The sequence below is a fragment of the Lapidilactobacillus gannanensis genome (genome assembly GCF_003946675.1).
Lineage (GTDB): Bacteria > Bacillota > Bacilli > Lactobacillales > Lactobacillaceae > Lapidilactobacillus > Lapidilactobacillus gannanensis.
In genome coordinates this window covers 1-50,396 of sequence record NZ_RHOT01000015.1, presented here as the reverse complement: position 1 = coordinate 50,396, position 50,396 = coordinate 1, and the positions used below count along the sequence as shown (strand labels likewise).

General features: G+C 41.8%; 40 protein-coding genes, 1 tRNA gene, 6 pseudogenes and 1 riboswitch. Of the genes and pseudogenes, 33 read left to right on the top strand and 14 right to left on the bottom strand.

Annotation, left to right across the window (positions count from 1 at the left end):
* Nucleotides 1–182: 182 nt before the first annotated feature.
* Both EKM81_RS05660 and EKM81_RS05655 read left to right on the top strand, forming a co-directional pair.
* On the top strand, nucleotides 183–1,802 hold the full coding sequence (locus tag EKM81_RS05660) for an ATP-binding cassette domain-containing protein (RefSeq protein WP_125649620.1): 1,620 nt from the start codon (nucleotides 183–185) through the stop codon (nucleotides 1,800–1,802).
* A gap of 264 nt (nucleotides 1,803–2,066) precedes the next feature.
* Nucleotides 2,067–3,080 (top strand): annotated as a pseudogene (locus EKM81_RS05655) (virulence RhuM family protein).
* Nucleotides 3,081–3,304: 224 nt separating this feature from the next.
* Here the strand turns inward: EKM81_RS05655 and EKM81_RS05650 are convergent.
* Nucleotides 3,305–4,567, bottom strand: a pseudogene (locus EKM81_RS05650) (replication-associated recombination protein A).
* Nucleotides 4,568–4,884: 317 nt separating this feature from the next.
* Nucleotides 4,885–4,957: transfer RNA gene (locus EKM81_RS05645), tRNA-Lys, on the bottom strand.
* A gap of 1,120 nt (nucleotides 4,958–6,077) precedes the next feature.
* Here EKM81_RS05645 and yycF point away from each other — a divergent pair.
* The 6 genes from yycF to EKM81_RS05615 all read left to right on the top strand — a co-directional run bounded on the left by yycF (nucleotide 6,078) and on the right by EKM81_RS05615 (nucleotide 13,628).
* Nucleotides 6,078–6,785: a response regulator YycF gene (yycF, locus tag EKM81_RS05640; RefSeq protein ID WP_125649618.1), complete on the top strand. Its 708-nt coding sequence runs from the start codon at nucleotides 6,078–6,080 to the stop codon at nucleotides 6,783–6,785.
* Nucleotides 6,786–7,150: 365 nt separating this feature from the next.
* Nucleotides 7,151–9,091 (top strand): cell wall metabolism sensor histidine kinase WalK, encoded by a 1,941-nt coding sequence (gene walK / locus EKM81_RS05635; protein ID WP_125649615.1) that lies wholly within the window; start codon nucleotides 7,151–7,153, stop codon nucleotides 9,089–9,091.
* Complete coding sequence (locus EKM81_RS05630; RefSeq protein ID WP_164509219.1) at nucleotides 9,078–10,403, top strand: YycH family regulatory protein; 1,326 nt, start codon at nucleotides 9,078–9,080, stop codon at nucleotides 10,401–10,403. Before walK ends, EKM81_RS05630 begins: the two co-directional genes overlap by 14 nt.
* Nucleotides 10,404–11,270 (top strand): two-component system regulatory protein YycI, encoded by an 867-nt coding sequence (locus EKM81_RS05625; RefSeq protein WP_125649609.1) that lies wholly within the window; start codon nucleotides 10,404–10,406, stop codon nucleotides 11,268–11,270.
* Between the two features lie 88 nt (nucleotides 11,271–11,358).
* Nucleotides 11,359–12,174 (top strand): MBL fold metallo-hydrolase, encoded by an 816-nt coding sequence (locus tag EKM81_RS05620; RefSeq protein WP_125649606.1) that lies wholly within the window; start codon nucleotides 11,359–11,361, stop codon nucleotides 12,172–12,174.
* A gap of 149 nt (nucleotides 12,175–12,323) precedes the next feature.
* Nucleotides 12,324–13,628: a S1C family serine protease gene (locus EKM81_RS05615; RefSeq protein ID WP_125649603.1), complete on the top strand. Its 1,305-nt coding sequence runs from the start codon at nucleotides 12,324–12,326 to the stop codon at nucleotides 13,626–13,628.
* A 1,101-nt stretch (nucleotides 13,629–14,729) separates the two neighbouring features.
* On the opposite strand, the gene EKM81_RS05610 is transcribed toward EKM81_RS05615, so the two are convergent.
* A complete protein-coding gene (locus EKM81_RS05610; protein ID WP_125649600.1) occupies nucleotides 14,730–15,248 on the bottom strand; it encodes a QueT transporter family protein in 519 nt (172 codons plus the stop codon).
* 271 nt (nucleotides 15,249–15,519) lie between these two features.
* On the opposite strand from EKM81_RS05610, the gene proB reads away from it, so the two are divergent.
* The 5 genes from proB to EKM81_RS05585 all read left to right on the top strand — a co-directional run bounded on the left by proB (nucleotide 15,520) and on the right by EKM81_RS05585 (nucleotide 19,329).
* Entirely contained in the window at nucleotides 15,520–16,332 is an 813-nt protein-coding gene (gene proB, locus EKM81_RS05605; protein WP_125649597.1) for a glutamate 5-kinase, read from the top strand.
* A gap of 24 nt (nucleotides 16,333–16,356) precedes the next feature.
* A complete protein-coding gene (locus tag EKM81_RS05600) occupies nucleotides 16,357–17,604 on the top strand; it encodes a glutamate-5-semialdehyde dehydrogenase (RefSeq protein ID WP_125649593.1) in 1,248 nt (415 codons plus the stop codon).
* Nucleotides 17,605–17,641: 37 nt separating this feature from the next.
* The gene (gene rlmH, locus EKM81_RS05595) at nucleotides 17,642–18,121 is read left to right on the top strand and encodes a 23S rRNA (pseudouridine(1915)-N(3))-methyltransferase RlmH (protein ID WP_125649590.1); all 480 of its coding nucleotides are present in this window, start codon (nucleotides 17,642–17,644) and stop codon (nucleotides 18,119–18,121) included.
* Between the two features lie 77 nt (nucleotides 18,122–18,198).
* Nucleotides 18,199–18,501 (top strand): hypothetical protein, encoded by a 303-nt coding sequence (locus EKM81_RS05590; protein WP_125649587.1) that lies wholly within the window; start codon nucleotides 18,199–18,201, stop codon nucleotides 18,499–18,501.
* A 297-nt stretch (nucleotides 18,502–18,798) separates the two neighbouring features.
* Nucleotides 18,799–19,329, top strand: coding sequence for a nucleoside/nucleotide kinase family protein (locus EKM81_RS05585; protein ID WP_191987267.1), 531 nt, complete (start codon nucleotides 18,799–18,801; stop codon nucleotides 19,327–19,329).
* A 46-nt stretch (nucleotides 19,330–19,375) separates the two neighbouring features.
* On the opposite strand, the gene EKM81_RS05580 is transcribed toward EKM81_RS05585, so the two are convergent.
* Entirely contained in the window at nucleotides 19,376–19,963 is a 588-nt protein-coding gene (locus tag EKM81_RS05580; RefSeq protein ID WP_125649584.1) for a Crp/Fnr family transcriptional regulator, read from the bottom strand.
* A 95-nt stretch (nucleotides 19,964–20,058) separates the two neighbouring features.
* Between EKM81_RS05580 and EKM81_RS11575 the strand changes: the two genes are divergently transcribed.
* Together EKM81_RS11575 and EKM81_RS11570 are read left to right on the top strand one after the other, a co-directional pair.
* On the top strand, nucleotides 20,059–20,256 hold the full coding sequence (locus EKM81_RS11575; RefSeq protein ID WP_379880956.1) for a hypothetical protein: 198 nt from the start codon (nucleotides 20,059–20,061) through the stop codon (nucleotides 20,254–20,256).
* A gap of 33 nt (nucleotides 20,257–20,289) precedes the next feature.
* A pseudogene (locus tag EKM81_RS11570) lies at nucleotides 20,290–20,652 on the top strand (NAD(P)H-dependent oxidoreductase); the annotation flags it as partial.
* Here EKM81_RS11570 and EKM81_RS05570 read toward each other — a convergent pair.
* Nucleotides 20,633–21,073, bottom strand: coding sequence for a GNAT family N-acetyltransferase (locus EKM81_RS05570; protein ID WP_125649581.1), 441 nt, complete (start codon nucleotides 21,071–21,073; stop codon nucleotides 20,633–20,635). The pseudogene EKM81_RS11570 and the gene EKM81_RS05570 overlap by 20 nt on opposite strands.
* A 144-nt stretch (nucleotides 21,074–21,217) precedes the next feature.
* Between EKM81_RS05570 and EKM81_RS05565 the strand changes: the two genes are divergently transcribed.
* From EKM81_RS05565 to EKM81_RS11160, 3 genes are all read left to right on the top strand, one after another.
* On the top strand, nucleotides 21,218–21,730 hold the full coding sequence (locus EKM81_RS05565) for a hypothetical protein (RefSeq protein ID WP_125649578.1): 513 nt from the start codon (nucleotides 21,218–21,220) through the stop codon (nucleotides 21,728–21,730).
* 295 nt (nucleotides 21,731–22,025) lie between these two features.
* The gene (locus EKM81_RS05560; protein ID WP_125649576.1) at nucleotides 22,026–23,000 is read left to right on the top strand and encodes a Gfo/Idh/MocA family protein; all 975 of its coding nucleotides are present in this window, start codon (nucleotides 22,026–22,028) and stop codon (nucleotides 22,998–23,000) included.
* Nucleotides 23,001–23,052: 52 nt separating this feature from the next.
* Nucleotides 23,053–23,211, top strand: a complete 159-nt coding sequence (locus tag EKM81_RS11160; protein WP_164509218.1) for a hypothetical protein — start codon at nucleotides 23,053–23,055, stop codon at nucleotides 23,209–23,211.
* A gap of 339 nt (nucleotides 23,212–23,550) precedes the next feature.
* Here EKM81_RS11160 and EKM81_RS05555 read toward each other — a convergent pair whose 3' ends face one another.
* Complete coding sequence (locus EKM81_RS05555) at nucleotides 23,551–23,862, bottom strand: DUF4411 family protein (protein WP_125649573.1); 312 nt, start codon at nucleotides 23,860–23,862, stop codon at nucleotides 23,551–23,553.
* Nucleotides 23,863–24,057: 195 nt separating this feature from the next.
* Entirely contained in the window at nucleotides 24,058–24,987 is a 930-nt protein-coding gene (locus tag EKM81_RS05550; RefSeq protein ID WP_125649570.1) for an ImmA/IrrE family metallo-endopeptidase, read from the bottom strand.
* Between the two features lie 253 nt (nucleotides 24,988–25,240).
* Here EKM81_RS05550 and EKM81_RS05545 point away from each other — a divergent pair, with 253 nt between their 5' ends.
* From EKM81_RS05545 to EKM81_RS05525, 5 genes are all read left to right on the top strand, one after another.
* Nucleotides 25,241–25,636 (top strand): nuclear transport factor 2 family protein, encoded by a 396-nt coding sequence (locus tag EKM81_RS05545; RefSeq protein WP_125649567.1) that lies wholly within the window; start codon nucleotides 25,241–25,243, stop codon nucleotides 25,634–25,636.
* Nucleotides 25,637–25,777: 141 nt separating this feature from the next.
* Complete coding sequence (locus EKM81_RS05540) at nucleotides 25,778–27,283, top strand: hypothetical protein (protein WP_125649564.1); 1,506 nt, start codon at nucleotides 25,778–25,780, stop codon at nucleotides 27,281–27,283.
* Between the two features lie 2 nt (nucleotides 27,284–27,285).
* Nucleotides 27,286–28,326, top strand: coding sequence for a hypothetical protein (locus EKM81_RS05535; RefSeq protein ID WP_125649563.1), 1,041 nt, complete (start codon nucleotides 27,286–27,288; stop codon nucleotides 28,324–28,326).
* Nucleotides 28,313–31,450, top strand: a complete 3,138-nt coding sequence (locus EKM81_RS11335) for an SbcC/MukB-like Walker B domain-containing protein (RefSeq protein ID WP_225420189.1) — start codon at nucleotides 28,313–28,315, stop codon at nucleotides 31,448–31,450. Before EKM81_RS05535 ends, EKM81_RS11335 begins: the two co-directional genes overlap by 14 nt.
* A complete protein-coding gene (locus EKM81_RS05525; RefSeq protein ID WP_125649560.1) occupies nucleotides 31,447–32,256 on the top strand; it encodes a DUF2399 domain-containing protein in 810 nt (269 codons plus the stop codon). The genes EKM81_RS11335 and EKM81_RS05525 overlap by 4 nt, the downstream gene beginning before the upstream one ends.
* 205 nt (nucleotides 32,257–32,461) lie before the next feature.
* On the opposite strand, the gene EKM81_RS05520 is transcribed toward EKM81_RS05525, so the two are convergent.
* The 3 genes from EKM81_RS05520 to EKM81_RS05510 all read right to left on the bottom strand — a co-directional run bounded on the left by EKM81_RS05520 (nucleotide 32,462) and on the right by EKM81_RS05510 (nucleotide 34,628).
* The gene (locus EKM81_RS05520; protein WP_225420188.1) at nucleotides 32,462–32,710 is read right to left on the bottom strand and encodes a hypothetical protein; all 249 of its coding nucleotides are present in this window, start codon (nucleotides 32,708–32,710) and stop codon (nucleotides 32,462–32,464) included.
* A 39-nt stretch (nucleotides 32,711–32,749) separates the two neighbouring features.
* Nucleotides 32,750–33,040 carry a type II toxin-antitoxin system RelB/DinJ family antitoxin gene (locus tag EKM81_RS05515; RefSeq protein WP_164509217.1) on the bottom strand — a complete coding sequence of 97 codons (291 nt, stop codon included), beginning with the start codon at nucleotides 33,038–33,040 and terminating at the stop codon, nucleotides 32,750–32,752.
* Between the two features lie 190 nt (nucleotides 33,041–33,230).
* The gene (locus EKM81_RS05510; protein ID WP_125649554.1) at nucleotides 33,231–34,628 is read right to left on the bottom strand and encodes an FAD-binding oxidoreductase; all 1,398 of its coding nucleotides are present in this window, start codon (nucleotides 34,626–34,628) and stop codon (nucleotides 33,231–33,233) included.
* Nucleotides 34,629–34,949: 321 nt separating this feature from the next.
* Nucleotides 34,950–35,049: riboswitch (TPP riboswitch) on the top strand.
* Nucleotides 35,050–35,164: 115 nt separating this feature from the next.
* Here EKM81_RS05510 and EKM81_RS05505 point away from each other — a divergent pair.
* Genes EKM81_RS05505 through EKM81_RS05490 form a run of 4 tightly spaced genes read left to right on the top strand, consistent with a single transcriptional unit; the run spans nucleotide 35,165 to nucleotide 38,399 of the window.
* A complete protein-coding gene (locus tag EKM81_RS05505) occupies nucleotides 35,165–35,764 on the top strand; it encodes a YkoF family thiamine/hydroxymethylpyrimidine-binding protein (protein ID WP_125649551.1) in 600 nt (199 codons plus the stop codon).
* Nucleotide 35,765: 1 nt separating this feature from the next.
* Nucleotides 35,766–36,356 carry an ECF transporter S component gene (locus EKM81_RS05500; protein WP_125649549.1) on the top strand — a complete coding sequence of 197 codons (591 nt, stop codon included), beginning with the start codon at nucleotides 35,766–35,768 and terminating at the stop codon, nucleotides 36,354–36,356.
* Nucleotides 36,353–37,723 (top strand): ATP-binding cassette domain-containing protein, encoded by a 1,371-nt coding sequence (locus EKM81_RS05495; protein WP_125649546.1) that lies wholly within the window; start codon nucleotides 36,353–36,355, stop codon nucleotides 37,721–37,723. Before EKM81_RS05500 ends, EKM81_RS05495 begins: the two co-directional genes overlap by 4 nt.
* Complete coding sequence (locus tag EKM81_RS05490; protein WP_125649543.1) at nucleotides 37,698–38,399, top strand: energy-coupling factor transporter transmembrane component T family protein; 702 nt, start codon at nucleotides 37,698–37,700, stop codon at nucleotides 38,397–38,399. Before EKM81_RS05495 ends, EKM81_RS05490 begins: the two co-directional genes overlap by 26 nt.
* Before the next feature lie 531 nt (nucleotides 38,400–38,930).
* Here the strand turns inward: EKM81_RS05490 and EKM81_RS05485 are convergent.
* Both EKM81_RS05485 and EKM81_RS05480 read right to left on the bottom strand, forming a co-directional pair.
* A pseudogene (locus EKM81_RS05485) lies at nucleotides 38,931–39,683 on the bottom strand (TerC family protein); the annotation flags it as partial.
* Nucleotides 39,684–39,927: 244 nt separating this feature from the next.
* Nucleotides 39,928–41,262 carry a dihydrolipoyl dehydrogenase family protein gene (locus EKM81_RS05480; RefSeq protein WP_125649537.1) on the bottom strand — a complete coding sequence of 445 codons (1,335 nt, stop codon included), beginning with the start codon at nucleotides 41,260–41,262 and terminating at the stop codon, nucleotides 39,928–39,930.
* A 254-nt stretch (nucleotides 41,263–41,516) separates the two neighbouring features.
* Between EKM81_RS05480 and EKM81_RS05475 the strand changes: the two genes are divergently transcribed.
* Nucleotides 41,517–42,098: a uracil-DNA glycosylase family protein gene (locus EKM81_RS05475; RefSeq protein ID WP_125649534.1), complete on the top strand. Its 582-nt coding sequence runs from the start codon at nucleotides 41,517–41,519 to the stop codon at nucleotides 42,096–42,098.
* On the opposite strand, the gene EKM81_RS05470 is transcribed toward EKM81_RS05475, so the two are convergent.
* The gene (locus EKM81_RS05470) at nucleotides 42,095–42,349 is read right to left on the bottom strand and encodes a hypothetical protein (RefSeq protein WP_125649531.1); all 255 of its coding nucleotides are present in this window, start codon (nucleotides 42,347–42,349) and stop codon (nucleotides 42,095–42,097) included. The two genes, EKM81_RS05475 and EKM81_RS05470, sit on opposite strands and share 4 nt — an antisense overlap.
* Before the next feature lie 357 nt (nucleotides 42,350–42,706).
* On the opposite strand from EKM81_RS05470, the gene EKM81_RS05465 reads away from it, so the two are divergent.
* From EKM81_RS05465 to pepI, 4 genes are all read left to right on the top strand, one after another.
* On the top strand, nucleotides 42,707–44,062 hold the full coding sequence (locus EKM81_RS05465) for a threonine/serine exporter family protein (RefSeq protein ID WP_125649528.1): 1,356 nt from the start codon (nucleotides 42,707–42,709) through the stop codon (nucleotides 44,060–44,062).
* A 294-nt stretch (nucleotides 44,063–44,356) separates the two neighbouring features.
* Entirely contained in the window at nucleotides 44,357–45,007 is a 651-nt protein-coding gene (locus EKM81_RS05460; RefSeq protein WP_125649623.1) for an MIP/aquaporin family protein, read from the top strand.
* A 263-nt stretch (nucleotides 45,008–45,270) separates the two neighbouring features.
* Complete coding sequence (locus EKM81_RS05455; RefSeq protein WP_125649526.1) at nucleotides 45,271–47,229, top strand: elongation factor G; 1,959 nt, start codon at nucleotides 45,271–45,273, stop codon at nucleotides 47,227–47,229.
* An 81-nt stretch (nucleotides 47,230–47,310) separates the two neighbouring features.
* On the top strand, nucleotides 47,311–48,189 hold the full coding sequence (pepI, locus tag EKM81_RS05450; RefSeq protein WP_125649523.1) for a proline iminopeptidase: 879 nt from the start codon (nucleotides 47,311–47,313) through the stop codon (nucleotides 48,187–48,189).
* Between the two features lie 291 nt (nucleotides 48,190–48,480).
* Here pepI and EKM81_RS05445 read toward each other — a convergent pair.
* Nucleotides 48,481–49,860, bottom strand: a pseudogene (locus EKM81_RS05445) (Nramp family divalent metal transporter).
* A gap of 245 nt (nucleotides 49,861–50,105) precedes the next feature.
* On the opposite strand from EKM81_RS05445, the pseudogene EKM81_RS05440 reads away from it, so the two are divergent.
* Nucleotides 50,106–50,318: pseudogene (locus EKM81_RS05440) on the top strand (cupredoxin domain-containing protein); the annotation flags it as partial.
* Nucleotides 50,319–50,396 lie beyond the last annotated feature (78 nt).

Here is a 50,396-nt window from a genome sequence, read left to right as displayed (position 1 = left end):
CTCGCTCATGTTTATCTGGCTACGGTCTACATTGCCTCAATTTGCATCTTACTTAAGTAGTTTTCAGACGGACCCTAATTAAAAGAACTTTTAAGGGGCTGTGTGCAATAATTCCTTTATGGTTGTCAGATGAAATACAATAATTCTTTGTTAAAAATAGCGTTATTTCAGGAGTTGATGGTATGTTAATTTTTAAATTTGGAAAAAAGTCGAAACTGATCAACTATTTATTTTGGACAGCTTTAGATAGTCTGCAAAGTGTGTTCATGGCGTTCATTCTCGGGCGGTTTATTGCCGCCGCGACCAAAGTGAATATGGCGCTTTTCTTGCAGAACAGTTTGATTGCGATTGTGGGGTTTCTGATTTTTTGTGGGATTAGTTTGTTGCAGGTTAATGCTGAGACGCGCTATGTTGCTGCGGCTAATCTGGAAATAAAACAGATTATGATCAAAGAGTTATTAACCACCGCGCCGCAGAACAAGGCAATTTCCGATAATATTTCTTTCATGACCAACGATTTAAAGTTATTAGAAACTAATGGTATTAAAGCGGAAATGGATATGGTCACGAATGTACTGACCTTTGTTTTTGCGCTGGTTGCTTCTTTGACTTACGATATTTGGACGACGTTAGCGTTTTTTGTCGGTTCGTTAGTGCCGCTGTTGATTTCTAATTTCACTCAAGGTCGAATCAGTCAACGAGGAAAAGAATGGTCTCAGGCTAACGCTAGTTTTACTAATCGTTTAAAGGATGTTTTAACGGGCAAACGAACGATTCGGACTTACCATGCTGAGGCAACGCTGGGGAAGAAGTTGTTGGGACTAGGTGGCCAGTTAGAGAATAGTTTGCGGCGGATGAATTTAACCATTGGTGTGGCTAATTCGCTGGCGTATACTGTGGCCATGCTGACGGCAATGACCATTCCTTTTGGCGTCGGGGTTTATCGGATTATTTTAGGGGCGCTGACTTTGGCCAGTTTCGTGTCAGTAATGCAATTATCCAATAGTATTGCCAATCCTTTAATGGCAATTGTTGGTGCTAATAATCAGCGGCAAACGATTACTGAAATTCAACAACGGGTGTTAACGGCCAAGCAGAATCAATTTGCTAAGGCCAAGAATCAATCGACATCAGGTCAGAGTCAAACAATCAGCGAATTTTCTGATCTACAGTTACATAATTTGGCGGTCACCGTTGATCAACGGGACTTATTCAAGCAGTTGAACTTAAAAATTTCAGCTGGTGAGAAGGTCTTGATCACGGCACCTTCTGGGTTTGGCAAGTCGACGTTATTGGCAGTTTTGCAGGATGAATTGGTGCCCAGTGCCGGCGATTATACGTTTAATGTGCAACCAATGACGCAGTTTTCACCAGCCAGTATTGAGGAACAATTTGCTTGGATCAGTCAGCAACCTTTTGCTTTTGATGACACGATTCAATTTAATCTTACTTTAGGTCGAACTTTTAGTGACCAACAAATTCAGCAGGCCTTGAAAAACGCTGGATTACCACAGTTTAGTACTGCTGAAGGATTGAAATATCAAGTTGGTGAAAATGGCCAGAATCTTTCTGGTGGTGAATTACAGCGTTTGGAAATTGCCCGGGCTCAGCTTTATGACCGACCAATTATCCTCGCTGATGAAGCAACTTCTTCATTAGATCAGACCACAGCCGAACAAATCCATCAATTATTTATCGCTAGTCAGCAGACCTTGATTGAGGTGGCGCATCAGGTGCCTGAAGACCAACTAAAAGACTATGATCAAGTTATTCGCTTGGATCAAGTGACGGTACATGGATAAACAGAATAAAGCTGTGTAAAAACGGCGCAAAATACCCCCCAGTTTGGACGATTATTTCAAACTGGGGGGTTTATAGATGCTGAATAATAAACAAAAATATAAAAATATTAGTGATAATTTGCGTATTTAAAAGTTGAATCTACTATCGTGAAACAGAAGTATGTTTGATTTTCAGACCGATTTTTAAAAGTAATAATTTGCTATAATGAATTAACGGATCAGCCATCAAAAATACGAATCAAGAAGCAAGCGAGGTACGTTGTCATGAATCATGAGCAAGTAAAATTTCTATTATATAAAACTGAAGACAGTGATGTTGGTGTTGATGTCATTATTAGTGATGATACGATTTGGACGACGCAAAAGTCCATGGCCGAATTATTTGGCGTCGATAAATCGACAATTTCAAGACATCTAAGAAATATATTTGAAATTAACGAACTTAGCGAGTCTACGACAGTTGCAAAAATTGCAACTGTCGTAAACAACGGGGTTTTTGGCAATATGGATAAAGATATTAACTACTATAATTTAGATGTAATTATCTCAGTTGGCTATCGAGTTAATTCGACTCAGGCGACTCGTTTCCGACAGTGGGCGACAAAAACTTTAAATGAATACATGATTAAGGGCTTTGTGCTTGATGATGATCGCTTAAAACAGGGATCAAATTTATTGAACAAAGATTATTTTGACGAATTACTTGAACGAGTTCGCTCAATTAGAGCAAGTGAACGGCGAGTCTGGCAGAAAATAACTGATATTTTCGCCGAAATTAGTTCAGATTATGATAAAGATAGTCCGATAACTAAAAAGTTTTATGCCAATGTTCAAAATAAGTTTCACTACGCAATAACTGGACAAACGGGTGCTGAAATTATCTACACCCATGCTGATCAGAATCAGCCGCACGTGGGTTTGACCACCTGGAAGAATTCTCCAGATGGCCGAGTTTTAAAAAGTGATACTCAAGTTGCCAATAACTATCTAAATGAAAAACAAGTTAAACAATTGGAACGTAATGTTTCAAGTTATTTTGATTATATCGAAGATTTGATTGAACGCAGGAATACTTTTACAATGAAAGAATTCTCTGATAGTATTGACCGCTTTTTGTCTTTCAGAGAGTACGAAATATTGCCTAATCATGGTTCTATCTCAATGAAAACCGCTAAAGATAAAGCAGCATAAGAGTATGATGAATTTAATAAGACCCAAAGAATAACTTCAGATTTTGATAAACAAGTTAAAAAAATGATTACTGATAATCATCGTTGAGTTAACGTTCAGGTGATGACGATAATCTTTATTGCAATCAGAGTGTGACAAAAGGCGTTAAGCGGAACCGGCTGCCTTCTGAGAACACGTTTCAGTAGATAAAGTTCGTTTTATTTTTGGAAAATAGACTTATGTCACAGCCTCAAATATAAAAAGAGCTAGGGGGGTAAAATCCTCCTAGCTCATTTTTATATGACGTAATAATTTTTGCGTTTATTCAGTCCTTAATCAGGATAATCTTCGCCATAAATATAGCGGTGTAATTTGAAATATTGTTCGCCTAATTTACGTTCATTTTGATTATCTTTAGGCTGGTAGTATTGCCGGCCAGCAAGACCCTTTGGCATGTAATTCTGTTGGGTGATTTGATGAGGGCTGGCAAAAGGACTGTCAATCAAGCCACCGCCAGTGATTTCCTCAGAGTGTTTATAGTGCATGTCACGTAATCCTCGTGGCATGGGGTGCTCATTGGGATGCTCAGTGTCAGCGTCTAACTTGGCCCAAGTTTCATCAAAGGAACCAGACTTGGGCGAGATGCACATTAACGTAGTGGCAAACATCAGTGGGTATTTGGCCTTGGGCATGCCGACTTTTTCAGCTTGGTTGGCGGCGATCACAATCTGAGTGGCTTATTCGGGATTTGCTAGGCCGATATAGGTATAGGGAATTTCTCGTAAGCGCCGAACTACGGAAGGTAAATCATTGTTCTTTAGTAAAATAGCTAAGTAGTAAAGGGCTGCATCAGTGTCAGAACCGGCCATTGAATCTGAGTAGGCTGATAAATAATCATAATGTTTCGTTGCTTTGCGGTCATAGCTAAAATGCTGCTGTTGGGCAAAATTCTGGACTGCTGCCACGGTAATTTGTGCCGCATCAATGGCGTGGATCGTTTCCAAAATATTTAAGGCCACGCGTAAATCACCATCGGCAGAAACAGCAATCAGTTCGAGGGCATTTGCTTCGACCTGGTCGTCAGTTAGATGGTAAATATCGGTCACTGCGCGCTGCAAAGTAGTTTGAATATCGGCCTCGTCCAGTGCCTGAAATTCAAAGATTTGGCAGCGTGAACGGATTGCCGGCACAATCGACATGATTGGATTTTCAGTAGTGGCGCCAATCAGCATGACATGACCGTTTTCCAAATATGGCAACAAGAAATCTTGGAGCGTTTTGGTCAGTCGGTGAATTTCATCGACCAATAACACGAAGGACTGATTGGGGTAGAGGGCAATTGCCTAAGTGAGCTGGGCTTTATTGTCGGTTGAGGCGTTGAAGGTCACGAAAGGATAATGATTTTGCCGGGCAATAATTTGAGCCAAACTGGTTTTGCCGGTGCCTGGTGGTCCCCAAAGAATCAGCGGAATATTAACATGGCAATCAATAATTTGGCGCAGCGGTTGGCCGGGAGCTAATAATTGCTGCTGACCAACCATTTGCGCTAATTCTTGAGGCCGCATTTGATCGGCCAACGGTGTTTTAAATGCCAAAATCAGGTTCCTTTCTGGGATTAAGTTGTTCACGCAGTTTATTTATGATTAAATGACTGGTATTATCATAACACGAGCTTTTCGAGTTAAGGGATTGTGGGTTTGTTGACTGACGGATAGCGAAGAATTCGCCGACATGATTACTGAGTTCTTCATGAGCAATCAATTATTGATGCTTGCCGACTTTTTGAATTCGATTTTGAATCAGAACACGTCAATTTTCAAGTAATATTGGCAATGCTATCCTAATTAAGGACACAAAAAAACCAGCAACCACGGCGTTTTATCGCTGCGTGATCACTGGTTAATATCGATTATGGGTGGTCAGGGGATCGAACCCTGGACCCACGGATTAAGAGTCCGTTGCTCTGCCAGCTGAGCTAACCACCCAAATATCTGACGACTTAACTATATTAGCATATGGAATATAGTCTCGCAACCCTTCCACGGCTTTTTTTGGCCAAAAAATTTAAAAAAGTTTATTTTTTTGATGTAAAAACCATTTACTTACTATAACGAAGAGTTAAAATAAGCCTCTCCTTCAAAATTTCTACTTATTTAGGCGTAATTAATAAAGAAGGCCGCTGATAGTAGTTTTTTGTGCTGAAATCTTGTTCAAGCCGCTTCCTAGTTAAGTAACGGCAGGAGCCGAACGATAAACAGGTGTGAAACGGAATAGGGTCTGACTCTGTTCCGGGCTGCTTGGCGTGGAACACGGCCGACGTTGATCTGAGCCAATTACAACTCGAATTGTCTCAGATACAAGTCTTGTTCTAAATGGCAAATCCATTAAGAACAATTTGGCTGCTTCTCGCAGGCTCTTACGCAAATACAAACCAATTGGCTGACGCCAAGGTCCCTCCACGCCGTCTGGAGTTAAGGTGGTTGACTTCATCTTTACTAGTATTCAGAGGCAGTGATTGGGAGATTGTGCCAATCATCTACTTATGTCGTAGACTAAATTTCGCAGCTGACGCCAATCGCTCGGTCCCTACCGGTGTTAACTAGTAGAACTCAACACCACTATTTGCCAATCTTTCTGGATAAGATCAGAGATTGTTGAGTGGGTTTGCTTTTTGTAATCTGGTCAACTGTCACGACAAGTTGAATCAAGTTGATTAGCCTCACCGAAATTGTCTTAACATCTAACAACGATGAAATGCACTAACTCAACTTCAGACGCAATGGAGGGATCTTGTCGTCAGCCGCCAAATTCTCGTTGGTGCTTTAGCACTTGAGAAGACCTGTATTGGAGAACTTTGTGCAACAAAGACTTCAATCAGCGTCGGCCGCGTTCCACGACAAGCAGCCCGCAATGGAGTCTGGAACTAGTTCTGTTCTTATTAACCATACACGATTTTTTGAAGTAGTTCACTGGTATTTGGGGAGTGTAATTAATGGCAAAACTGCATTAAAAATGGGTATTTCTGTGTAAAAGAGAAGAACCTTTGTGCTTTTTTCTGAAAGTTAGTATAATAGATTGGGAACGCTCTAAGGAGGAACCATAAATATGGCGAAAAAAATCTTAGTTGTTGATGATGAGAAACCTATTTCGGATATCGTCAAGTTCTCTTTAACTAAAGAGGGCTACGATGTGTACGTCGCTTATGATGGCGAAGAAGCACTAAAAAAAGTTGAAGAAGTTAATCCAGATTTAATTCTGTTAGATTTAATGTTACCTAAGGTTGATGGTTTGGAAGTGGCTCGTGAAGTTCGCAAGACACACGACATGCCAATTATTATGGTCACGGCCAAAGATTCAGAAATCGATAAAGTCATCGGTTTGGAATTAGGCGCCGATGATTATGTTACGAAACCATTTTCTAACCGAGAGCTAGTGGCCCGTGTTAAGGCTAATTTACGGCGGCAAGCGACAGCTTCAGCTGACAGTGAGGAAGATGATCATCATGAAATCGATGTTGGTGATTTAACGATTTTCCCAGAAGCTTACGATGTTGCTAAACGCGGTGAAAAAATTGAGCTGACCCATCGTGAATTTGAATTATTACATTATTTGGCTAAGCATCTCGGCCAAGTGATGACTCGGGAACATTTGCTACAAACAGTTTGGGGTTATGACTACTTTGGTGATGTCCGGACTGTTGATGTGACTGTTCGGCGTTTGCGGGAGAAAATCGAAGATAATCCTAGCCATCCTGACTGGATCATGACTCGCCGTGGAGTTGGCTACTATTTGAAGAATCCTGATAACGATTAAGAAATGTAAAATGATTTTAGTTCGTGTTGACTATTGTGAATACGCGTGAGAAAGTGAGACATAAGTTATCTTCGCGTTTGCCTAACATTTGTTTGGCAAAGCGTAACTTCTGTCTCATTTTATTTATAGCGTGTGACAAAAGGCGGTTAACCGGCGAGCATTGATGTAAATACCGAAGAATTCGCAGGAATTGCTCGGTATTTTGTCATTAAGCGGAATCGTTTGCCTTTAGGTCATACAATTAAACTGCTAAAAGTCTTTTTAATAGAATAAAAGATCTATGCAGCTTCAGCGGTCAAGAGAAATTAAGGAAGTGAACTGGGTGTGCGCAAGATTCGCTTGATTTTGCAACATTCGAAACCGTTATGAACGAGAAAATTCGTCCTTTTCAATCAATTCATTTTAAAATAGCGCTGGTGTTCGTCCTACTACTGTTAACCACGATCGAAATTATCGGGGCTTATTTCGTGAAGCAACTGGAACAACAGAATATTAAAACTTTCGAAGATTCAGTGGTCATTCAGCCTTACGTCAGTAGCCAACTAGCCAACGAGTTAAATAACACGAGTACCAGTACTGATGTCGCTAATCGCAATATCAAGAATATTGTGGCCGAGGTTGATAATTCCTCAATTTCAGAAGTTCAGGTTGTTGATAACAAGGGGATTATTCGGGGAACTAGTAATGCCAATGATCAAGGTAATGTTGGCCAGCGGACCCCGGATTCAGAAATTAAAAATGTTATTTATGCTAATCATAAACAGACCCAGATTAGTTCGGATGATCGTGGGGGCAGCTTTTATACCTCGATTACGCCAATTACTAATCCGAGTACTGATGCCAACCAAGTTGTTGGGGCGATTTATGTTAAAGCTAGTATGGATGATGTCTATTCTAATATTAATTCAATTACGTTGATTTTCCTGACTGCTTCATTAGTGGCCGGTTTATTAGGCATGGTCATTGCAATATTTATTGCCCGGGCAATAACACAACCAATTGATGAAATGAAAAAACAAGCTATTCGCATGGCCGATGGTGATTATTCTGGGCAAGTGCGAATTTATGGTCAAGATGAATTAGGTCAGTTGGCGTTGGCGGTCAATAATTTGTCGGTGCGGGTTGAAGAAGCGCAGGAAGTATCCGACGCCGAACGACGGCGGCTAGATTCAGTGTTAAGTCATATGACGGACGGCGTTATTGCCACTGATCACCGCGGGAATGTGACTATTATTAATGAAACGGCTCAAAGTTTCTTGAATTTAAGTAGTGATGATGCAATCGGTGTATCCATTTTAAGTATTCTTGGGATTGAAGATGAGTATTCGTTACGTGATTTGCTGGAAACTCGACATGAGATGACGATTGAACCAGACAAGATTACTCAGAAGCGGAATGCTGATCAGCCAGAAAAGGTGATCACCAGTGAAACTCAAGATTTAATCCTGCATGCTGATTTTTCTTTGATCCAACGGGAAACAGGTTTTATTAGTGGGTTAGTTTGTGTCCTTCATGATATTACCGAGCAAGAAAAAAATGATGCCGAACGGCGGGAGTTTGTTTCCAATGTTTCTCATGAATTACGGACGCCGTTAACCAGTGTTCGCAGTTATATTGAAGCTTTAACAGATGGTGCCTGGCAAGATCCTAAGTTGGCGCCGCAGTTCTTAAGTGTGACTCAAGAAGAAACAGATCGCATGATTCGGATGATCAATGAGTTACTGGCCTTGTCACGACTAGATCAAGGTACAGCTAAGATGGAATTAGAGTTTGTTAATTTAAATGAGTTTTTTAATTACATCCTGAATCGGTTTGACATGATGATCAAAACTGAGAATGAGCGCAACGACAAGAATAATCCGATGTTACCTCATGAAGATAAGCGTTATAGTATTAAGCGCGAATTTGTTAAGCAAGATCTCTGGGTTGAGTTAGACACGGATAAAATGATGCAAGTAATCGACAACATCATGAATAACGCCATCAAATATTCACCAGATGGCGGGGTCATCACTGCGCGACTTATGGAGAATCACCAAAACGTGGTGATTAGTATTAGCGATCAAGGCTTAGGAATTCCCCGAAAAGATATTAATAAAATCTTTGACCGTTTTTACCGAGTTGATAAAGCCCGGTCACGAAAACAAGGTGGGACTGGTTTAGGCTTAGCGATTTCTAAGGAAGTTGTTGAAGCCCATCATGGTCATATCTGGGTCGATAGCGCGGAGGGGCGTGGCTCGACGTTCTACATTTCCTTACCATATCAAACTTACGAGAATGGAGATGAATGGGATGCGGAGGACTAACCTTTTAGTTCGAGTGATTCTAATCTTGGCGGTTGTGTTCAGCTTGATTTTGAGTTTCTTGATTTGGACCAACAATCAGCGCTATGAACGGCGAACAGATACTGAAGCAGGCACGACCACCGATAGTATTACCTCAGCTAATCAACAGAATTTAAGTCAAGTTTATTTACCAACGGCCGTGGTCAATGTTGACAATAAGAAAAATCAGACTTTGGTTTATAACCACAAAGAAAATTTGGCACTAGAAGTACGGCAAGTAGTCCAAAAATGGACATTCCATTCTTTTCGGCGAAGTGCAGTTAGTTATCATGAACTAATGAATCAAAGCGGCACGGTTCAAATGATTTACGCTGATCAAATGTCTTTAAAATTATTTGGCTCAGTAGTGAAGCAGGAACGCTTAAAAGATGTTGTCAATGATATTGCCTTTACGCGCATTATTTTCAGCACATCGAATAATTTGGATCATGTTTATTTTCTCGATGATATTAGTCAGAAAGTTTGGCAAAGTCGTATTAGCGAGACGCGCATTGCGACAATCCGGCATTTAGTGACTAAAGCAGATATGAACCTAGCTGTTAGTCAGGAACAATTAGGCGAGCGACCGCAAGTTTTCTTCAAAAATGAAGTGACGTTACGGCCGTACAGTTACTTAATTAATCGTCGGAACGAAAATACCTATATTTCTGCTTTAATGAGTAATGATAAAAACACTAATGTCGAATCACGGGAGTCTGGTGGACAAACGACTTATTATGGTGGCAGTTACCATAATCAACTAACAGTTGATCATCGTAGTGACCAACTTACTTTCTCTAATAATAGCCAAACTGATGTGCCGAATAACTTGAAGAGTTTGCTTGAAAACAGTTTTACAGCGTTAACCGATATTGGTAATCCGCTAACTGATATTCGCTATTATAGTGTTGATCAAACCAACAATATGGTCGCGTTTCGCAGCTTTGTGGAAGGCTTCCCGATTTTCCAGCAAAGTGATTTCGGTTCGGTAAAAGTAAAATTTTCCAATACAGGTAGTCAAACTGCTTTTTCAAGTCGAATTTTACAAGTACCAGTACCAGCCAAAGCTAATCAGGTGACTTTGCCGGCGACAGAAACGGTTATGAACAAGCTAGTTGCGGCTAATTACTCCCGCAAATCGATTCAAAATTTGGTCATTGGTTATCGCTGGGTCACTGATACGACTGATGCGGATATTGTTGATTTAATGCCAACTTATTATGTCAAAATCAATAATCGTTGGCGTGATTATCAGGACTGGTTGCAAGATCAAACCGGAACGGAGGCGCAATAAATGGATTTTCGGAGAATTGAAATGATTTTCTTGATTGTCTTTCTAGCCCTAGATGTGTTTCTACTCGCTTCCTACACGCAGAAAGGCAGTAACGCCACTTATAACACAACGCCAACCGTTACGAATGAACAGGCTATTATTCAGGATATGAAGGATGATCATATCACTGTGCCCAAACTATCAAATGACAAGGGTGAAGGTTACTATCTAGCTAGTAAAATTGAAGATGTTTTGGCAAGCAACACCAAACAGTTAAGCAGTCAATCAACTTCATATAATTACGACACGCATAAATTAACTAGCCAGTTTAATGTCCCGATTGGTTATGACAAGAATAATGTCGTGACTGTATTGAAAAGCTTTGTGGAGAATGAGCATAACGTCCTTCATGGGCGTGAATACGTCTATCAATCAGGAATGTCAGATGAGAAGAGTACGGTTGTTTTCGCCCAGAAAACTAAACAGGGCGTTATTATTGATCCGCAGGGAACGCTCACTTTCAAAATCAGTAACGGCAATGTGACTGGCTATACCCAAACTTATTTGCCGAATATAACGGTGTTACGGGAGAAACAAACGACAATCAGTGCCCGTGATGCAATCGAGCTGTTATACACTTCGAGTGAGATTTCGCAGAATTCCAAGATTGTTTGGTATAAATTAGGTTATTCTGAATTGATCGATGTTCGTGGGAGTATTATTTACGTACCCGTCTGGAATGTAATGATTCAACATAAGGGTACCAAAAATGAGACCTTGAAAAAGGTTAATGCGCTAACAAAGACGATTATTAAGGGTACCACCACAACTGATGCAAGTAGTAGTTCGTCCAGCAGTGCCAGTACCACGGTTGATGCTGATGATTAGTTAAGATGAACAAACTAATCGCAGTCATGTGACTGTGTTAAAATAAGTTAATGTTTTTGATAAGTAATTTTGAAGGGAAGCTTTATTCATGACGCAACTAGATACAACTGAAGGGCTACGCGTCAGTGTCTTGGCTAGCAGTAGTTCAGGTAATGTCACCTATCTTGAGACCCCACAACATAAAGTTTTGGTCGATGCTGGACTTTCTGGCAAAAAGATTGCTGCCTTAATGGCAAGTATTGGTCGCGATTTAAATGATGTTGATGCCGTTTTTGTCACCCATGAGCATACCGATCATATTCACGGTGTGGGCGTTTTGGCACGGCGTTATCATCTTGATGTTTATGCAAACGAAGGTACCTGGCAAGCGATGAGCCCTAAGATTGGTAAAATCGCACCGGAACAAAAACATATTTTTGAAATGGGCAAAACGTTAAGTCTTGGTGACTTAGATGTTGAGAGTTTTGGCGTTTCCCATGACGCGGCCGAACCGCAATTTTATCAGTTTCATCATGATGATCATGCGTTTGCAATTTTAACGGACACAGGTTATGTTTCTGATCGCGTTGCCAGCACGATTGCCGATGCTGATGGCTATTTAATGGAGTGTAATCACGATTTGATGATGTTGCGAGATGGCCCTTATCCTTGGTCATTAAAGCAGCGTATTCTCGGCGATCAAGGTCATTTGTCTAATGATGATGGCGCTTTAGCTTTAATGAGTGTCTTAGGTCATCGCACCAAAAAGATTTATTTAGGGCATTTAAGTCAGGAGAATAATGCTAAAAAATTAGCGCATCAAACAGTTAGTGATTTCTTGGCTGACCATGATTTTGGTGTTGATGATGCTTTTCAGATTATGGATACTGATCCGGCAGTTGCTGATCCCTTAACAATCGTTTAGTTTAATGACGCAAAAAAGACACAATTAGTTTATGGTTTGTCAGGAGCAATTTCATAAATAATTCAAATTTGCTCAGTAAGATAAAAGTCAGATAAATGAGTTAAAGATGAATCAACTTGTTAGAAATGATTTTAAGGAGATAGATAAAGATGAGTAAGCGTAGAATAAGACGTGGCATCACCTGGTGGCAAATTGCGGTCATCGCTGTTGTATCAGCCTTAATTGGCGGTGGCGTAGCTTTTGCCGGTTTTTCAATGGTTGGGCGTAGCAGTAGTGATACGGCCACTGATTCGTCTGGTACAACGGGTACCACGAAAGTTAGCAATGTTTCTGTTAAAACTAGTAGCTCGATGACCAAGGCATTTACTAAAGTTGAGGGTGCTGTTGTTTCAGTAATTAACGAACAACGACAAAGTCAAAATAATAGTAGCGATATTTTCTCAGATTTATTCGGTAGTAGGGGTAACAGCAAGAGTAGTGGTTCGTCTGACTCAAGTTCCGGCTCCGGAACAAGCTCTTCTGAATTAGAGACAGTTAGTGAAGGTTCAGGCTTGATTTACGCCAAGCAAAACGGGACTGCCTATGTGGTTACCAATAACCACGTCGTTTCTGGTTCTGATGCGCTGCAAGTTATTTTAGCTGATGGTACCAAAGTTTCAGCTAAAATTGTTGGGGCTGATGCGACCTCTGATTTGGCAGTCTTATCAATTAGTGCTGCAAAAGTGACGACCGTTGCTACGTTTGGGGATTCTTCTAAGATTACGCCAGCTGAACCAGTAATTGCGATTGGTTCACCATTGGGTAGTGAGTATGCCACTTCTGTGACAGAAGGGATTGTTTCCGCGAAGAATCGGACAATCGATGTGACTGATGACACTACTGGTCAGACAACTGGTCAAGCAACCGTGATTCAAACAGATGCGGCAATTAATCCGGGGAACTCTGGTGGCCCGTTAGTTAATAGTTCTGGTCAAGTTATTGGGATCAACTCATTGAAGTATGCCCAAAACACAGATGGTACTTCAGTTGAGGGGATGGGCTTTGCTTATCCAAGTAATGAAGTTGTGCAAATTATTGATCAATTAGTTAAAAATGGTAAAGTCGTCCGGCCAGCACTTGGCGTCGGCGTCGTAGATCTAACTAATATTTCTGCTGATCAACAAAAATCAACTTTGAAATTGCCAACTAATATTACTAGTGGTGTGGTCATTGCCTCAGTTGAATCTGGTGGGCCAGCAGCGAAAGCTGGTTTGAAGAAGTACGATACAATTGTTGGGATTGATAGTAAAAAAGTTACTAGCATTGCTGAAGTGCACACTGCAATTTATGCGCACTCAATCGGAGATACCGTAACGGTGAAATACTATCGTGATGGAAAGTTGCAAGAAACGAAAGTTACCTTGACTAAGGAAGCTAGCAGCACAACAAGCTCGAATAGTTCTAGCAGTAACTAAAACAGTGTTTCACTTCAGCACAGTAAATAGGTTATAAATATAAAACTGTCAGAACACGCATTGAAACGTCAAGCGCGTGGTCTGACAGTTTTTTTGTGTCCAAAATGAGGGGTGCTGATCAGGTATGTGTGCAAAGCATACACATTGGCTGACAACCACATCCTCTAAATCGTGGGGTAAGCTAGGGAGCAACTTAGCTTGATGCAGGAATACAGGCGGCTGGTTGAGCAACCGATTTGTGCACAACTAGTTTGTAACAATATGACAAGCATAACGGTTATGCACAACCTGCGGAATAAATACTGCTGACCTAGTTTAGTAACAAAAAAGAGATTGTTAACTAAAAAATCGGTTAATTTTGATTGTTTCACGGAATTGTTCGTAAATATTGCCGCTATAACGAATGTTAAGGCGTTAAGTTCGGGATATCCGATAGTAAAAAACTTGTCAAGCAAAACTTTTATCTACAATAGTTATCCACAGCATGTGGATAAGGGTGTGGATATCCTATGATACCGCGGTAAATAAGCTGTTTTTTAGTTATCCACATTGTTATCGACAGGTGTGGATAACTTTGATAGCTAAAAATAAAGTCAAATAAAAACCTATTCCCATAAGCGTTTCACGGGAATAAACGATTACGGCGAACAATAAAAAGACGTGGAAAACTAATTTTAAAAATATTTATCTTGACAAATATGAATAGAATATTTGGTATCAAGGTGTTATTTTGACACAAGATTCTGCGGCGAACATGTGTACAAGTGGATAACTTTGTGGATAACTTGGGGAAAACATGTTTCAGCTGTGGATAGTGCTTCACTAGCTGGGCATAACTTTTAATAACGCCACCAAAACGGCGGATTTGCAGGTGTTATTAATAAGTACGCCAAGTTAGTCGGATATTTTTAAGCTTATTTGGCAGTTAGCTTTATTGGTCGTGGTGAGTTTTAGCACTGATTTTTTTTAAGTTACGGGTCTTAACGGTCTGATTAATTAAGGAAGAACAAGTCAGGATAACTTAAAGAAGTAATCTGAAATTTTTGAGTATTAAAAAAGCACTGATCAATAAAATTGACCAATGCTAGTTGAAATTTTTTATTAGGAACGGTGCTTGATGGTGGCAGTGTTGAAGTCGATTCGTTTACTCATGTAGTAAATCAGAATGGCACCGACTAGTAGGGAGGCAAATTCGCCAGCAGCAACTGAGCCGTAAGTTAACCAGAATGGTGCTTTTGTTAAAACAACCAATTCCCAAGCAATTAGGAACATCATGACGGTACCAATGACGACGACGCTACCTAGTTTAGCCATCAGGTTAGGCAATTTCTTGCTGACGAAATAAATAATAGTTAGCGAAATTAATGTTTGTAATGATCCCCAAACGATATCAACCACACCTAAAGTACTGGTTAGATTAGCAAGGATACAGCCTAAAGTTACGCCCCAGATATATCGCTTATTGAAAACAACCAAGCAATTTAGCATTTCTGAAAGCCGTAACTGGACAGCCCCGTAACCTAAACCAAACATTTGGCTTAAATAAGTTAGCGCCACATACAATGCAGCAATGATCGCCGAAATGACGAGATCATGCAGATGATTCTGTTCTTTTGTCATGTAAATCCTCCTTTATAACCCATGACGGTTATTAATAACTGTGACCAAAGGAAATACCCAGATTGGGATTAGAAGTGCCACAGTGGTACAAAAAATGTCCGACTACCATGATAACGGAGATGGCATGGCTTTACAATAGTTAAAAGCGGTGAATTGCGCGAGTTTCGAAATAAAGTCGTTGGTATTACTAGCAAGAGATTGAGGAAAAGGGGCCAATCTGCAGCCGGCCTGTGCTAAGATTAAAGAAGAAAAAGTAGCGGAGTTGAGGATAGTGCGGGACTTACAGCCAAAACGAATTGTCGTTAAAGTTGGCACCAGTTCATTAGTATTAGCAAATGGAAAGTTGAATTTACGGGCGATTGGTCGCTTGGCTTATGTGTTAACTGATTTATGTAATCATGATTATCAAGTTATTTTGGTTTCTAGTGGCGCCATGGGTGCGGGCCGCGATATGTTACATATTAAGGAACGACCTACGGAAATTCCAGAACAGCAGGCGTTGGCGGCGATTGGTCAAAGTCGCTTGATTGGGATTTATACGCGCGAGTTTGCAGAGTATCAACAAATTGTCGCCCAAGTTCTGCTGACGCGCGATGTGATTATTTTTCCCGAAAGTCACTGTAACGTGGTCAACACCTTGAACGCGATGCTGGCGAAAAATATCATTCCGATTATTAATGAGAACGATACGGTATCGATTGACGAGTTGGATCATAAAACTAGTTTTAGTGATAACGACGAGCTCTCGGCCATTGTGGCGGAAATTACCCAGGCTGATTTGCTGATTATGTTGTCAGATATTGACGGCTTGTTTACGGCTAATCCCCACAAACATCCTGAGGCACAATTGATTAGTCAAGTCCCAGTTATTGATGACCAAATTCTCAGTTATGCTAGCGGCCGTGATAGTAGTTTCGGTACCGGCGGCATGACCACTAAAATTAACGCCGCCCAACGAATTCTAAAGAATCATCAGCAAATGGTGTTGGCCAATGGCGCTAACCCAGAGATTATTTATGACATTCTAGATGGTCAAGAGATTGGTACTTTATTTAGCAACTCAGTAGTTAGCAAAAAGCAGTAGCTAATAAAATAGATAGGTGAGAATATGACAACTTTAGTAGAAATTGGGCAACAGGCACAAGCTGCCGCCACTGAATTGGCCCTTCTAAAAACAACTGACAAAAATGCGGCGTTACAAACAATGGCGACGGAATTAATTGCTGAAGAAGCCGCAATCTTAGCTGCTAATGAGCTTGATTTAACCGTCGCGGAAACTAACGGCGTGCGGCCAGCAATGTTGGATCGTTTGAAGCTAGATCATGAACGGTTAGTGGGGATGGCGAATGGGTTACAGCAAGTCATGCAGTTACCTGATCCAATTGGCCAGGCAATTTCGGGCTGGCAAACGGAGAATGGTTTGCAAATTGAGAACGTGCGGGTGCCGCTAGGTGTGATTGGAATGATTTATGAAGCCCGGCCCAATGTGACGGTTGATGCTGCTGGTTTGACTCTGAAATCCGGTAATGCGGTAATTTTGCGCGGTGGTAAAGAAGCGATTAAAACGAATTTGGCATTAGCTGGCGCTTTGCAAACTGGTTTGAGAAAAGCAGGCTTGACTGCTAATGCCGTGCAATTGATTGCCGATACTAGCCATGAAACGGCGCAACAATTGATGCAATTAACGGATTATGTGGATGTGCTGATTCCTCGTGGCAGTAGCAAGTTTATTAATTTTGTCGTGCATAACGCTACGGTGCCAGTAATTGAAACTGGCGCTGGTAATTGCCATATTTACGTTGACCAAAATGCTGATTTAAGTATGGCCCGGGAAATAATTATCAATGCGAAGACACAGCGGCCTTCAGTTTGTAACGCTATGGAAAAGCTAGTCGTTCATGAAAAAGTGGCTGCGGAATTCTTGCCAATGATTGCCACAGCCTTAGCGCCATATCATGTCGAACTGCGTGGCGATGCGGCGGCTTGTGCGATTTTACCAGAGATTGTGCCCGCAACTGCCGAAGACTGGGGCACAGAATATGATGACTATATTATGGCCATTAAGGTTGTGCCTGATCTGAATGCGGCAATTACCCATATTAATCGCTATAACACCCACCACTCCGAAGCTATTATTACCAAAGATTATGCGGCGTCCCAAGAATTTCAGCGGCGAATCAATGCGGCGGTGGTTTATACCAACGCTTCAACGCGCTTCACTGATGGCTTCGAGTTTGGTTTTGGTGCCGAGATTGGTATTTCAACACAGAAATTGCATGCCCGCGGGCCAATGGGACTGACAGCGTTGACTTCTAATCAATATCATGTTTATGGTAATGGCCAAATTCGCCAGTAAATGGCGTTGATTGTTTTAAAGCGAGAGGATTTTATGAATGAACATTAAAATTATCGGTGTCGGTAAATTAAAAGAAAAATATTTCCGCGCGGCGATCGCGGAATATGCTAAACGATTGAGTCGGTTTGCTAAATTCGAGATTGTCGAAGTTCCCGACGAAAAAGCGCCAGAGAAATTATCGCAAGCCCAAATGGACCAAGTGATGGCCACTGAGGGCGAACGAATTTTAGCTAAAATCAAGCCAAAAGAATACGTGATTGCTTTGGCGATTAAGGGTAAGGAACGGCCTTCTGAGGTTTTCGCCAAAGAAATAGCTGATCTCAGTACTTATGGGCACAGCGACATTACTTTTGTGATTGGTGGGTCTTTAGGATTGAGCCCCGAAGTTATTGAACGCGCTGATGACCAGCTAAGTTTCGGCCAACTGACCATGCCTCACCAATTAATGCGCGTGGTGCTGAGCGAACAGATCTATCGGGCGTTTATGATTAATGAGGGTAGTCCGTATCATAAGTGATGCGGTTTTAGGTAGCAATCATTTGTGCAGATTGATTAGTTGAGCAGCAGCAACGACACGCAGAGGAAGGTGCAATTATGAGAATCATGAATAGCTTTTATATTGCTCAGCAAAAAGAGTGTCTACTGGACTTGGATTCTTGGTGTTTGTCGTTACATCGGGAAATTAGGCGTTATCCTGCAAAGGTAGCCGTTACGATTGCCGACGTGACCTATGACGGCGTTATTAATCTTGCTCACTACCGGTTTATTGAGCCTTTTGAAGGCGCGATGACTGGTTATCACGACAGTTTATTTATATTTTCTGATCAAAAGCCTCAGGTTGACCAGCAAATAATTACTAATATTCAATTAGTCAGCGAATCAAGTGAAGAAAAATGAGTTTAACATTTGCTGTGTGGCTAAAATCTATGATCCAGATCTAACTGAGAAGTCCCACTTATCAACGTCGCTTTCAAAAGAATTAGACACACTGCAAGCATCAGTGGTCCAATAAATTCATCAAGCTGGTGTTGCTTGAAGATTAAGGCCGAACATTAAACTACATCCAATGTTCGACTTTTTGGGTGAATCTGCGGGGAGATGGATTCAAAAGCATGTTTCCAAGAAACGTCTGCGAAAACGTCGGTTAAGAAAACGACACAAACATAAATAGAATCATTTGGTCGGATGAAAGTAATGGTGATTATTATGAAGTCCAAAGTTGTAGTGGTCAGCGGTTTGACTGCAGGCGGTAAAACTACTTTAGTGCAGGCACTGCATCAGAAATTAAAAAATAGTTGTGTGATTTCTTTTGATGATTACGATATTGATGCTTTGCCATCAGCCCCACCAATTACCGAACCCCTAGCTACTAATGTGGCACAATATGATATTTCAGCTGTTATTAAGGCTTGTCAAAAGGCCAATGGGCATTGTGAGACGATTTTGCTGGACTTTCCGTTTGGTAATCGTCATCCTGATTTAGCCCCTTTGATTGATTTAACAGTTTACAATCAGGTGTCACTTGATGTCCGGTTAGCGCGGCAGTTGTTACGTGATTCAGAGGGTGAACGGGCAGGTCTAATTGCTGCCTATTTAGAAATAGCGCGGCCATTATTTATTGTTAATGAGCAATTTGTAATGGCAACGGCTGATTTGGCCCTAGATGGCATGACGCCTGTTGCTGACCGCGTTTCATTAGTTAAAAATCGTCTAATTCAATTGTAAGTAAAAAGCCAGTCATTACGCTGGCTTTTTTATTATTGATAAATAACTAACCCTTGGCTGTGGCTGAATCTAGTTGGGCGCGAATCCGACTTAATGAAACGGGCGTGATGCCCAAATAACTGGCAATTTCATGGAGAGGAATTCGTGTTAGTATTTCAGGATTATCAGCGATTAGTGCTTGGTAGCGGCCGGTAGCGGTAGTTTGTAGTTGCGCGTAAATACGCCGACGGTAAGTAATGAACCGCTGACATAACCATTGATTTAAATTTACTTCGACATCGGGGTAAGCTTGGCAAAATGCGGTAAAATCCTTTTTACTCAAAACTAATAGGGTGCTATTCTCTAAAGTCGCAATTGTTGAATCACTAGGTTGATCGAGATAGAAGCTTTCAAAAGAGGTTACTGGTTGATTTTCGAAGAAAAATTGTAAAGTTACCTCGCGTTCTGGTGTGTTGTGCCACATCCGCAAACTACCCTGAATAACCAAATATAGTTGGGTGGCAATCTCACCCTCATTAAGTAAAGTGGTCTGAGCAGGTACTTGACGTTTCTGAAACTTTGGTTTGATTTGAGCCCAATGAGCGGCTAAAGCAGGAAATTCCTGCCGAATAGGCGCAGGTAGTTCAAAATTCATCGACCAACATCTCCTTTAGTTAACATTTGTTAAGGCGCCGAGTTTAGCTTGGTTTTAAAATAAGGTTAATAAATTAAGTAAAGCAGGTCTTACTAATGAAAACCGTGATTATTTTTGACCATCCCTATACAGCTGCCGCTTACCAAAATCGGCCACATCAACGTTCTTTTCTGGCAGCACTGGCCCATCAAGTCGTTAATCAATTGACCGCGCAAAAGCAGATGGTTGATTTAATTGATTTACATGCTGATAAATTTGATCCAGTCATGTCGGCGACTGAATTAGCAAATTAGCGTCAAGGCAAGCCGGTTAATCCGCAAGTTGCTGACTACCAGCAGCGTTTAAAAACGGCCGATCAGATTATTTTTATGTTTCCGGTTTGGTGGGAAGTGATGCCAGCGATGACTAAAGGATTCTTGGATAAGGTGTATGCCAAGGGGCAATTATACGATGCGCAGACCATGGCGACCACCTTGACACGCAAACCTAAAATTCGCATCATCACCACTATGAGTACGCCTAATTGGGCTTACCGACTAATTTTTGGGGCGCCACTTGTAAAGGCACTTCGGCGAGGGACGTTTATGAAGACCAGATTGTGGCGGGTTAAATGGCAAAATTTCTCTAGGGTCGAAAAGAAAACAACTGCCGAAAGAAGCCGGTTATTAACTAATTTTCGATTGAAATAAGCCGTTTCTGCAATGTATAAGTCACTGTCCCCGGTGGGCAATCCTTGATTTCACCACAGACTTGATAACCTAGCTTTTCGTAAAAACCGCGGGCTTGGAAATTCCAAGTTTCCATGCGAATACCAGTCAGATTTTGAGCGGTAGCGAAATTTTCAATTGCTAACAAGAGCTTGCGACCAAGGCCCTGTTTTTGATAAGCCTCATTAATTTGTAGTAGTTCCAAGAAATACCAATTATATTGGCTGACACCTACAGCACCGCTAATTAATTGTTGATCAGCGAAAATAAAAAAATCATGCTCAGTTAGGCTAGAACCATGTTGCTTTAGCCAAGGCGATTTCTGGGCATTATTGGCGATTAAGTTCTTAATAATCGCTTTTTTATTGGCTTCGTTATTGCCGAGGCGAATCTCAATCATCATTATTTTGGCTCCTTCAAGAGAATAAGGCGATTATATCATGCTAAGATGGTAAAATTAAGTGACTTTGAGAGCTTGCAATTAAAGCGAACGTTGGGTTATTAGTGAAATCATATTGCGAGTCGATAAAAATTTTTGAGGGTTGTGATGACAATGGCAAAAAAAGAGGTAACACCGCAAAATTCATTTGAATTAGGAACTGCAGCCAAGAAAAAACTGCAAGAAAATTGGCAACAATTAGTGGCCATTAGCGCGACACTGAAAAAAACCGAAGAACCCCTGGATCAGCGGGCTTTTGAAAATTTACAAAAGGTCAATTTAAGTTTATTGAAACCATTTATTCAGAAACTGGAAAAGCAGTATGCGGCGCGAACTGTTGCCAGGTACCGCAATACCCTGACTTTCTACTTAAATGAATATTTGGCGACTCAAGATGACACTTTGTTGTCAGATAATGGCAACTTTGTTGGTGAGATGTATTCGGCTGGTGTGAGTAGGAACGAGGTTAAGCAGGCTGCTCGTGGTCTCCAGAAGTTTTATGTATTCTTACAACAAAATGACTTAATCACGGTCGAACAATTGGCGGATTCCAAGGAGACAGTCAAGCTTAGCGCTGATTCAATGGGCTTGGGTATGGGAATGCTGAAGGAGTATTTTTAGCGCTATTGTGAATCTTCATAATAAATTTATCGTCTATCATAAAACACCAGTAATGCCATTAAATTGGGCTTACTGGTGTTTTTAGTTTATAATGAAGGCGGTTTATTAAGCGCTGCGAGTTGAAACTAAGCTAGCTATTTCTGCTTTTGCTTTTTGGAGATGTGTTCGAGGTTGCAGTCAGTGATGGCTAACTTAATTATTTGCGCAATCGATTGCACCGCTCATCGAATAATTGAAGTTATCCTACGCTGCATCCTGCAACTCTGCACACGTTATTTTATTAGGAGGTTTTATCATGACAAATTATAACTGGGGTATTATTGGACCCGGACGGATTGCTGTGAATTTCTGTGAGCAGTTCCCTGAAGGTCAAACGTTGTATGGGGTAGCCAGTGCCCATAGTCTAGCAAAGGCGCAGGCATTGGCTACCGAATTCAAAATTCCGCACGTTTATCCAAGTCACGAGGCATTGCTGGCCGATCCTAAAATTGATGTGGTCTATATTGCGACGACTAATAATGCCCACTATGAGAATATCAAAGCTGCTTTGGCGGCAGGCAAACATGTATTGGCGGAAAAACCAGTTACTCTAAACTCCGCGCAGTTAGCGGAACTGAATCAACTAGCTGCTGATAAAAAATTAATTCTAATGGAAGCACAGACAATTTATCATATGCCACTTTATCAAAGACTTTTGGAAGTCGTCCAAGAGAAAAAGCTTGGCAACTTAAAATCAGTCCAGGCCTCACTAGGGATGCATGTTGATCTGGCCGATAAAACTGGTCGTTTATTGAATCTGGATTTAGCCGGTGGGGCACTTTTAGACTTGGGGATTTATGCCTTAAGTTTTGCTAGGCGGTTCATGACAGCCACACCTAAGCTTGAAAAAACGGTCATGATTCCAGCGGAAACTGGCGTTGATGATGGTAGTGTAGCGATTATTTCTAATGCTAATCAGGAATTAGGCTCATTTTCATTTAGTCTATCTGCCCGTGGGCCTGAAGTAGGCTATGCTGTCTATGAGCGTGGTTATTTCATCGTCAATCATTATCTGCGGCCTGAACAGGCGATTTTCGTTGATGGGGAGACTGATCAGCAACAGGTGATTACTGCTGGTGAGAATAAACGCGCTATGGGTTACGAAGTGCTTGATATGGCAACGGCTGTTGAAACTGGTACTAATCCCACGGCATCATGGACAGTTGATACAATGGCTTTAATGACAGCGATGCGCCAAGAATGGGGTTTAGTCTATCCTGACGAAAAGTAGCGTGTTTTATTTTGAATGGAAATAATCATGAATGAATTAGGAGGTTGATTTAATGCTAGGAATTGGCCTGTTGATTGTCGCAACTTGTTTAATGGTTTTGATTCAACCAGAAACGCTGCTTAATCTGCGCAATGTTTATTCTGATTTGAAATATGACGGCTTCACGTGGCTTAATTTTAAAAGAGCCGTTAAAAAACATCTGATTTATTGAGTCTGCTGTAAAATATCAACACGAATCTAGTGGTAAATCATCTTGTCTGGAAAGTTATTTCGGGCAAGATGGTTTTTATATTAAGTACTTTGCCAAGATGTTGCGTAAAACAGAGTTAAGATTAGGCAATATCTAGTCAAAAAATCGAGTAGCGAGATAAATAAAAAAGAGTCGAAATCATTTTCTGATTTCGACTCTTTTTTAGGGAAGGGGAGATGTGAATGGCTTCATTCTGAAAATTCTAGTTCTTCAAGAAGTTGATAAACAGGTAATGTGCTAACACCGAATTGGCTCGCAACGCTATTTATTTTTGGTTCACGCTTGGAGAAGGTACCAAGGTCAGGCATTGTGGCCCGGCCGTTGCCATTGGGCAATACCAGCGCTGTCCCAGCGGGTGCAGTTGGTGATCCAATCCATAATTTGTGTATAGGTCAGGATGGTTGATTGATCAGGATGTATTTGACTAGTTACAAAATTTGCTTTGGTCCAATTTGTTAGCCCAGATGGATATTTAATCTCTTCAAAAACAAATGAAGTCATTTTTACTTTTGGATTTGTGGAGAGAAAATTCCAAACATTTCCAAAAACATGCGGTCGATACCAACGATTGTAGGCATCAATTAATGAATTTGAATCTAACAGGTATTCCATTTAATCACGCCAATTCTAATATTTTATTGACGGTTTCGTCGTAAGTCTTAAGAGATACGCCTAACATTCTTGCAGCTTCGGGACTGGCTAATTTTCCAGTAGCCTCATCATTGATGACAGCATTGGCAAAGCGAAGATCAAGGCGAGAGATAGCAGTAGGATAGAAATTACCACCACTAGATTTTGTCTTTAACTCTAGTTGGTTTTTTTGCTCGGCTTTTGCCCAAGCAATTTCAAACGAATGGCAGTTGCTACTAGACTAGTGTGGAATAGTTGTGACAAGTGAACCAGATTGGCCTGATGATTTAAGCTTGTTGATAGAGCCGCTTTTATTTCTTTTAGAGGCATTAACACGGCGCTAGTAATTTGATTGATCCAGCGTTCTTGGTGAATTTCAGTTTCTGGAGAAACATTAAGGATTTCATTATCACCAAGTAAAATATGAACGAATTCATGAATCAATGAAAATATTTTAGCTTTTTTACTATCAGTGCTATTGATAAAAATAAGTGGGATAACGTTATCTACTAAAACAAAAGCTCGAAATTCATTAATATCTAGTGGTCGATGAGTATTGGTACCCACAATACCACTTTGCATGACCATGACGCCAGCATTACTGAGTTTCGAACGTAGTAAATTGAAGAAATCATCATCAGTTAATTTAGTAGCGGCTAGATTTTCAAGATGAAGGATTTCAATTATTTGTTGAGCGACCTTATCAACATTCATGGTTGCTTTAACACTGGCTAATAACTGAAACTTAATCGCTTTATCTTGATTCAACAAAAAGTCTTTCATCCAGGCTTGATAGGATTCCATTACTTGAATGGTTTCAATTAGTCGCCTACTTGGTTGGATGTTCGTGTTATTGATGGTTCTGAACTTGGCAAAGGTATGCTCTTCTTGAGGAAGTGTTTGCTTGAAAAAATAATTAAACGGGATTCGGGTATCATGACTGAAATTCTGAATTTGCTTGAAAGTGGGATAGTCACGAGTGCTAGTTGGATTTTCCCAAGCATGTAAGTCATACTTCTTCATTAGTTCAGTTTCAGACTTCTCGCCATTTTTAATCGCCCACTGAATGACAGTATTACTAACAGAAACTCGCATTGGTGTTACCATCCTAATTCACTCCTTTCAGTCGTACCTATCCAGATTGTATCATAGATATTATGAGGTTTGTTGCTTATTGTGTACTAATTAGTTAACAGCTGAGACTTAATAAGTAATCGGCAGTCGTGCCACAAATCTTTGGCTTCAATTCATCGACATTGGTGATTGTTTTTTAATGTTTAGTATAGTATTTGGCTTGCTAAATAAGGTAGGATATTCACGAGTACATATTTTAACAACTGCTAAATAAGAGGGCAAAATCATGCTAAGTGTAACGGAACAGCATCAAAGAATTACTGATTATTTCCAGATGTGGCTTGATCATGATTTAAAAAAAATAGCCGATTTTTTCACGACTGATTGTGTTTATGAGGAGTGTTACGGGCCGGTTTATCGCAACTTTGCTGAAATTCAGCAGTGGGTTAACCATCAGGAACAGGTTCAGGTGGTGACGGCTTGGCCAATTCACGATTTTATTGATGCTGGCGCGACAGTCATTGTCACTTGGACATTTGCGGCGAAAGAAAAACAAACTAGTTATATTTTTGATGGCGTGTCGCTGATTCATTTTGCAAGTGACGGTCGCTTTGATCATGTGCGTGAGTTTGAAGCCAAACATGAGCGCAATTTTCCTTATGAGTCAATCGCTGATAAATGATTTTATGTGTTCTAGCAGATTAAATTTTATTTATAATAGACTTTAAACAAGAGTAGTTATTGAATCGATCGCGAATTTAATAATTGATACTTATACTGAAGCTGTCATTGTGTAGTATCAATAATTTAAGAGGTGAGAAGTATGGTAGCAAAAATGGCACCAGATCTTAAGAATTTATTGTTAGCAAGTAATTTAGGACGCAGTCAAAGCCATCCACTAGCTGGTTGGCAAGTGTTGACGATTTTGTATGGTGATCATAGTGCTAATGACTCGGCACGGACGGTTAATTTTATTTTGCAGCAATATAATGATCATTATTTAGATCAGGATGACCAGGAACGACCGCTGTCGCCTGATGTTTTGAAGAATGTTTTAAAGGAGCTTGGTGAACGTGCCAAGTTGATTGAAGTTTCTTCGCGTAAAGTTCGCACCCGAATGAAAAGTGGCAACTATCATTTGGCCCAAGCCCCAGTTTATAAAATCACTCGTAGTGGCATCGAGTATCTAAGCATGATGCAACGAGTTTTGGATGCGGAAAATACGGTGACGGCCAACACGATTAGAATTGATGAGTTCTGTCAGTTAGTGCAAGAATTGAGCCAGGACCAGCTCGAAACCAATGATACGCAGCTGTTCAATTTATTTGAAAACATGTTGTCGGCTTATTCTGATGTGATGAAGGGGATGCACAAAGTTGACGAAGATCTTGATGAACTAGTTAATGACTTGGCTTTTGATCATGGTGGTGCTGCCGCCGCTCATTTGCAGGCAATGCTGGTTGATAAAGCAATTCCAGCTTTCTCAAAGTTAATGAAGCAAGGCATGGCAATTCGACAATTAGCCAATCTTGAGGGCTTCCCCCAGAAGGTAGCGCGGAGTCAACAAGGCCAAGATAGCTTAGGCATTGAGCGGGCCATTGGTGCTGAAGATAAATTATTGACGCAATTTGAAGGTGTCGCGGCTTATGCGAATCGGCGGATTCAAGCATTAAAATTAAGTTTTACGCCAACTTCCTCAGCAATTGATAGCAGTGAGGATTCAATTTATTTAGTTTTACAAACGATTTTAACGGCTAATGAACAATTAAGTGCCGAATATGAGCATATTCAAGATCAGACGTTGGATTTAAAACAGCTGACGCAAGAAATTGATCAGCTGTTGCAGCACTATCAAACGCTGACGATACCTAAAGAAATTCCTCGGCATTTAGGTCAGGATCGCACGCTGGAAGATGCCAGTGACTTATTAGATGCCACAACCATGGGGCCAGTTATCTATCAGGCTGATACGCAAATTCGGCAGGTAGCCACAGAAGCCGATAATCCCCAAGTGGCTGCTAATGATGAAATTGTTGATCATAGTGCGGCTGGTTTAGCTGAGTTTCAAGAATTACTGATGATTGACCAGTTGCAGGGCGAAGTGACTCATGATTTGCAGCTTAAGACGGTGGTGGCTCGTGATGAAATCGTCCGTTTATACAGTGGAACTGGTTATCAACATTACGAAAGCTTTGCCATTTTTGGCCGGCCAATTGCCCAAGTGGAACCAATCTTACCAGCCAAGCCAATTTGGCTACATTGTGCGACCGAAAAATATAGTGTGCAGTTGCCTAGTGGTTTTAGATTTGCTTTTTCAGAGGAGGATTAGTGATGGCAACCCATCTTCATGGTGATGAACAAATCATCATTAATCGTTTATTGGATCAAAGTGTTTGCGGCGCGCTACCCGAAAGCAGTGATAGCCAAGCGATTAGTACAGCGCTAAGTGCGATTAAAAAAACAGCGGTGCAGCAACGAATCAATCATTATTTAAAAGATTTGCTAGGGATTGCCCCAGAAAATTATCAAGAGAATTTAGTGTTATTGCTTGGTGCTGAGTTAGTCGAGCCCGAAACAGTTCATGTCTTATTGGCGACCTTAAAGGCAGTACTTAATATTCCTGAATTACAGGGTAATCAAGACGACCGGGCCGTGGCCACCCAGACCATTATTCAGCGGGTTCACAGTGAAGTGGTCGAGTTAGATGAGAAAGAGATTCGTAAGTTGATTAGCCAACTATTTGTGGAGCGATTTAAGTTATTTGTACCAGACTTGCCTGAATATACCTTAAACGATCAGGAGCAAGAAGTTGAAGATTATTGGGATATTAGTCCTAATTTTAATCTCATCGCCCAGAGTATGATCAATGTGTTTATCCGGCAAGAAACGGCGGTCAAGAATCGTGCTGAATTAACTGAGGTTCAACAAGTTAATCAGGCCTTGTTGACGCGGCGTTATTTAAGTCGCCTAGAAATGCCGCAACTTTTCGCAACTTTAATGGCCCATAAAAAAGAGATTGCGACAGCCTGGGCTGAATTAAATCGTTATGATTTAGAATGTGGTGATGACTATGCCTTGTTGCTCGATCATAATCGACGTCCCAGCCAAGCTAAACCGACAGTTGTCGCGATAGCTGTTGCTCAGGACATTGGTGTCGGCATTCCTGAACGTGAATTGACCGATCGAATTAAGCTCGTTGCAGCCAGATTGTTGCCGGATTTTGCGATTAGTACCAGTTCTGTTAAAGAGGCATTAAGGGAGTTTAGCTTAGTTACCTTCGAGAACGAATTTGTCAGTCCAACACCAATTGCACAACGCTTTGCGGCCGTTGTGCCAACTACTAAGGAGCGTGAACCAGATGCCATTAAATAATGTTTTAACGCCAACCAGTTTTCATTTACGGAATTTTAATAATTATGTCACTTTGGACATTGACGCTTCGCTAAAGGGTAATTTAACCTTGATTGGTGAAAATGCCGCAGGCAAAACGACGTTAGCCAATTGTTTCTTTCCTTTGCTAGTTGATGGTTCAATTGCGACACCCTCGTTTAATCCTGCCAAAGGAACAGATAAGTTAGATCAAGTGACAACACCTCATAGTAGTACGCGCGATACGAGAACTTTTGACAGTATGTTGCTCGGCTGGGGTGATGGTGCAATGAAGGCTCGTACTGGTTACAGCTATATGTGTTTACGATCGCAGTTACGCCAAGTTATTTTGGGAATTGGTGCTTACCGAGCGATTGGTGAGAGTCGGACGCCAACTTGGTGGTTCATTATGATTAATGATCATCCTGAAGTTGACCTGCAAGTAATCACAACTGATGACCAAGGCCACAGCTTAACTAAAGACGAATTCATTGCCGCCAATCATCAGCTGGGCGAGCAGTTACATCTGTTTACCCGCGGTACTTCATACCGAGAGTTCGCCGCTGAGAAAGTCTATGGGTTTACTGACACTAAAAATTTAGGTCAGCTAGCAACCACGTATCGGCTATTGGCCTCACCAATTCTAACTGCTGGCAATGCTCGTTTTGCCCCAATCCAAGCGGCTCTGAAAAATGCGCAAGAAGGTATCGATACCCAAATTATTGATAAGGTTGCTGGTACTCAGCGTGAAGTTAATCGAATCAAGGGCGTCAGTAACCGCCTTGGCGAGGCTCAAAAGCGGCTTAGTAAATTAAAAACCGAAATTTTCTGGCGGAATCTGAACCGCTTAAAAGAATTGGTCTTCACTCCCTACGGTCGGTTACATCAGGATCATGAAAAAGTAACTAAAAGGCAAGAAAATGCGCAACGCAATCTTGGTGAGTATCAACGGCAACTCGCAATTTTACAACCAGAAATTGCCCGCTTGGAAGGTGAAGTAGCCCAATTACAACGGCAAGTAGCTGAACAGAGCGTAATCAAAGAACAGCGGCAATCTGTTGTCAGACAAATAACCACGTTAAGTCAACAGTTAGCACGTTTCCAAGAATTACAGCGACAGTTAAGCAAACAAGAAGCCGATTTTACAGCATTGAAAGCAGAACAGACGACAGCTGATCAGCAATTGCAGCAGTTGGAACAGGAAGCAATTCGACCATTAAGAACGCAGATTGAAAGTCACACAGAAGGATTATCAGACTTGATTCAAGCCATTGCCGAATCTGATTTGACCGTTTATCAGCAACATTTTAAACGTTATATTCGTGATTATCAGCATTATTTGGAGCAACACTTACAGCTAGTTCAGCGTCAAGAACAGCTTAGTACTGACGTGAAATTAGTTGGCGAGATGTCGGCACAAATGCAAGGTCATATTGAACAGCGGACCCAAGGCGCACTAATGGGCCGAGTTCGTGATGGTCTGCTGCAGGATAATGATGCCGTCCATAAAAATGGTGCCACCAAAATGAATCAGCAGTTTAAACCCTTAGAAGATCAGCGCCAAACCTTATTAAGAAATCACGCTGATTTAGCAATTTTACTGAAACACCCTGATTTGTGGCAAAAATTAACGCAACAGTCGCAACAATTCAGTCAACTGATTAAAAAACGTGAGCAGCAGTTACAGGCCAATAAAGAGCTAAGTTATCAAGTGGCTAGTAGCCAAGAAAAATTGGCCGGTATTCAGGAACAGCTGCAATTACCAGGTCTGGTTGATTTTATCCCAGCACAGGCCAATCAGGAACTGACCCGACTACAAACAAAACTAGCTACCTTGGTTGTAGATCAGCAGTTACCAGAAAAATTGCAAGCGGCGCAGGGCGAACGGGCTAAATTTCTGGCGCAGCAAACAACTTTACAAACGAACAGTGCTTCTGAAACAACCATTATTGCAACAACTAAACAGCAACTGGCAGATTTACAAACGAAATTACAGAACGTCAGTCAACAAGCAAAAGCTGACTTAAAAATCTTAAAACCTTATTTTCCTGAATCAGTTGAATTACCGGAAATAACGGCAGCAATTGAATTTGCACATAAAAACCGCAGTGAAATTCGCAATCATCCCTTCGCTGAATTAACGGATCGCATTGGTCGCTTAATTCATAATAATAATGAAGCCGGTATTGATGTGAACGCCTTGGATAGTGTTTTTGAGGAGCGGGGTCGCTTGGAGATTGCTAGCGCCATGCGGCAACAACGTTCAAAGGCCGTGGCTGATTTAACCGTGGTTGCTTTCGATATTGAACAGGCCCAAACTATTTTAGAAAATGATGTTCAGCATGTTGATCAAGCATTACAACAAACAACTCAAGGCAACGACATCGCGCAAGCAGCCTACGTGGAAGCTGCGGCTAGTCAAATTGCCGATCAATACGATTTAATCGCTGGGTATAACGAGATATTAGCCCATGGTGTTCGTGAAGAGCAAGGAATCCAATTAAAAGTTGAATTGATTCCGGTCACAGTTAGCCAAGAGGTGATTGATGAGGTTCGCCACGTTCAAGATCAAGACCGACCATTATTATTGGCTGAGGTGCAAAAACGTCTGACTAAATTAGCGAGTAATTTAGCAATCGTTAATGATGATGAGCAATTTATGGCCGAAGCTTATCGGTTACTTGATATTCGCCAGTGGTCAGAATTCCGGATATTAATTCATCGGCGTCAGAGTAAACCTAATGAATTTGAATTAGTTGACGATAAATTCGTCCAATCTGGCGGCTCCGGTGCTGAAAAAGCACAAGCAATGGTTTTACCGTTATTATTGGTTCCGAAAATGATTTTGCATCGTTCCCAAGCAACTGACGCGCCCCATCTGGTCATGTTCGACGAATTTGCCGATAAATTAGATCCAGAAACGGCCAAATCTTTTGCGAAAACAATTGATCACTTCGGGTTTAATTTTATTGCGACGATGCCAGGTGGCGCTCAGAATAAAATTCTTGCCGATGGTGTGGCTAACGTGGCTTATGACGTAATTGCGCCCAAATACGTTGCCGATAGTAAGTTCCATCCTAATAATGTCCGGCCAGCTTTAATTTGGCAGCAACGGGCGAAATCATGATGAATTACGTTGAATCATACGAAGCGGCCACTGGTAAGGCAGCACCAGCGGAGGCTGATAAATTGGCGCCACTATTTCAGGCAATTGCTACTGGGCAGCTGTTACCTCCACGCGGGCAACAAGCTGTTGACGCTGGGCTCACGGCTCATAGTTTAAATGACCCTCGGGAGAACCGGCCAGTTTACCAGTATTATCAATGGATACTCAAGAATTGCTTGGTCGATCAGCCGCCACGAGAAATAGGGGCGCAATTAATTGGGATGGCTTTTACCAGTGCCAATATTTTTAAAACGGATTTACCACAGCCGTTAACTTTGAATCCATGGCAAGTACCAGCAATGCTTGATTATCCAACCAAAACGCAACAGGCAATTTTAATTGAAAATAATGGCGTGTTTATTTGGCTACATTATCGCCATCCTGACTGGCCCTTGATTAATCAAGCTGGCAATGACTTTAACGATAAGTATCTGTTGTTATTGCAGCAACTGGTCCGGCGCGGTCTACGATTGGCCTATTTAGGGGACTTAGACAGTGAAGGCATTCGAATTATTGATCGTCTTTATCAGGCGGTTCCTGAATTAGTACTGGCGGATTTGTTGGCTATTCAAACACCTCAGAATGTTGCCAATTGGCTGGTCCGCTTTGGCAAACAAAGTTCCAAACGGACTAAAAGATTGGCCGTACAAACTCCAGTTTTGCAAACAGAGTTGGAATCAATTATTACCTTCAAAAAATTTGTTGAACAGGAACAGCTGATTGCGGTGTATGAACAGCTGATTCCGCGCTGGCTTGATAATAATTAGAAGTAAGCTGGGCATTATCTAGTTAACTGGTGCTGACTAAATTAATATCGCGTACTAGTTGTTCAGCAATCGCAAAAAAAACACCCCGACAGGTGAATATTCCTGACGGGGTGTTTTGGCGGGACTTTGACAATATTTTAACTAAACAAATTACTGTGGGTATCAATTGCCAGCAAATAGATGGCTTTATTTGTTTTGCCATAAATCAGTAAATGATTGCCATATGGCCATCAAAGTGCAGTTCTAAGATGTGAATAGTTAACTGCTTATTGACAAGCCGCTGCTTAATCTGTTGTTCATGTTTAGGAAGAATCAGGGGATGCTCGTAAAAATAACTCGGTAGTGGCTGATCATTGATCAAGCAGTCAATTACGTATTGCCAAGCAGAGCGTTGGTCAGCCGTAAATGAAACAGAACGGTTGAAAATCGGCTGCCAGCGAGGATCTTTTTTCACTTTTTGTATTGCTTTTTAAATTGTGAGGTTAATTTTATTTCAATCGTCATTTAGTAACTGCTCAAGCTCATGACGATCATGGGCAGCCGGTAACTGTTTGTGGTGTTCCAAATCGTCAATTGCGTCATTAATGCTGGCAAGTATTTCAGCCCTAGGTGCACCGAAGCCCTTTGTCAGTCCCTCGCTAGCAAGGGTACTGACACTAGCCCGCAAGTAGTCAGATAAAGTTAAACCAGTGTTTTTGAGTTGGTCTAAGGCTTTAATTTTGATGTCATTATCAATTCGTACTTCAATTTGGGCATTACGTTTTTCAGTTGAATGGTTTGACATATCGCTCACCTCACACATATTGTACTACACATGACTCACAAAAAGTGAAAATGACTGTTGATATTCGTCAACCTGCTCATTATTTAAATACACCTTTTGGGGAAGATATTTTTAAATCAAATTAAAAAGCATCAAATCAGCCGTTAGTTTAGTCGACTGGCTTGATGCTTTTTTTGGTTTTTAGCAGTGGTTAATCGATTTTCCGTTTAGGATTAAGGATTCCCATTGGATCAAGGAGACTTTTGATTTGGTGTTGCAATTCGTCAACATTTTCGCCTAATTCGACGTTATTCCATTGATTCTTCAACATCCCAACGGCATGCTCGCCAGAGATTGTGCCACCAAGTTCGAGTGCTTTGCGGAAAGTCCGCCGTAGCGCCTCAGCGATAACCGGAGGGACATCAATTGACCCCTTCCAGCCAAAAATTGGGTGAACATTGCCGTCGCCTACATGGCCGCCTTTATAAATCGTAATGTTCAGCTCACGTTCCAATTCCTGAAGATAAATCATCATTGGTGCTAGTTGAGATATTGGGACCGCCATGTCTTCAGTAAGATGATTTTTTCCGACTTGGGCAACGACGGCTGGTAGCAAATCACGCCGAGTTTGCATCAGACTATCGCGCTCTTCGGCTGTAGTCACCTGCTCCATGTGATGACCATGGTGTTTAGTAATAATCTCATTTAGCAGTTGGCGTTCTTCAGCGTGGCTATTATCCAGCCAGAAAATTAGCATCGATTCACCAGGTTCGCCATAGTGGTGGTGAGTATATTCATTAATGGCCATCATGGTCTCGCCGTCGACTGCCTCCAGCATTGTGGGGTATAGGCCTGAAAGACGAATAGCGTGGACTGCTTCGGCTAAATCACTTAGTTCAGGGAAAAAGACCCGACCAACGCTAGGTTCACCAAGTGGGATTGGTAACAGTTTAACTGTGATTTCATAAATGATACCTAATGTTCCCTCTGAACCAATGAAGAGTTGCGTTAAATCATAGCCAAATGCTTGTTTCAGCGTGCGACCACCAAGTTTAACTATTCGGCCATCAGCAAGAATGACTTTTAAACCAAGAATGTTATCTTTAGTGGCACCGAAGCGAACGGTACTCATACCATCAGCGTTCGTTGCGGCGTTACCACCAATGGAAGAGATTGGCTTTGAGCCGGGGTCTGGTGCATAGAATAGCCCCTGCTTTCGTGCGGCCTGGTCGAGGTCGTTATTGATCACACCAGGTTGCACGACCGCTAGTAAATCGTCAGAATCAATTTCTAAGATTTTATCCATTTGTAGCAGTGATAGAATAATGGCCCCAGTAATACCGTCAGCACTAATCACAGTGTTGGTGAAAGCTGTCTGAGGAACGACCGGTATGTGAAAGCGTCGTGCAGTTTTTAGAACGCCTTGAATATCGGCAACACTTTTGGCACTAACGAATGCACGCGCTAAATCGCTGTCGCGCAATACGGTTTCCGTGCTAAAAAATTGGCGCCGTAATATTTCAGGATCGTCACTAACGGTACCATCAGGCACCTGCTGTTTTAAATAAGTCATGATTTCTTCATCTGAAAATGCTGATAAAACTGCCATGATATTCCTCCTTCATCTTAAGCCGTCAACCTGTGACAGCTTTGCTCCCCATTAAAATAATCAACTACTCAGAGAATACCTTAGCGAATTAGCTGGGGCAAAAGAAAGCGCCTAAATAATCAGCAAATAGTGAAAAATCCCAACTAGACAAGTAGAATCTTAAGTCCACGAAGTCTCCTGGCTTAAAAATTTCAATTTTGTAAACAGAGTTGGCAGTGATGGCTACTTTCAAAAAACTTGTTGCGCCAGCATAACTTGTTTAACCAGCGAATTGCACTTCATCCGTGCTCATGCTACACTGACTTTAAATTGAATATTTCAATTATCCACTAGGGGTGCTTTATGCTGAGATAGACTGCGGTCTGATCCCTTTGAACCTGATTTAGTTAAGACTAACGTAGGGAAGTGGCAACGACGGCTTATTTGCGGCGTTTCGCCTTTTCTATCTACTTGTGGAGATAAAAGGGCGAAACGCCCTTTTATTGCGCAAATTCGCGTGCAGTAGATAAGAATGATGACAAAAAGGATTGAGGTAGATGGCAAGTTGTATAACAAATGGTATTGATATTACGGGGGTGCGGGCAAGTTTGTACCCAATGCGAACTGATTTTGCCAATCAAATTTTGACAAGTGTTGTGGCAACTGATACAACTGCAGTTTGGCAGCAAACGGATTTATTTAGTACAGTTTATCGCGGTGTAGCAGCTAATGTTGTTGATGCAGCAGCGGGCTTATTCGTTAATGCTTACGATACCAGTACGCATTTAGTCGGTGAATTTACTTTCTCTAAGGGTTGTCCAGGGGATATTGCTGGTGACAGTTATTTAACGGGTCAACAATTACGGCCCAATGCCACAGTGATTCAAGAAAAGGGCAGCTTTCCAGTTCACTGCAAGTATTCGTTCTATACGTTTGGTCGTGATGATTATATGGCTGAAATCGCACAAATTGTGGCGCTGGCTAAAGCGGCAGGTTTGCAACCAAAGTCAGCTCATTACTGTACCTTTTTAACGGGGACTGCCGCCCAATTGTTTGCTTATTTTGACCAGATTTTAAATTATGCCCATGCCCCCATGTCACATTATGTCGTTGAAGCAACTGTTTCAGTCAATAGCCCATCTTTGGAGGAGCAATAAGATGACGAAGAAATTAGCAAAATGGTCGTTAAAAGATGTGATCATGGTTGGCATCACGGCACTTGTTTTCGGCGTTATTTATTTAGGTGCGGTTCACGTCGGCGTTTATTTAGGCGTGTTGTTGACACCAGTTGGTCTGGCGGTTTTAGCCAATGAATTTATCTTTGGCGTTTGGTTTATGGCCGCGGCTTTTGCCGGTTATGTGATTCAACGGCCGGGCGCGGCGCTAATTACTGAAATGATTGCCGCTTTGTTGGAAGTTTTCATGGGCAATTTTTATGGCCCGATTGTTTTCGTTAGTGGCTTTGTTCAGGGAATTGGTACGGAAGCTGGCTTTATGAGTAACGGGTATCACCGTGCTGGCTGGCCACAATTGATTATTGGTGCAATCGCCGCCACCGTGACCAGTTTTATTTGGGGGATTGTGCGCGCAAGTTTTTCGGGATTACAGTGGCAATTGTTAGCAGCGATTTTCGTGATTCGCTTGTTGTCGGCGCTACTTTTCTCAGCAGTCATTGTTAAAGTTGTTTGTGATCGGCTGGCAAAAATGGGCGTTCTTAGCAACTATCCCTCGGGTGCCACACAACGTTGAGTTTACAAGCAAAACTAACTTTTGCTGTGGAACAGCGGTTGGTCACTGTTGACCTGCAGCTTGATCCTGGCGAAGCACGTGGCTTATATGGGCCATCAGGTATTGGTAAAAGTACTTTACTAGGATTGTTGGCTGGTCAGAGCACGGCTGGAATTAAACAAGGTCAGGTTCTTTATGAGGGTCAGCCAATTGCGGCGTTAACTGCCAATCAGCGTGTGGCCCGGGTCAGTTTAATGTTTCAAAATCCCGATTTACAGTTTTGTACTGCAACACCACGGACGGAATTATATTTCTGTCTTGAGAATCAAGCAATACCACCAGCAGAGATGGCTGCTAAAGTAAGTTGGGCGTTAGCTTTCTGTGGGATTGCTCAGTTAGCTGACCAACCACTGGTCACTTTGTCGGGTGGCGAGAAGCAATTGGTGGCCCTGGCTTGTTGTGTTGTTTTAGAAAGTCGTTATTTATTGTTGGATGAGCCCTTTGCTAATCTTGACCAACAGACTAGCCAACAATTAGTCGTGAAATTACAACAGTTACAACAGGAACGACATTTGGGCGTTTTATTAATCGACCACCGATTGGCAAACACCAGCAACTGGATTGACCAGTGGTATATGTTTACTGATCAACAAGTTGCCTTAACTACTCGTCAGCACTTAACCCAACAAGCAGAATTATTGCAGCAGACATTACCAGCAGTCACCAAGAAATCAGAAGCAGCAATCTCGTCGGTACTAACAATGAGCCAATTTAGCTTGCCAGTTGGTCAGCGCGCGATAGTTTTCCCAGACGTGGCTTTGGCTGCTGGTCAAATGATCGGCATTACTGGTCGCAGTGGCATTGGTAAATCAACTTTTTTGAAATCATTAATGGGGCTAGGACCCCATCAAGGCCAGCTCTTGCTCAATGGTCGTCGGGTCAAAAAGTGTCGGCGGCGGTTATTTAGAGAACTAAGTTGGGTGATGCAGAATCCTCAGGACCAATTTATTGCGGTGACTGTGGCGCAAGAGTTAGGCAGCGGATCATTAAACAAGCAAGGTGTTGCCAAGACGTTACATCAGCTAGGGCTATCTGATAAGGCCGATGTTTCACCATTTTTGTTAAGTCAGGGCCAACAGCGACGTTTGGCTGTTGCCAGTTTTCTGGCACGACCACTAGCGCTACTATTGGTTGACGAGCCCACATATGGCCAGGATCAAGCCAACGCTTGGCAATTAATGACGATGTCGCGTCACAAAGCCAATCAGCAGACTTTGGTGTTGGTGGTTAGTCATGATCAATGTTTATTGCACCAGTTCTGTGACGACGTTTGGGATTTGAATCAATACGCGGAGGTGACTAATGCGGCAATTAAATCCGACCGTTAAATTTAGCGTGATTTTGCTGGTCGGCTTAATCGTTTCTTTTCAAAATAACTTGCGACTGAATTTAATTTTAGTGATTTTATTCGCCACAATCACAGCCGTTTATCTACCAATATTAAAGTGGTTACGGTTGTGGCTCTGGCTAAGCTTAGCAGCAATCGGTGTTTTCTTTAGTGGGTATTTCTTCTTACAAGAAAAAACGGTTGGCGGGCAGTGGTATGGCTGGCATTTGTCGGGGCAAACTCGATATGGGCTACAGTTAGCCACACGAATTTACAGTTTCGGTTTTTTAGGTGCTAGTTTCGCAGCAACGACAACCTTGCCGGCCTTGATTGAATCTTTGCAGCAACAATTGCACTTACCACCGCAATTTGCATATGGCATCATGGCTGCTTTCCATGTGGCACCGCTGATTCCGCCAGTGTATCGTCAGACGCAATTGAGTTTGTGGTCCCGCGGCCTATCAGCACCATGGTTGAGTGCTAGATTAATGACGCCACTATTAGTTAAATCAGTGCGCTGGTCAGAAATTTTAGCAACAGCCATGATTTCCCGAGGTTTTACAGCCGAAGCGCCACGAACCCATTTTAAAAAGTACCAAATTCAGTGGTTTGATTGGTTGTTTGCTGTTAGTTTAATTGGGCTCACTGTCGGAGTCACTTTCTGGAAATCTTTCTGACAATAAGTGTCTCAAGGTTAAAACATTAGCGGAGATGTTGAAACAGAACTAGTTTTGACTCCATTGCGGGCTTGCTGGTTGTGGCACGCGGCCGACGTCGATTTGAGCTTTTCTGAAAATCTCAAATACGAGTCTTATTCTAAACGATAAATCGTTAAGAATAATTTGGCTGCTACTCGCAGGCTTGGGCGCAAATAAAGACCATTGGCTGACAACCACGCCCTCCATTCCGTCTGGAGTTGGAGGTAGTTCACTTTATTGTTGTTAGTGCTTAAGGCAATTGTAGTGGGATAACTCAACGAAGTTTAACCGTGGTTACATCTAAATAGCTAAATTCTATAGCTGATTGATACTATTAGTGGTATTTCGATTTCTTAAATCTAGAAAGATTGTCAATCAAACTCATAGTTTGCAACAATCTGTTTTTCTACCAGTGATGCTGAATTAAACTTCTTAAATAACAAAAAAAAAACTTCGTTTGAATCAAGTTGATTATTTGATCAACGTTAATTCAGAGGAGTTGTTTTTTTATTAATCAGAAGTGTTTTGCTTGGTGCGCGTGATTTTTTCTTGGTGTTTCCGCCAATAATGTAAGCCAAAGGTTGCACCAAAGGCCAGAAGCACGAAAATGCTGAAAATAGTATTGGAAATTTCAAAACCAATGGCAGGTACACTTAAGCCTAATTTAATCGCAATGAATGCAATCAAAACATAGGCCATATATAATAACTCCGGGATTTTAGCAATTAAGACAATCATCATTTGCGCGACAAAACGCATGGCTAGAATACCAATCAGGCCACCCAGTAAGACGATCACTGGATTGTCATCAATAGCCAGCGCCGTTAAAATTGAATCAATCGAAAAAACCATATCCAATAGAACAATTGCAGCAACGGTACCCCAAAAGGAATGTGGCTTGGTAGCCTGATCTTTCTCAGTAGTGGGTTTGGGCCGATGTTGTTCATAGAAGAAATGCAGCGACATATAGAGTAAGTACGCTGCGCCAATTGCTTTAACTAACCAGAATTTAATTAAAAAACTACCTAAGCCAATGGCAATGAAACGAAAAATGTAAGAACCAACTAAGCCCCACATTAAGGCATCTTTTTCCTGCTTAGGATCTTTCAATGTGGCAGTTTGGGCAGCTAAGACCACCGCGTTATCAACGGAAAGCAAGCACTCCATGATTGCTAAAGTAGCAATCGTGACTAATCCGGACCCTGTAAATAAAGCGGCGTGCCAATCAGTCGCACTGAAAAACGGTCCATATAATTTTACTAATGTATCGACTTTAGAAACCTTCTTTCATATTAGTTTCATTATAGCCGATATTAGTAAGAAAATTTATGGAAAATTGATGTTTTTACTGAAAATATTGGTTGAGATTAAGCATCGACTGTCTGCTGAGTCAGAGTGTGACAAAAGGTGAGTTACCGATGAGCATTAATGTAAAACAGCGAACAATTCGGCAGAGAATTGCACGCTGTTTTGGCGTTAAACCGTTACCCACACTGTAATCAATACTTTAAGCTCGATGCCAAGCGGCGTAACCAATTGTAGGGAATAGGCCAACTAAACGTTCGATTTGGTCGCGGTTAAATTTAAATTCGACTGCAGGTAATAGCGCGTTGATTGCATCTGGCGCTTGGTCGCTAATTTCAGTAATTCCGACTAAGCGGCCGTCATGATCATGAATTTGAATACTTTTGGCGATTGTTTCACGATCGACTTGGTAATACCAATAGTCTGCCAAATTATTTTCAGTAATTTGATAGCCTTTTTCCTGTGCTTCGGCAACGGAAATGCCAGCTTGAGCAATTCTTGGCGAAGTAAAGACGACTGTTGGAATAACTGGAAATTCGATGGGGTCAGTGGTTGCTCCTGAAAAAAGTTTTGTTAAATATTTTGATTCAAAAGTAGCACTTGGTGTCACTTTTGGCTGATCACTGGCAATGACATCACCGACAGCGTAAATGGAAGCAACATTGGTTTGGAGATGGTCATTAACAAACACACCATTCTGATCGAATTTGACACCAGCTTTGTCTAAAGCTAGTTTATCTAGATTAGGAATTCGGCCGGTGGCGTCAAGAATCCAATCAGTGACTAATTGCTGCTGCGCGCCGTAAGTTACTTGATACTGGTCACCAACTTTGGCAAAAGATTGAACGCTGGCATTGCGGATAAATTTAACCCCGCGCTTAGTTAAGTCAGCAATAATTAGTTCAACATAGGGCTGATAAAATTTCCGTAAGACCTGATTGCCATGCGTGATAATTGTGACGTCTGAGCCAGCCGCATTGGCCATGGTAGCGAATTCTAAACTAATAAAGCCGGCACCAATAATTGTGATCTGGGCAGGTAATTTCTCCAAATTCATGAAGTCGCTACTATCGTGAGCCAATTCGCTACCAGGAATAGCCAAACGATGTGGTTTAAGGCCAGTCGCAATGACAATTTTTTCGGCGGTAATTTCTTGATGATCATCGACAATTACAGTATGTTCATCTTTAAATTGGGCGTGGCCCTTGATGATGGTGACACCAGCATCGGTCATTCGTTTGCTTAGGTCGGCTGGCAGTGGTTGAATGATTTGTTGCTTGTGAGTGATGTTTTCGGTCCAATTGATCTGAAGTTGACCTTCAAGAATTTTCGCCAAACGTTCAGATTCACGCGTCACTTTAACGGCTTCATCTAATGCTATTTTGGCATTACAGCCGCGATTGGGGCAAGTACCGCCAATCAGGTCACTTTCAATGGCAGCAACTGAAACACCAGTTGCGGCTAGCGGAGCAGCACCGTCAAAAGTACCATGGCCAGTGCCAAGATAGAGCACTTCGTAATCATATTTATCTGTCATCAAAAAATCCCTCCATTGCTTATTTGTTAACCTAAAACTAAACTATTTTGCCGGACAGCGCAATTGATTTGATTGTCAGATTAGTTGTTGACTGTCGTTGAAGGCTGAGAATTGGTAGACTAAAATAAGCGTGGTTTTACCAATCAGATGTTCAGGTAGCGCTAGTGGTCACTGTCCTTTTTGAAACAGTGGTTACAGACATCTTGCAATAATCCAGAGCAGCCGATTAATTTATAAAATAGGAGTTTATGCGAATGACAACTTTAACTAAAATTATGACCGCTATTAAAACAGATCCCGAAAATCTTGCTTATACTGCGCAAGGATGGGAACCACTGGTCCATATTCTGCCGAATGCGACGATTCTAATTATTAGTCAGGCACCAGGACGAATTGCCCAACAAACGGCGACTTATTTCAATGATGCCAGTGGCGATCGGTTGCGGACTTGGATGGGGGTCACGCGGGAGCAGTTCTATCACAGTGATCGGATTGCTGTGATGCCCTTAGATTTCTACTATCCAGGTAAAGGAAAAAGTGGTGATTTACCACCGCGCAAAGGTTTCGCAGATAAGTGGCATCAGCCACTGCTGGCGCTAATGCCAAATGTGCAGCTCACGTTGCTGGTAGGCCAGTATGCGATCAAAGCTTATTTAGGCAAAAATCGCCGCCAAACCTTAACGGCGACGGTGCAAAATTATGCTGATTATTTACCTGACTATTTTCCTATTGTCCATCCCTCGCCATTAAATTATGGCTGGCAGAAACGCAATCCCTGGTTTCAAGAACAAGTAGTGCCAGAGCTACAGGACCAAGTACGGCAAGCTTTAGATTAATCGGCAATGGTATTGGCTTGTTGGTCACCGTGACCATGAATGGCGGCCACATATTCTTGAACAAAATCAGATAATTTCACTTTTCCAGCAACAGTCTCTCGGGCGATTAAATCGGCATAAAGTTGTTTAGGTTGACGTTGATAACGACTAGTTTGAACTAAGGCGGTAGCGATTTTCTGGGGAACGTCATGTTCGATTAGATTCTGTAAATATTGGTCAGCACTAATTTGAATCCATTTTAGGTGCGGCATTTTTAAAGCTGCCTGCAATTTGGTAATGAATTGCTCACCGGTAAAAGTGTCACTAAAAGCATATTTGACTGTGATGCTAGTTGGGCAAACACTGGGCCAACGTTGTCAGCACTGTGATTGAGTTGCGCCGTACTAGTTAGTAAATTAGCTTGCAATAAATTAATAACCTAGTTGTCAATTTTTCTGGTCACAACCAGTGATTGTCAGCTAGGTTATTTTTGCAAACTGCCAAATTTTCAACAATTAAAAAAATAATCCAAGTATCCGCTTACCCTATTAGCAGCCATTGAAAAAGGTTGAGCTCTGCTCTTATAATGGAATAATTGTGACATTTTAGCCAATTAACCGGAGGAAATCATGAACGAAAATCAACAACCTGATTTGCCCAAAGAGTATCATCTTTCGCAACATCATCATATGGCAATTCCTTGGAAAAATTTTGTTTCCAGTAAAAACATACCAGCTAAAAAGGCCAGTCTACCAGAACGAGCGTCAATTGTTGGTCGGATTGGCATTATTATGCTTTCTTGTGGGACTGGGGCATGGCGGGTTCGTGAAGCCATGAATACAGTTGCGCGCAGTCTAAATTTAACTTGTTCGGCTGATATTGGATTGATCTCGCTACAGTTTACTTGTTTTAGTGATGAACACAGTTATTCACAAGTCCTGTCCTTGCCAAATACTGGGGTAAATACTGATAAACTTAATATTCTCGAGGAATTAGTTAAGAATTTTGACGCGCAACTTGCGAATCGCCCCATTGCAGAAATTCATGAGGCTATTGATCAAGTTCAACGGCGACCCAAACAATATTCACCACTAATTTTAGGTTTAGCGGCGGCGTTAGCTTGTAGTGGTTTTATTTTCTTACTTGGCGGCGGTATTCCGGAAATGATTTGTTCATTTCTTGGTGCTGGGCTCGGCAACTATACCCGAGCTAAAATGGGGCAACATTCAATTACGACTGTGGCTAGTATTGCCGTGAGTGTGGCCATTGCTGGGTTGACTTACATGTTAAGTTTTAAGGTATTCGAATTTTATTTTCAGATTTTGACGCAGCATGAAGCCGGTTATATCGGGGCAATGTTGTTTGTCATTCCCGGCTTTCCTTTTATTACGAGTATACTGGATATTACTAAGTTGGATATGCGTTCAGGGTTAGAGCGGCTGGCTTATGCCATCATGGTGACGTTAATTGCTACTTTAGTTGGCTGGTTAGTGGCGTTGATTTTTAATTTCCAGCCAGCTAATTTCATTCCATTAGGCTTATCACCATTGCTGTTATTGCTTTTGCGGCTGCCAGCTAGTTTTTGTGGGGTTTATGGTTTCTCGATTATGTTTAACAGCTCGCAAAAAATGGCACTGATTGCGGGTTGTATCGGCGCTGTAGCCAACACATTGCGGTTGGAATTGGTGGATTTAACGGCGATGCCACCAGCAGCGGCAGCTTTTCTGGGAGCGCTGGTAGCTGGCTTGATTGCGTCGGCCGTTAATCGTTATAACGGCTATCCGCGAATTTCCTTAACCGTGCCTTCAATCGTGATTATGGTGCCAGGATTGTATATTTATCGCGCTATGTACAATATCGGTATTAATCAAATTGGTACCGGTTCATTGTGGCTAACGAAAGCAATTCTGATCATTATGTTCTTACCACTAGGATTGTTTATTGCGCGAGCATTGATGGATAAGGATTGGCGGCACTTTGATTAAAGATTTAGAGACAGTGGTTTGTAGCAATTGGGTACGATCTTATTCACGCCTACCAGTTCTGATTTGTGAGCTTTAAGTATCTAGAAATCATTTCTTCATTGGTGTGGAAAATTTAATTTAAAGATTTTTAAACACTAAACAATTTAATATACAATCCATGAATGGTTTTGTTTGAAAATTCGTAAGCATTTTCACGGCAAAATACTTGTAATTTTGCTATGCTTATCTTAAATTAGTCCTTAAGTGGACGATAATAATTTTAATTAAGGAATTATTGGATTTGGAGGAATAATGATGCGAAAATATCTCGCAGAGTTTTTTGGCACTTTTATGTTGGTTTTCTTAGGAACGGGTGCAGTTACTGTTGCTAAGGGAAATGTGTTAACGATTGGCTTAGCTTTCGGTTTGGCCATTACAATTTCGGCGTACGCTTTTGGTGGCATTTCTGGTGGTCATTTTAATCCGGCAGTAACCACAGCAATGCTCGTCAATGGTCGCATCAAGGGCAAGGATGCCGCTTGGTACATTGTGTCGCAACTAGTTGGTGCAACTGTAGCTGCAATTATTATGAAGATTTTTGTTGGTGGTCTGGGCTTACCAACCAATCAATTAGGACAGACGGACTTTCCTAAAATCTCAATGGGCTTAGCTTTCTTGGTTGAAGTTATTGCCACGTTCTTGTTCTTAATGGTGATTTTAAATGTGACCAGCAAAGACCACGGTAGTGATGCTTTCGCCGGTTTAACAATCGGGGTAACCTTAAGTCTCCTCGTTATTGTCGCTTTGAATTTGACCGGGGCTTCTTTAAATCCAGCCCGCTCATTCGGCCCAGCGTTATTGGCTGGCGGTAGCGGCTTGTCACACTTATGGCTGTACATCGTTGCACCAGAAGTCGGCGCTGTTTTAGCTGCCTTTGTTGCACGGTTTATGGGCAGTGAAGATTAGCTGTTAGCATTAAATTTAGCTCAATAAATCGTTACTTCAGGTAACGCCAAAGCGATTATGATAAAAGGCGTTCAGCTGGTGAGCATTAACGGAAAATGCCGAGCAATTCTAACGAATTGTTCGGCATTTTGGCGTTAAGCAGAACTTGTTGTGCTACAGTTCTTACTGCAGTTTTCGTACTTATAGCAATTTTTCGCTAGTTTGAACTTTGATTTTAAACTGACTCTGCTAGAATAAAGCTATGATTCACAGGAGGCAATTTCATGAAACAGATTATTGCTGGGATTGTCGCGCACGTTGATGCCGGCAAAACAACACTTTCAGAAGCATTACTCTATCAGACAGGTAAGCTTCGCCAATTAGGACGCGTTGACAATGGCGATGCTTTTTTAGATACTGATCAGCTGGAAAAGCAACGCGGCATTACTATTTTTTCTCATCAGGCAGCGTTACAGTATCATGATTTGGCGTTGACCTTATTGGATACGCCGGGACACGTCGATTTTGCTGCTCAGACGGAGCAAGTACTTAGTGTTTTGGACTATGCCGTTTTGGTGGTGGCGGCCACTGATGGAATTCAGGGTTACACTAGGACCCTCTGGCACTTGCTGGCTCATTATCAGGTGCCAACTTTTATTTTCGTTAACAAAATGGACGCGCCTGATGTTGATCAAGCAAGTATCATAACGGCGTTACAAAAGAACTTTTCAGCTGGCTGTTTGCCATTCGAAGCTGAGTTAACTGCGACTGATCAAGAAGAGTTGGCGTTACAAAACGATGCTGCTTTGGATCAATATTTAGCAACTGGCGAATTGACTGAACCAACTATTCAAAAAATGATTCAACAACGGCAAGTATTCCCGTGTTATTTTGGTTCTGCTTTGAAATTAACTGGGGTGACAGAATTATTAGCAGGTCTTGCCCGTTGGACGCAACCAACCAAGCCGCAAGCCACTGATTTTGGTGCGCGAGTTTTTAAAATTTCTCACGATGACAAAGGCGAACGTCTCACGTGGGTACGAGTGACCAGTGGCATTTTGCCTAACAAGACGGTTTTATTACCGGAAGAAAAAGTCAATCAAATTCGCCAATATGATGGGGCCAAATACGTGCTTCAACAAGCACTCACAACTGGTAGTGTTGCCGCATTAACTGGTTTGACGACTACTTTTCCGGGGCAGGGGTTAGGTCACTTGGCTGACGAAGCAGCACCGTTAATGCAACCAGTTTTAAATTATGCTTTGCAGCCTCAGGAAGAAGAGATTCATGCTTGTTTGACAGCTTTGCGGCAATTAGAAGATGAAGATCCTCAGCTACATGTGACTTGGTCACGGCAAGCTCAAGAGATTCGTGTTCAAGTTATGGGTGTGGTCCAACTGGAAATTTTACAGCAATTGTTGTCCGAACGCTTCGGACTGACAGTTGGTTTTGGTGAAAGTAGTATTCTCTACAAAGAAACCATTTCGCAGACAGTTGAAGGCGTGGGTCATTTTGAACCTTTGCGGCATTATGCGGAAGTTCATTTACTATTGACGCCAGCACCACGGGGCAGTGGCCTCACTTTTGCCACTGATTGCAGCTTGGATGTGTTGGGACGTAACTGGCAGCATCAGGTGCTCACTAGTTTGCAGGCTAAGACACACTTAGGCGTTTTAATTGGTGCCCCTTTAACGGACGTTAAAATCACGTTAGTAGCTGGTCGCGCTAGTAATGTTCACTCTGTTGGTGGTGACTTCCGCGAAGCGACTTGGCGAGCAGTCCGGCAAGGTCTGATGATGCTAAAACAACAGCAAGCGACTGAATTGTTGGAACCATGGTATCAATTTCGGCTAGTCGTTGGGACTGACCAAGTAGGCCGTGCCTTAAATGATTTACAACGGATGCATGGGACCTTTGACCAACCAACCTTGAGTCAACCAGGGTCAAGTCAAACGGTGCTGACTGGTCAGGCGCCAGTCGCCGCGCTTCAGGACTATGGCCAAGCCGTCCATGCTTATACTCATGGTCAAGGTCAACTAGACTGTGTGGTTGCTGGTTACCGACCTTGTCAGGCTGCCGCGACAATTATTGCTGAGGAAAATTATGCGCCAGTCGCGGATTTAGAAAACACCCCAGATTCAGTTTTTTGTGCACATGGTGCTGGTTATCCTGTTGCTTGGGATCAGGTACCAGCGGCTGCACATTTGCCTTATACGTATCCTTTAGCAACTACGGAAAAATAATGATGTCAGCTGGGTTGGCGCCATGTTTGGCAATGGCGTACAATCAAGTATAACTATAATGATCAGAGGAAGTGCCTAGTTTTGAAAATTGAAGAAGGCTATATGCCATTTCATGGGTTTAAAACTTATTATCGAATCGTTGGTGAACCAAGTGCCGACAAAGCACCATTGTTACTGATTCATGGTGGTCCAGGGTCATCGCATAATTATTTTGAGTTACTGGATGACTATGCCCAGACAGGGCGGCAGCTGATTATGTATGATCAGGTGGGCTGCGGCAAGTCATCTTTGCCTGAGGACCCTGCGATTTATGTGAAAGAAACTTGGGCTGAAGAGTTGATTGCTCTGCGCCAGTATTTACACTTAGATCAGCTGCATATGTTGGGGCAATCTTGGGGTGGCATGCTCGAAATGTTTTACTTAACTAATTATGCTCATCAAGGTGTTAAAAGTGTGATGATCGATGGTTCGCCGGCATCAATCAAACTTTGGACTCAGGAGCAGCACCGGCTGATTTCCTACTTAAGTTATGAGGATCGTCAGGCAATTGCCGAAGCAGAACGAACTGGCAATTTCTCTGGGCCGAAATATTTGGCGGCCAATGATCGTTACATGGAACGGTATTGCTGGGATGATCCTGATGAGAATTCGCCAGAGCCACTGCAGCGGCCAACGAATGGTCAACGCGCTAGTTTAATTGCTGAGGGACCAAATGAATTTACTGAAAATGGCACAATTAGTGACTTCGAAGTTACTGATGATTTACACAAAATTGATGTGCCAACGTTAGTGACGAATGGGACCGATGATTTGTGTACGCCACTGATTGCTAAGTCAGTTTATGATCATATTCCCGGGGCCAAATGGCATTTGTTTGCTAATAGCCGCCATTTAGCTTTGCTTGATCAACATGATGAATTTATTCAGGTACTTGATCAATGGCTGGCGGCGAATGATTAAAAGCTGTTGTTACAATTAATTTTGTAGTTTAAGCTATCTGTGCCAACTAACCCAGTAGCGCTGAAGTTGCTACTTATCAGGTGAGTATTATTAACGTAAAAAGAGCGTCTGGGACATAAGTTATTTAAATAAAATAGGGCCGAATTTTATTTGCTGAAACGTGTTTTCAAAAGGCAACCGGCTCCGCTTAACGCCAAAATGCCGAACAATTCGAAAGAATTGCTCGGCATTTTATGTTAACACTCACCGGCCGACCGTCTTTTGTGATACTTTTTTGTGTCAGGTCTGACATCACTTTTGGAAGATAGTTGTCCAAATGAGTTGCGCGTTTAGAATGATTAAAATAATGGCTACGACCCAAGCTAAGTACTTTACCCACGGTCGATTGACGAAGGGGCCCATTAATTTCTTATCACTGGTAAAGAGAATCAAAGGAATCATGGCAAATGGTAAGGCAATTGATAGAAATACTTGCGACAAGGTCAGCAGGTCTTCAATTTTAGCTTCGTTGCCACGATAGTAAATTGCGAAAGCTAGAACCGGGATAACCGAAATCAAACGTGTTAATAGTCGTTGTGCCCATAATGGCATCCGCAAGTGAATGAAGCCTTCCATGATAATTTGGCCAGCTAGAGTTCCTGTAATCGTTGAGCTTTGACCAGAAGCCAAGAGGGCAATGGCAAATAACATACTTAAGAGTGGACTAGCAATCGCACCGACAATTTTGGAATTACTTAAAGCGTTGAACAAATCAACAAATCGACCTAAATCACTATTAGTGCCATAAAATAAAGCGGCGCCAAGAATCAGCAAGAGGCTGTTGACAACAAAGGCAACGGATAGTTAGATATTTGAATCAGCAACGGTAAAGCGGACGGTTCTTTTAACAGCATCAGGGTCATCAATATCATAAATTCGAGTTTGAGAAATTGACGAGCCAAGATATAAATCGTGCGGCATAACGGTTGCGCCCACAATACCTAAAGCCCAATAAAGCATGGGGCGATTAGTTAATGTTTCAGTACGAGGTAGATAGCCGCTTAGAATTCCGGCCATATCTGGCTCAGCTAAGAAAACTTCGTAAGCAAAAACTAACAAAATAACAGCGACTAAGGTTGCCACGATGGCTTCGATTTTACGAAAGCCAAGTTTCATTAGGAATAATAGCAGTAGTACGTCAAAAGCGGTGATGACAATCCCAACAATTAGGGGAAAGCCAAATAGTAATTTTAAGGCAATCCCGGAACCAATGATTTCGGCCATGTCCGTGGCCATGATTGCTAATTCAGTGATGATCCAAAGAATTAGGCCGACACCTTTGGAGGTGCGATCCCGAGTTAGTTGGGCGAGGTCACGGCCAGTTACGATTCCTAAACGGACGGCCATTGCCTGCAACAGCATGGCAATTAAACTAGAAAGTAGCACGACACTAAGTAATTTGTACTGGAATTGAGCCCCACCACCGATTGAAGTAATCCAGTTACCGGGGTCCATGTAACCGACAGCAATTAATGCACCGGGGCCCGCAAAGGCCATCAGAGTACGGAAGTAGCCCTTATTTTTAGGTACTTCAATTGAATTATTAATTTCATCAAGACTTTTTCGTTGCCCACCAGTTTCACCGAAAAATTGTTTGCCTGACGTCTGCTTGTTGTTAGCTTTTTTTGTCAAGGCTAGCCCTCCCTGCACTGATTAAAATCGTGAAAATTATATCTTTATCATAATATATTATTCCTGAAAAAGCTTACTTAACTTCTTATTTTTTAGCCAAAATAGCATCTTTCCCAAGTATCTAAGTCATTGATCTTCAGCCAGGGTTATCAAAAAAATAAAAGTTGACAGATGTAAACTTAGCGAGTATGCTAATTTTTGTTAGTTACAAGCGTAAACTTAATAATTACTTGGAGGAAGTTGTTATGGCGAAAGTTATTGTCTTACTGGTTGGTTTATTGGTAATTGGGTTCATTGTTTGGTGGTTCTTTGGTAAACACACAACACAAACAGTTCAGGCCCAAGGAGATCAAGAGCAGACTGTGGCCATTGAAGTTAATGGGGGTTATTCACCAGAGCAAGTTATTTTGAAGCAAGGTATCCCAGCTGTTTTGAAATTTACCCGAAAAGATGCTTCTAGTGAAGTGCAAGAGAAAAGTTAGACAAAAATATTATTTTAAGCAATTAAGGTGTGTTGCCGGTATTCTATCGGTGAC

Excerpts from the sequence above, each read along its gene's own strand:
- EKM81_RS05500 (WP_125649549.1), top strand. The coding sequence starts at position 35,766 with ATGACGAAGAAATTAGCAAAATGGTCGTTAAAAGATGTGATCATGGTT.
- EKM81_RS05585 (WP_191987267.1), top strand. The coding sequence starts at position 18,799 with ATGGTGATTATTATGAAGTCCAAAGTTGTAGTGGTCAGCGGTTTGACT.
- EKM81_RS05455 (WP_125649526.1), top strand. The coding sequence starts at position 45,271 with ATGAAACAGATTATTGCTGGGATTGTCGCGCACGTTGATGCCGGCAAA.
- EKM81_RS05535 (WP_125649563.1), top strand. The coding sequence starts at position 27,286 with ATGGCAACCCATCTTCATGGTGATGAACAAATCATCATTAATCGTTTA.
- EKM81_RS05490 (WP_125649543.1), top strand. The coding sequence starts at position 37,698 with ATGCGGCAATTAAATCCGACCGTTAAATTTAGCGTGATTTTGCTGGTC.
- EKM81_RS05475 (WP_125649534.1), top strand. The coding sequence starts at position 41,517 with ATGACAACTTTAACTAAAATTATGACCGCTATTAAAACAGATCCCGAA.
- EKM81_RS05580 (WP_125649584.1), bottom strand. The coding sequence starts at position 19,963 with ATGAATTTTGAACTACCTGCGCCTATTCGGCAGGAATTTCCTGCTTTA.
- rlmH (WP_125649590.1), top strand. The coding sequence starts at position 17,642 with ATGAACATTAAAATTATCGGTGTCGGTAAATTAAAAGAAAAATATTTC.
- EKM81_RS05540 (WP_125649564.1), top strand. The coding sequence starts at position 25,778 with ATGGTAGCAAAAATGGCACCAGATCTTAAGAATTTATTGTTAGCAAGT.
- EKM81_RS05560 (WP_125649576.1), top strand. The coding sequence starts at position 22,026 with ATGACAAATTATAACTGGGGTATTATTGGACCCGGACGGATTGCTGTG.
- EKM81_RS05570 (WP_125649581.1), bottom strand. The coding sequence starts at position 21,073 with ATGATGATTGAGATTCGCCTCGGCAATAACGAAGCCAATAAAAAAGCG.
- EKM81_RS05625 (WP_125649609.1), top strand. The coding sequence starts at position 10,404 with ATGGATTTTCGGAGAATTGAAATGATTTTCTTGATTGTCTTTCTAGCC.
- EKM81_RS05545 (WP_125649567.1), top strand. The coding sequence starts at position 25,241 with ATGCTAAGTGTAACGGAACAGCATCAAAGAATTACTGATTATTTCCAG.
- EKM81_RS05510 (WP_125649554.1), bottom strand. The coding sequence starts at position 34,628 with ATGGCAGTTTTATCAGCATTTTCAGATGAAGAAATCATGACTTATTTA.
- EKM81_RS05630 (WP_164509219.1), top strand. The coding sequence starts at position 9,078 with ATGCGGAGGACTAACCTTTTAGTTCGAGTGATTCTAATCTTGGCGGTT.
- yycF (WP_125649618.1), top strand. The coding sequence starts at position 6,078 with ATGGCGAAAAAAATCTTAGTTGTTGATGATGAGAAACCTATTTCGGAT.
- EKM81_RS05590 (WP_125649587.1), top strand. The coding sequence starts at position 18,199 with ATGAGAATCATGAATAGCTTTTATATTGCTCAGCAAAAAGAGTGTCTA.
- EKM81_RS05620 (WP_125649606.1), top strand. The coding sequence starts at position 11,359 with ATGACGCAACTAGATACAACTGAAGGGCTACGCGTCAGTGTCTTGGCT.
- EKM81_RS11575 (WP_379880956.1), top strand. The coding sequence starts at position 20,059 with ATGAAAACCGTGATTATTTTTGACCATCCCTATACAGCTGCCGCTTAC.
- EKM81_RS05660 (WP_125649620.1), top strand. The coding sequence starts at position 183 with ATGTTAATTTTTAAATTTGGAAAAAAGTCGAAACTGATCAACTATTTA.
- EKM81_RS05465 (WP_125649528.1), top strand. The coding sequence starts at position 42,707 with ATGAACGAAAATCAACAACCTGATTTGCCCAAAGAGTATCATCTTTCG.
- EKM81_RS05600 (WP_125649593.1), top strand. The coding sequence starts at position 16,357 with ATGACAACTTTAGTAGAAATTGGGCAACAGGCACAAGCTGCCGCCACT.
- EKM81_RS05470 (WP_125649531.1), bottom strand. The coding sequence starts at position 42,349 with ATGCCGCACCTAAAATGGATTCAAATTAGTGCTGACCAATATTTACAG.
- EKM81_RS11335 (WP_225420189.1), top strand. The coding sequence starts at position 28,313 with ATGCCATTAAATAATGTTTTAACGCCAACCAGTTTTCATTTACGGAAT.
- EKM81_RS05555 (WP_125649573.1), bottom strand. The coding sequence starts at position 23,862 with ATGGAATACCTGTTAGATTCAAATTCATTAATTGATGCCTACAATCGT.
- walK (WP_125649615.1), top strand. The coding sequence starts at position 7,151 with ATGAACGAGAAAATTCGTCCTTTTCAATCAATTCATTTTAAAATAGCG.
- EKM81_RS05550 (WP_125649570.1), bottom strand. The coding sequence starts at position 24,987 with ATGGTAACACCAATGCGAGTTTCTGTTAGTAATACTGTCATTCAGTGG.
- EKM81_RS05515 (WP_164509217.1), bottom strand. The coding sequence starts at position 33,040 with ATGTCAAACCATTCAACTGAAAAACGTAATGCCCAAATTGAAGTACGA.
- EKM81_RS05565 (WP_125649578.1), top strand. The coding sequence starts at position 21,218 with ATGACAATGGCAAAAAAAGAGGTAACACCGCAAAATTCATTTGAATTA.
- EKM81_RS11160 (WP_164509218.1), top strand. The coding sequence starts at position 23,053 with ATGCTAGGAATTGGCCTGTTGATTGTCGCAACTTGTTTAATGGTTTTG.
- EKM81_RS05460 (WP_125649623.1), top strand. The coding sequence starts at position 44,357 with ATGCGAAAATATCTCGCAGAGTTTTTTGGCACTTTTATGTTGGTTTTC.
- EKM81_RS05615 (WP_125649603.1), top strand. The coding sequence starts at position 12,324 with ATGAGTAAGCGTAGAATAAGACGTGGCATCACCTGGTGGCAAATTGCG.
- EKM81_RS05610 (WP_125649600.1), bottom strand. The coding sequence starts at position 15,248 with ATGACAAAAGAACAGAATCATCTGCATGATCTCGTCATTTCGGCGATC.
- EKM81_RS05505 (WP_125649551.1), top strand. The coding sequence starts at position 35,165 with ATGGCAAGTTGTATAACAAATGGTATTGATATTACGGGGGTGCGGGCA.
- EKM81_RS05525 (WP_125649560.1), top strand. The coding sequence starts at position 31,447 with ATGATGAATTACGTTGAATCATACGAAGCGGCCACTGGTAAGGCAGCA.
- EKM81_RS05480 (WP_125649537.1), bottom strand. The coding sequence starts at position 41,262 with ATGACAGATAAATATGATTACGAAGTGCTCTATCTTGGCACTGGCCAT.